Origin of the sequence: Saccharopolyspora aridisoli (assembly GCF_004348445.1) — a bacterium.
Classification (GTDB): Bacteria; Actinomycetota; Actinomycetes; order Mycobacteriales; family Pseudonocardiaceae; genus Saccharopolyspora; species Saccharopolyspora aridisoli.
Window position 1 is genome coordinate 173,014 of record NZ_SMKV01000004.1, and the last position, 57,671, is coordinate 230,684.

Sequence of the window (57,671 nt, forward strand, 5' to 3'; positions counted from 1 at the left end):
GCTCGCCCTGTCCGACGGGGTTTTCGCGATCGCGGCCACCCTGCTCGCCCTCGACATCCGCGTGCCCGAGGGGCTGGACACCAGCAGCCTGCACGACGCACTGCGCGCGCTCGGCCCGGACATGTCCGGTTATGCGATCGCGTTCCTGGTCATCGGCGTGCTGTGGCTGGGCCACCGCGCGCTGTTCACCGACATCCAGCGCATCGGACCCTCGGTCGCAGCGGTGAACGTGGCGATGCTGGGCTTCGTCGCACTGCTGCCGTTCCCCTCGTCGCTGCTGGCCAACTACGGCGACGAGCCGGTCGCGGTGATCAGCTACGCCACCAACGTCGCCACGATCGCAGCGCTGCAGCTGATCATCGTCACCATCGCCCGTCGCACCGGGCGCTTCCGCGCCGGGACGCAGGCCCTGTCGGCCTACGCACCACCCGCGGTGACGATCCTCGGCTTCGTCGCGTCCATGCCCGTAGCGCTGATATCTCCCACGTGGGCGCCGGCCTGCTGGCTCCTGCTGATCCCCGCCCACGCGACCATCGACCACATCGAGGAACGCAGAGCCCGGAGAGACCGGGGAACCTAGCCGACCCCCATTTCGAGGTCGCGGTGCTCGATCGGCGCATGAAGACGCGGCGCCCGGCTTGCGCACCATCGCGTCTCCAGCGCGCAAAGGAACACCATCGTGTACTCAGTCTGGGACATCGGATCCGCACGGAGCGCGAGCGCGTCGCAGTCTTGCAACCGTCGAGCACGAAATGACGAGGAGCACGTGATGATCCCGGAGGACCAGGCAGCACCGCGACAGCGCGGCAGGACTCGGGCGACGATCGAGGACCTGCTGCTGGACGCCGCAGCGTCCACGGCGCTCGAGGCCACCGCGGTGCGAGATCTCGACGAGGCGCGGGTCATCCTGAGCATGACCGATCAACTCCTCGGCGGTCCGGTGCTCGCCGAAGACCACAACGTCACCGTCTTGGCCGCGCGTCCCAAGGCGGCGAGCAGCGAGGACGGACCTAGCGGGAGGGTCATCCAGCTCGGCTGGAACCACACCTCCGCGGACCCGGGGAACACCGCATCGGGTGACCTGCCATGACCGATGGCCATCTGGGTGATGTCGGAAGGCCCCAGGCCCGATCGGGTTGCCATGCTTGATCCCGCCACGCACCGACTCGACGGGCACGTCGAGCTCGATGAGGTGGTCGACGTACCCACCACGCAGTGCGCTCGTCCACGCCGAGCCGGTCGGCGAGTTCGGCCACGGTCGCCGGTGGTGGCTCACCGGGCCGGCGGGTCGAGAGCAGGACTTCGGATCGGTTGACCCAGCGAAGCCCCTTCGAGCGGAACGGGCTGGCAGGGTCGTGCGCTGTTGGGGCGACATCGCCGGTCGCGCATCCGCGCCCGCTCCGACGCAGGGGGTGACCACACGTCACGAGCGGCCACCCCCTGGCGATGCCGATGTCAGTGCCGGAAGAAGCGGAGGTACTGCTGCGCGATCGTGTCCGCGCTCGCTGCCTCGTTGAGGAACATCAACGAGTCCATCCGGCAGTTGCACGGATTGCGCTCGACGTTGTTCTGCGGGAAGCTCCCGCCGATCTTGACGCCACGCGGGTTCGTCCCGCTCGTACCGGATCCGTCGACCTGCCACGGGTCACCCGGGACGGTGTAGAAGCCGGGAAGTGGCCGCCCGTTCCGGTAGAGCGCCATCTCGCCGGTGGTGTAGTCGAACGTCGCGGCGACGTGCACCCATTCACCGGGCGGGAGTACCTCGCGCCAATCCTGCTGTGCGGCGAACGTCTGGGAAGCGCCACCGTCGAGCCGGCGTCCCAGCGCGACCAGGCGCAGTTCGCCGTTCACCTGGATCAGTTCCAGCAGCGCCCGCACGTCGTGGCCGTTGGAGTCACCGCTGAGGATCCCGGCCAGGCCGACGGCGTTGAAGCGGTCGTCCGTGTCCGGCGTCGTGGAGTTGGGGCTCGGGTTCTCGCCGGTCATCTTGAACCAGCCCATCACCGTCGCCCCCTTGGTTCCGTTGAACGCGCTGAGCGACTCAACACCGTTGGCGTCACCTTCCCAGACCCCTGCCTTCCAGTCGTCGTTCCCGTTCGCGGCGGGTGCGACCTGCTGTACCTGGAGCGCGTTGTTGCTGTCCGGGAACGCACTGTCCACGACGCGCATGTCCTCGCCGCCGTTGACCTGCGTGAGCAGGGTGCGCGAAGAACCACTGTCGACTTCCCGGGAGTCGTCGGCCGCGAACGGGTGCTCGAAGTCGTAGTACGAGACGAGGTCCCGCGCGACCCCCTCGGTGACCTCGGAGCCCGAACCCGTGCGGGTGCCGACGACCTTCCAGATCTTGCCGTTGGCCTTGGCGAGCAGGTAGAGGTTGCGCTCGGAGTCGGTCCCGAAGCGCAGGTCCACGCGCCCGTCGCCGACGAAGTCGGTCATCCGCATCCGCTTGCCGTCGGTGTCGAACAACTGCACCTCGTGCAGGGGCGCACGTTCGGCACCGCGCTTCATCTCGCTGACCTCGGTGTAGAGCACGCGGCCGTCGACCAGGTCGCCGAAGACGTACTTGCCCCGCAGCTGCGGCAGATCCGTCCCTCGGTAGACCTGACCGCCGGAGATGGCGTGGCCGCTGTCGGAGTTGCACGGCCAGTTCGCCGGCGGGTCGTGGTCGTAGGCCGCGACGGGGTAGGCGTAACCGTACTGCTCGTCGTCCTCCGGCAAGGGGTACAGCCAGCACTGGTTCTCCGGCCGGAACTCGAAGCGGCCCTCGCGCTGGCTCCACCCGAAGTTGTCACCGGCGCGGACCTCGTACACCGCCTCGATCGCGTGCTGGCCGATGTGGCCGAGGTACATGGCGTGCTCGCCGCCCGGGTCCCAGCTGAACCGGTGCGGATCGCGCATCCCCAGCGCGTAGATCTCGCCGAGCGCACCGGGCTTGCCGACGAACGGGTTCGACGCGGGGATGCCGTACTGGCCGTTGGGCCCGTCGTTGCCCTCCGGATCGATCCGCAGGATCTTGCCCGCTGGCGTGCTCATGTCCTGCGGGACGTCGGTGTCCAGCCCGATGCCGCCGTCACCGACCGCCAGGTAGAGCAGTCCGTAATCGGGGTCACCGGGTTCGGCTGTCGGGTTGAAGTCGATCTGCTGGATGGCGTGGATCTGGGTGCTGAACCCGAATCGGAAGATCTCCCGACTGGTTCCGGCGAACTCGTTGGCGGACGGGTCCGCGGCGGTCCACTCGGTGACCACGCTCTGCACGAACGGGTCCGGCTGGTTCGGGTAGGTGGGTTCCTCGGTGGCGATCGCCTCCTCGTCCTCGGTGTGCACCGTGTAGAACTTGCCGTTCTCGGCGAACTCCGGGTGGAAGGTGACGAAGCCGAACCCGCTGCCCATGCCGCGACCGGAGTAGAAGTGCTCGAAGCGTTCCTCGAAGTTCAGGTACACGTGTTGCTGCCCGCCGGAGAGCAGGTGGAGCGGGCCGTTGAGGTCGGGCACGTACATCCGGCCCGAACCGTCCGGAGCCTCTCCCACGTAGTTGATCCGGTTGTGCCGCATCAGGCGCTGGTCGGTCGCCGGCGGGGTCGGCTGCGACGCGGGCAACTGCGCGTGCTCCTGCAGGACCAACCCGAGCCGGGACTGCTCCGGCTGCTCCGGTACAGGATCGGTGATCGGTGCATCGGTGCTCGTCGTCGAACCGGCGCCAGCCGGTGGTGCCATCAGGGTCGCCGCGATAGCCGTCGCGATGATCGCGGGGACCCATCTCCTGCGCACGCCCATTTCTCGGACTCCATCCCTCGCCGTCATGAATGGTTCAGCGCCACCGGAGGCGGCCTGTAGGCCCGGTCGACCACGCCTCGCACGGAGCCGAGGTGCTCACCGGGGGTGTGCGGCTGAGACCGCAGCACGGTCCCGGCCACGGTCACGTCGCGGACGCGCCCGTAGTTGTCGAACGATCCGAAGCCGAAGCGGCCGCCGGAGAAGCTCGTGTCCTTCGCGGTCATGAGCGGTTCTCCTGAGCCGTCCACGTGCACCGCGATCTCGCCCGACGACGCGCGGTACTCCAGGCGGACGTCGTGCCAGTCGGTGTCGTCGATCGCCGGCGGAGCACCGGCCGTGCCGTTCCACTGGTCGTCGATGCGTACGCGATCGGCGTTGTCGACGACGAAGATCCCGTTGTGCGGGTAGGTCGTGTTGTCCTGCGAGAGGTGCACGTAGTAGAAGCGGGTGTGGGACTGGTGGTTGAAGACCAGGACGACGTCGCGGTCGTCACGGGTGACCGGTTCGTCGATCCGGACTTCGGCGTTGTAGCTCAACGAGCCCAGTTCCGGTCCTTCGCCGACGACCGCGTACTCGAACGGTCGGCGGGGGCCTTCGGGAGCGTCGCCGCGCTCGGTCATGATCACTTGATCGTGCGCGAACTCCCACTTCTCCGGGCTCAGCGGATCCCAGTGCCGATCCGTGGCGGATGGTCGCACGATCACGAGACCGTGCTGGGGCGATGCGGAGGCCGGTGCCGCGAATGCGACCACGAGCAGACCGGTGGCCAGCGCGGCGATGGAACTTCGCCATCTCAATGGAGTGCTCCTTCCCACCATCGCGGGTACGGCTGCACGAGCTCGACGTAGCGGCGGGGCCATCTCGGCCAGGACGTCGGTGGATCGGGCTGCCCGGACGTCGGCGTTGCACCAGTTGCCGCGGCTCCTGCAGCCGACTTCGGTCCACGTGCCGTCGGCCGAGGGCAGGTCGATGCGCGCAGCCTGCTCATCCGGCGCCACCGGCGGTCAGCTCGACCCGACGCCCCTGCGCGGAGGAGGTGAGCCCGGCCTCGGCGAGCCGCAGGCCGCGCACCCCGGCGGCGAAGTCGTAGGGATGTGGCCTGCCGTGGTGCACGTCGAGCAGGAAGCGTTCCCACTGGACCCGGAACCCGTTGCCGAACAACGCGTTGTCCGGGACTTCGTCCCACTGGGCGCGGAAGTCCTCCGTGGTGGGTTCGTCGGGGTTCCACGACGGTCTCGGCGTGCGGACCCGCGGTTGCACCCGGCAGCCGAACAGGCCGGCGACCGCCGAACCGTGCGTGCCGTCCACCTGGAACTCCACGAGCTCCTTGCGTTCGACCCGCACCGCCCACGAGGAATTGATCTGTGCGATCACATCGCCTTCGAGCTCGAAGATCGCATACGCAGCGTCGTCGGCGGTGGCGTCGTAGCGACGGCCCTGCTCGTCCCAGCGCTCGGGGATGTGGGTGACGGCCTTGGCGGTGACCGCCCGGACCCGACCGAAGAGGTTCTCCAGCACGTAGTTCCAGTGGCAGAACATGTCCAGGACCACGCCGCCGCCGTCCTCGGCCCGGTAGTTCCAGCTCGGCCGCTGCGCGGGGAGCACGTCTCCCTCGAAGACCCAGTAGCCGAACTCGCCGCGCACGGACAGGATGCGACCGAAGAATCCGGTGTCCACCAAGCGCTTGAGCTTGCGCAGGCCCGGCAGGAAGATCTTGTCGTGCACGACGCCGTGCACGATCCCGCCCGCTTCGGCGGCCCTGACCACTTCCAGTCCCTCGGCGACCGAGGAGGCCACGGGCTTTTCCGCGTAGACGTGCTTGCCGGCGGCCACGGCCTTGAGGATCGCCTCCTTGCGCTCGCCGGTGGCCTGGGTGTCGAAGTAGATCTCGGCGTCGTCCTCGGCGAGGAGGGCGTCGAGGTCGGTGCTCCACTCGGCCACGCCGTGCTGCTCGGCGATGCGGGCCAGCTTGCCGGCGTTGCGGCCCACCAGGACGGGCTCGACCTGGATCCGGTCGCCGTTGTCGAGGGCGAAGCCGCCCTCCTCGCGGATCGCGAGCACCGAACGCAGCAGGTGCTGGTGGTAACCCATCCGGCCGGTGACGCCGTTCATCAGGATGCGGTACGTGTGATGGCTCATCAGAACTCCTTCGCGGAGATCCCCGGTTCGGGCGGACGAGGAAGCGAACCCCTGCTGAGCAGGTCGGGGAACGACGATTCGCCGCCGGGACGAATCGCCGCCCGCCCACCCGGCCCGCGCAGGCCTGCGGACGTGGCTGGTCCCGAGGTGTCGGAACGCGGCGTCAAGGCGAGTGGGTGGAGGTGGGCCCTGACGCGCGGCGCTGTCCGAGGTAGAGCTCGCCCAGCTGCGGGTCGGCGAGCAGGTCGGCGGCCGGACCGGACACGTGCACCCGGCCGAGGTCGAGTACGCAGCCCAGATCGGCGATCTCCAGCGCCCGCCGCGCGTTCTGCTCCACGAGCAGGACCGCAGTGCCCGCGTCGCGCATCCGCAGCACTTGTTCGAGGACGGTGTTGGTCGCTCTCGGGTCCAGGCCCATCGACGGTTCGTCGAGCAGCACCACGCGCGGGCTGACCATGAGCGAGCGGGCGAACTCGACCTGCTTCTGCTGTCCGCCGGAGAGCGCGCCGGCCAGCGAGTCCCACCGGTCGGCGACGACGGGGAAGAGGTCCTTGACGAAGCCGACGCGCTCGGCGACCTCAGACCGGTCCTTGATGGTGTAGGCGCCGAGCAGCACGTTCTCGGCCACCGACATCTCCTTGAAGACGCTGTGGCCCTGGAGCACGTGCGAGAGACCCGCTTCGAGCATCTGCTGCGGTCGACGGCCGGTGACGTCGTCGCCCCCGACCAGGATTAGTCCCGAGCGCGGGGCGAGCATGCCGCTGGCCACCTTCAGCACTGTGGACTTGCCCGCACCGTTCGGTCCTACCAGGCAGACCACGCTGGCCGGTGGCACCCGCACCGTGAGCCCGCGCAGCACCAGCGCCGCTCGGCCGTAGCTGGCCTCGACGTCGACGAGCTCGAGCAGGTGCTCGTCCGAGTTCTGCTGCTCAGATCCCAAGGTATGCCTCCAGGACTCGCGGGTCGTCGCGCACTTCGTCCGGAGTTCCCGCGGCGATCGGCCTGCCCCGGTCGAGGACGACGACGTGGTCGGACAGGCTCATGACGAGGTCCATGTTGTGCTCGACGATCAGGAAGGTCTTGCCCTCGGCGTTGAGGGCGCGCACCAGACCCGCGATGCGGTCGATCAGCGCCGGGTTCACCCCGCCCGCGGGTTCGTCGAGCATGATCGTCTCGGGATCGGCCATCAGCACGCCCGCCATCTCCAGCAGCTTCTGCTGGCCGTAGGAGAGGTCGCGGGCCTCGGTGCCCTCCAGGTGCTCGATGCCGACGCGGGCGAGCAGCTCACGCGCCCGCTCCACGTCGGTGCGCTGGCGGGCCGACCGCAGCCGGCCGAGCAGTGTCCGCGAGCGGACCGGCACGAGCATGTTCTCCAGCACCGTCATGCGGGGGAAGACCCGGCACAGCTGGAAGCTGCGACCGATTCCGGCGCGTGAGATCCGGTGCGGGGGCTTGCCGGTGATGTCCTCGCCGCGGTAGCTGGCCGTGCCGGAGTCGGGTTTGACCAACCCGGTGACGCAGTTGAAGAACGTGGTCTTGCCCGATCCGTTGGGACCGATCAACGCGTTGACCTTGCCGTGGTGGAACGCCACGCTGGCCGCGTCGACGGCGCGCACGCCACCGAAGGACTTGGTCAGCGCAGTCGTTTCCAGCCCCCGCACGCCCGGCGTTCCAGTCGTGCTCATCAGCGCACCTCCTGGTTCGGCCCGGCAGGTTGCTCCGCTCCGCGGCGCCGCTCGGCGAGCTCGCCCTGGGTGACCTCGCGGATCGACGCCGCCTGCGGGCGGACCCGGTTCACCAGGCTCGTGAGCGCCGGGATGATCCCGTCGGGCATGAACAGCACCACCACCGCGAGGAGCACGCCCATCGCGACCAGGTGCAGCTGGGTGTCGCCGTACTGGGCCTTGAAGTACTCCATGGCGTAGCCGACGACCACCGCCCCGAGCAGCGGTCCGAACAGGCTTCGAATGCCGCCGAGCAGGCTCATCAGCACCAGGTACGAACCGGCCAGGATGGAGAACTGGAAGATCGGGTCCAGGAAGCCGAACCACAGCGCGTAGAGGCCACCGGCCAGCGCGGTGAAGAACGCCGAGACGACGAACGCGACCAGCTTGTAGGCGAAGGTCGGCACGCCGAGGGACTGCGCCTTGTCCTCGTCCTCGCGGATCGCTTTGAGCCCTGAACCGAAGCGGGAGCGGTCGATCACCCACCAGCACAGCAGCGCCACGACCAAGAGGGCGGTGTGCAGGTGGAAGAACCGCTCGTGCTGCTCGGGGCGCATGACGTCCGGGCCGAACGGGCGCGGCACCCGCAACCCGTCGGATCCCCCGGTGAGGTCACCCCATGTCTGGAAGACCAGCAACGTGATCAGCACCAGCGCGACCGACACGATCACGAATGACGCGCCGCGCACCCGCAGACTCGCGATGCCGATCGGGACCGCGATCAGCGCGACGAGGGAGCCGCCGAGGACCAGCGCCACCCACGGGTCGAGACCGGCGCGCACGATCAGCAGGCCCGTGGCGTAGCCGCCGAGACCCGAGTACGCGGCGTGGCCCAGCGAGATGTAGCCGGTGAAGCCTCCGACGAAGTTCCACGACGTGGCGAGCACTGCGTAGCTCATGATCACCACGCCGACCGACAGGATGAACGGGTCCGGCGCCAGGCTGGGGAACGCGACCGCCAGGGCGCCCAGCGCGAGCAGCCCGATCACCTTGGCGGCGCGGAGCGGTACGTGCACGGGATCAGAATCGCTGCGCAAGGCGGCCTCCGAAGAATCCCTGGGGGTGCAGCATCAGGGTGGCGAACAGCGCGACGTAGAACAGGGTCTGCGCCCAGGTCGTGCCGAGCGGGATCTGCAGCAGGCTCTGGCCCAGACCGAGCACCATCGCCGCGATCGCCGCGCCGGGGATGCTGCCGAGCCCGCCCACGACGATGATCGCCATCAGCGGTCCGATCCAGTGCCAGTGCAACGACGGGTAGATGGTGGAGTCCAGCGCGAGCCCGGTGCCGCCGACCGCGGCGGTGGCCAGGCCGAGCGCGAACCCGTAGCCCGCGATCCGGTCGGTGTTGATGCCGACCAGCTGGGCGGCTTCGCGGTGTTGGATCGTGGCGCGCAGCGCCTGGCCGAACCTGGTGGCCTTCATCAGGACGTACAGCCCCGTCAGGGAAACCGCGGCGAGCCCGAAGGCGATCAGCTTGACCACCGGGACGCTGGCGCCGAAGACGGCGATGTCGGCCCCGGAGTAGGGCAGCTGGATGCGGCGGTGGGTCCCGCTGAAGACGAACCCGAGCGTCCCCTCGATCACCAGTGCGATCGAGAAGGTCAGCAGCACCGACATCATGGTCAGCGTCGCCGGGCGCAGGCGGGAGATCAGCAACCGCTGCATGAGCATCCCGATCCCGAAGAACAGCGGAACGGTGAACACCAGCGACAGCAGCGGGTCCAGTCCGGTCCGCTGGGTGAAGAACCAGGCCAGGTACGCCGCGAGGATGAGGAACGCGGAGTGCGCGAGCATCACCACGCGCATCACGCCGAAGTACAGCGTCAGCCCTGCCGCCAGGAGGGCGTAGAGGCCGCCGAGCAGCACGCCGAGCACGAGGCTCTGCAGGAGGAGGGATCCGCTCATGTCCGGATCACCACGCCGGCTTCGGGTGGATCAGGGCCGCTTCCTCGGTGTCGTCGGGCAGGACGATGCGGATCTGCCCATCGACGTACTGCTGGATCAGGTGCGCGCCCTGGGGCTTTCCGGTGGCGTCCCAGCTGAGCTTGCCGACGACGGTGTCGACGGCGTTGCCGTGCAGCCAGTCGATGAGCTTGCGCTGGCAGCGGGGATCCGGGTCGGCGCATCCGACCGCTCGCACGGCGGCGGCCACCACCTGCCCGGTGGTCCAGGCGTTGGCTTCGTCCTCCTTGGGCTCGGACCCGTGGATCGCGGTGTAGTGGGCAACGAACTCCGTGTTGGACGGGTAATCCGCCTCCGGCGTGTAGCCGGTGGGCGAGAGGATCCCCTCGGTCTGCTCGCCTATCGCCTTGGGGAACTCCGGATTGGTCGGCGCGGTCGAGAACGCGGCCATCGCGGGCTGGTAGCCGAGCTGGCGCAACGCCACGATGAGGTTCACCGCGTCCTGGTACTGCGTGCCCCCGACCACCAGGTCGGCACGGGAGTCGGCGATCTTGGCGGCGATGGAGCCGAAGTCGGTGGTGTTGGGCGGGTAGACCTCGTCGACCACCGTGCGGATGCCCGCCTGCTCCAGCTCCTCCTTGAGCCCGTACGCGGTGCCCTGCGCGAACGGGTCGTCCATCGCCGCGTAGGCCGCGGTCCGCGGTCGCCGGTCCGGGGGCATCGCCAGGATCGCCTCGGCCAAGTGGTCGTAGTGGTCCTCGGCGACCGCTGGCGCGGCGTAGAAAAGGTTGTCGAAGCCCTGCGCGAAGACCTCTTCGGCGGCGCCCGCCGGCTCGACGAACAGGAAGCCGTAGTCCTTGGCGACCTGCGCGGCCGGGATGACCAGGCGGGTGGAGAACGGGCCGAAGACCAGGTCCGCGCCGTTCTGGTTGATCAGCTTCTCGTAGTCGGCGGCGACCCGGTCGGAACTGGACTGGTCGTCGAGGATCATCAGCTCGACCCGGCGGCCGAGGAGGCCACCGCGGGCGTTGACGTAGTCGGCCCACGCCTCGTAACCGCGGCGCACGCCCTTGCCGGGCTCGGAGAAGTCGCCGGTGAGCGGAAGCGAGATGCCGATCCTGATGGTGTCATCGCCACCGCCCTGCCCGGCGCTCGAGCTGAGGCAACCGGTGAGCACCAGTGCGGCGCTGGTCACGAGGGCTCCGAGCCGGAGACCGTTTTGAGTTTTCATGGTCCACCCATCGTTGGGGGCATCCGTAAGCGCTTTCGAAAGCGCTTACGGCAGAATAGGGATCACACGCGGTGTCGGCAAGGGGCACCTAGGGTCGTGTGCGGGGTCTGCGGAGGACCTTCGCGATGGCGCGGGCCGCATCAACGGAGGAAAGGGGCCCAGATGGCACAGGAGCGCGCGAGGCTCCGGCTCGTCGACGTCGCAGAGGAGGCCGGGGTCTCGATCGCGGCGGCCTCCCGCGCGCTGTCGGGCTCGACGGGAGTCAGCGACGTCATCGCCCAGCGGGTGCGAGAGGTGGCCGCGCGGATGGGCTACGTCGCCGACGTGCACGCCCGCACCCTGGCCGGCGGTGCGAGCACGAGCATCGGCCTGCTCGTGCACGAGATCGGAGACCCCTACTTCACCGAGATCGCCAGCGGGGTGCTCCGGGTCGCAGCCGAGCAGGGGCTGACCGTGCAGATCTGCCACACCGGCCGCGACCCCGACAACGAGCTCGTCCAGGTCCGCGCACTCATCGCCAACCGAGTGCGCGCGATCCTCATCGCCGGTTCGGGCTTCGTGGACGCGCGGACGCAGTCGGCGGTCAAGAAGGAGCTGCAGACCTTCCAGGCAACCGGTGGCCGGGTAGCGGTGATCGGCCGCCACCACCTCGGCGCGGACGCGGTGCTGCCGGACAACACAGCAGGCGGCCGGTCCATCACCGAGCACGTGCTTTCCCTGGGCCACCGGCGGATCGCCTTCGCCGTCGGGCTACCGGCGCTGACCACGGTCGCCGACCGGCTCTCCGGAGCGGGTCAGGCGTTGGGCGAGGTCGGGCTCTGCCTCGACGACGTCCCCGTCGTCGAGGCCGCCTTCACGCGCGAGGGTGGCCGCCTGGCCATGCAGCGCATCCTGGCCGAACACCCCGATGTGACAGCGGTGATCGCGCTCAACGACGACATGGCGATCGGCGTGCTGTCGGCCCTTCGGGCCCGCGGGATCGCGGTGCCGGAGCAGATGTCGGTCGCGGGCTTCGACGATGTGGCCGTCGCCGAACACCTGTCGCCAGCGTTGACCACGGTGCGGCTGCCGATGACCGAGATGGGAGAACAGGCTCTCTCGCTGGCGTTGAAGCCGTCGTCCGCACGGCCGCGCCGCCGTCCCACGGGGCACACCCTGGTCGTACGCGAGTCCACGGCCCCGCTCCGTGCTCCTCGGTGAAGCCGACGACCACGACTTCGTCCCTTGATCGGCGTGGTCTAGGTCGTGGTGGTGGCCTGCTCGGCATGGGTCACTCCCGGCCGACCTCCGCATCGCTGGTCTCCGAGGAACGGTCGGCACCGGGCTGAGCGCTTCGCAACCGGCGCCCTGCTGGGCCGGGCGGTCCCTCGGGCGCCGCTGAGGACGCGCTCATGCGCTCGCACGCCCTTGAACGTTCGATGCTTGCTCGCGAATCCTTTGTCCCACGCATCTTCGGCCGTTCGTCGGCGGCTTCGTCGCCACAGGCACGAGACAGCGCAGCTGCTGGGCTGATCCCGCTCCACCGGCAGTGCATGCGGTGAGCCCTCCTCGGAAACGCTCAAAACGCGGTGGAAGGTTCGACGTTGCCTCACTTCGAGGACGACGACGCGTTCGCTCCTACCGGTACACCGGGTTGACGCCGCACGCCTGCTTCCTCAAGTGAACCTCGATTGTGGTTCTTCTGGTGGAAGGCGCTGCGCTGACTCCTCTTCTCGCCGGTGCAGGGACCGAGCGTCGCCGGTTAGCGACAGCCTCGGTTCACGACGTCACCGGGGTGCAGACCGCTTGGGGGAGAACGGCGTGGGTGTCCAGGAACAAGCACGCATGAGGCCACCCGGATAGTGTTCGGACTACATTCGGGTGTTCCTGCTCCTCGCGTCTATTCATCTTCCCGCAACTGAGTAATCTCATCTCTGCCCTGGGGGGCAGGGCGGAAAAAATCGACCGCCATTCGTGGTGGTCTCGTCCGATCACGGGAGTTTCACGTATGAAGCGGAAAATAATGGTGTGCGGAGCAGCGCTGGGTCTGGTGCTCGGGTGGACGGGGTTCGCGCACGCGAGTCCCGTCGCGTCCCACGTGCTTGAAAACGCGCCGTCCGCAACGGTCTCGGTCGTCTCCGCCGATGGTGAGGCGATCGCTGCGGCGGAGTGCTACTACCCCGTCTACTCCGGCGACAGCGGTGCGATGGTGTGCTTCAACCCCACAGGGGAACACCTCTACATCTGCGACAACGCCTCGGACGGCCACCATCCGGTCGCCCGCTACTACCGCAGCGACAGCTCGGGGCTGAAGACCAAGCACGCCGATGTCGGGTACGGCACCTGCCTGGATCACAACCTCTCCATTCCCGAATCAGGGTGGATCAACTACCAGGCGTGCAATTACGAAGGTAGCACCCAGCTCAGCTGCGGCTATTTCTCCGGTCGAATTTCGGCGCGCGGCTGAACATCTCACAATTCCCGAAAGAGTGCCCGGGGCGGCTTGCGCCGTCCCGGGCGCGCTCCTGTCGCGTTTTCCTGGCCTCGACTTCGCTGGATTTCCCCGGTTGAGAGCCACGGCCGTCAGCGCCGGGGGCTGCCAGAGGAGAACGCTGTCGCCGGCGGTGACCACCGCATCGGCGACCACAGCAATCACCGACCCGATCTCGTCGTTCGGCGAGCGAGACGAGCGTGCCCGGCGGCACTGTCGTTGGCCTCCTGCAGGACAACAGGTGTGGCGGCGCTGATACCGCTTGCGGTTTGCTCGACGAGCGGGCACCGCACCGCTTCTCGCCGAGGTCGCCGACGAGACCGATGAGCATGGCTGCTGCTGTGGCTCCTCGGTCGGGGCCAAGGGCTACGGCGTGTTCGATCGCCTCGCCTCGCCGCACTCACCCCGCACCGGCCCGCCAAGGTCGGAGTCCAGGACGGACCTCGGCTGGAACCGCTGTCGCGCACACCAACGCCTGGCTGGTCGGCCAGCGCGGACTCACCATCCGCTGCGAACGCTACGGCACCCGGCTCCGCGGCTTCCTCACCCTCGCCGCCGCACGTCGCGGAGCCAAGGAACTCACCAGATGAGCCACCCCTTAGCGCCGAGAAAGCCGCAGCGGTACGGCCATCGGCAGGAAGACGAGTCTGCCGAGGAGCCAGCGCGTGCCGACGACGCTCCACACTCGGTGTTCATTGCGGTGCTCGAGCTCGGGGAGCACGGTGACCTCGGTTTCGACAACGATGTCCAGATCTCCTCGGCCACCGGGCGCATGAGAATGGTCACGGCGCCGTGCGGCCAGACCGGTCACGCAGAACTCAGCGAGCACCTTCGCCTGTCCGCACTCGTTGAACGATTGCGGCAGCAACGGCGAGATCACACCACCGAAGCCTGGTGTGACCGCGCAGGAACGCCTACCAACACACGATCTCCCGGCTGGTCCTTCGTCACCACAGCGCCAGCGCCAACGAATGTTCGCGCACCGACGCGGAGTCCCTGCAACACGCAGGCGTTGCTCCCGACGGTGACATCTTGCAGCAGCGAGACGTTTCCCGCGATGTTCGCACCAGGCAGGACAGTCACGCATTCCTGCAGCACGCTGTCGTGACCGATCGTCGCGTTGTACTGCACTTGGCTGTGCGGGCCAAGCCGTGTACCGCAGGAAACGAACGCATTGGCCAGCACGATGCATCCGCTACCGAGTATGGCATCGTGAGCCACGGTAGCTCGGGGATGCACGATCGACGTTGCTGTCAATCCGCGGTGTTGCAAGCGTTCCGCAAGCCTACGGCGCACGGAAGGGTCTGCGACGGCGACCACGAACCGGCCGCGAGAGACGTCCTGAGGCCGTAGAACTCGCACGCCATGAACCTCGCCATCGCAGAGGTAGTCGTCGACCAGCACAAGATCGTCCGGCTTCATTCGCAACGCGAACAGCGCGTCGAGCGCTTCTCTGCCGAGCCCTCCGGCGCCGACGACATGGATGGGACCTGCGCTGCTGTTGGCAATGCGGGAGTGCATGGCCACAGCTTTCCCTAGTCTTGGGGAACCCGCTTGATGGCGATCACCAGCCACTGGGGACGAGCGGGAACAACGTCCGTGCGAGCACGTCCTGTTGTGAGCCCGCCACCAGCGGATCACGCCCTACACCCCGCGCCACAACGGGAAAGTCGAGCGCTGCAACCGAGTACTGGCCGAAGAGCCCGTCTATGCTCGCGTCTGCACCAGTGAGCACCACCACGCCGCCGCATCGACCGCACACTGCACGCCGGGGATCATCCACCAGCATCCCGCTCTCCGCCGGCGTCACCAACGTCATGACGCTGCTTGCGTTGCGGGCGTGGGCTGACCCGTCAGACCTCATCGGCTGGCAGGCATCAGTGGTGTCCACGATCAACCGGCCCATCAGCACGCCACTGGAGCGCGCCATCGACCCGAAGCGCAAGTCGAACCGCCAAACCAGCCGATCACACGCGTTGGGCCTGTGCCGGGGGCGCGCATCCACCACGGAGATCCGTCTGGCTGTCCTGCGAGCAGCGACGTTCTAGCGCGACGTTGCACGGCGCCTACCGGACGATCCAGCCACCACAAAGGCTGCGGGACTGAGCACAGGGAAGCCCTTCGAGCTCCGTTGACTGATCTGCGCATTCAGGTATACCGCCATAGCGCTTCCTCAGTGCCGAACTGCAGTTGGTGAAGCCACCCTCCGTAGGACTGCAGGACCGCACCGAGAGGCATCGGCGCGCGCAATGCCCCACGAGTCACAGATTCGCGTCAATTGCTCGAAACCGACGGAGGGGACCCGATCTGGTGTATTCGACCTTCCGTTTCTAGTATCTCAACGATACAAGGCATACGATCGAACTCATGGCAGATGCGCGGAATGGTACCCGGCCACATGTAGTCCACTTGTCCAATCTGCACCACTGGGATGACGTTCGAGTCTTCCAGCGGGAGTGTTGCACGCTATCGCAACATGGTTTTCGCGTTACGTTGATAGCCAAATCAAGCACGGCTCGCACCGAGTCCAATGTCGAGATCGTGCCAGCCCCGCCTCTGCGCGGCCGTGTCCACCGCATCTTGTTCGGGATACCGCGTGCACTTTCAGCGGCTTGGAAGCAACGCGCTGACTTCTACCACCTGCACGATCCGGAGCTTGTTCTGCTCGCCCCGATCCTACGCCTCCGCGGTGCCCGAGTCATATTTGACGCACACGAGGATTTGCCCGTGCAGGTGCTCCACAAGCACTATCTGACGACGGCCACACGAAGGCTGGCTTCCCTCTTGGCCAAGGCGCTCTGCTGGACGGCGAGTCGATCCTGTGACCACATCATTGCAGCTACGAGCACTATTGCTGAACAATTTCCGAGCAAGAAGACCACCATCGTTCACAACTATCCCAAACTCATGGACAAGGTGGACGATGCTACACCCTACCAAGAACGGTCGCATTCCATTGTCTACGTAGGGGGAATTTCGACCAGCCGTGGGATCAGAGAGATGCTTTCTGCACTCGAATTCCTGCCTGAACCGTGGCATTTGACCCTAGCGGGTCCCGTGAACCCGCCGACGTTGCTGGATGAATTGCAGGAATTTCCCGGTTGGACGCGAGTTGACTTCCATGGCCGCGTGACGCCCGATGAAGCACGGAAGTTGGTAGCACAAGCTCGGATCGGGTTCGTCACATTGCACCCGACTCCAGCGTATGTGGACGCTCTGCCCACGAAGCTCTTCGAATACATGGCGGCAGGCATTCCCGCCGTAGTTTCGGACTTCCCCTTGTGGCGCGACATCGTCGAATCCTTGGATTGCGGGATTCTGGTGGACCCCAACGATACATCCGCTATCGCGGAGGCTGCAAAAGCCCTCATCGAAGACCCCGCACGCGCCGAGCAGATGGGGCAGAACGGTCGGCGCGCGATCGCGGGCGAGATCAACTGGAGCCGGGAGAAGGAGAAACTCCTCAACGTGTACCAGTCGGCTCTCTCGAAGGATGACTCGATGCAGGCATGAGAGCGACTACCAACAACGCGATCAGAAAGCCGCGAGTGACGAGTGACGTGAGCAGAGCTGCGACCAAGGAAGCTCCGCAGGCCAGGCAAGGGCAATCCCCTCCAAGTCAACACGGTTTCGAGGAGTGAAGCCTTCCTCTAATTCAGGAAATTCCTGCATCAGTGCCTCTCACCCCAGATAGCACCTCGCGGTCGGCGAGATCCGCATATCGCTTGCAGTACATGTACAGGACACCGAAGCCGGCCACGGAACTCGCTGAGAGGGCCACAATGGCGACGACAACTGGCGCCCCGACAACGAAGCAGACAATCGGTCCGCCTGCACTGAGCAGCAGCCGCAAGATGTCCCACCTCAACTGGATGTCTTGGCGTTCCATGAGAAGCAACGTCTGCGAGATGGGCGACACTGCGAACTGGGCGAGGTAGCCTACGCTGAGAATTTGTGCGTAATGACCCGATTCCGCCCACTGCGGCCCGAAGAGAAAACCGAACAGCGAGTATCCGAACAACAGGATGATGATGGTCGGAGGGAGACCAACGAGCATTAGCCAACGCACTGTCGTCTTCACGAAGTGGTGGAGCTCCGCCGTCCGTGCCCTGCTGGCTGCTCCGGCCTCACCCAGATAAACCTGGGCGACGGACTGGCCGATCACCGCAGCAGGCGCAGCTAAGACGCGTACCGTCAGGGCGACGAAGCCGACGGCGACCTGCCCGTAGAGAGCGCTGATCAGTAGCAGGGGGGCCTGTGCCCCGGCTGTGTTCAAGAGCGCCGACCAAGACGCGATCAGGGGGAAGCGTCGGTATCGTGACAGCACGCTTCTGACTTCACGCCATCGTGGGCGACGCTGATGCAGCAGTCCTCTAGCCGACACCAACCCGCCGAGACCAGCCACTCGCCCAGCGAAAAGTCCCAGGAGAATACCCACTGGTCTCCACGCAAGGGCACCAAGGGAAAGGGAAACGAGGACCTGACCAACACCCTGCGCGAAAACACGTCGCCCCAACACGTCGTAACGTCGTGTGCGTACCATCCATGCTGCGAGAACCTGCCCCGCGCCGATCGCGAACATAGTGAGCGCCAGGAGCCACCAATACCTGGCTAGCACTGGAGCACCGAGTGCTACGGCTATGGGTTCTGACGCTGCGATGCCGATGATCAGGAAAATCATCGTGCTGACTGCCGCGATTCCGAGCGCAGTCCATGCGACTGAGGCAGCTCGCAGATCGGTTTTCGGCAGCGAAACGGCGGTCTCGAGACGTAGCGTGCAGACTGCTCCCATAATCGTCACCACGGCGGAGAAGACGGCGAGCGCACCGAAGTCAGACGGAGTGAACAACCTCGTGAGCAATGGAGAGCACGCTACAACCACTACTTGACCCGCTACGGTCCCACCGAAGACACGAGCGAGCCCTCCAGCGAAAGTTCCTTTCCTCGTCCTCAGCATGCTATCGGCTCGCCTTTGCCCTTGTACCTTCGTTTGGTGTCGCGTGCGCGACGACAACCTCGGGACTCCCTAGTGGACGGTGCTGAACCGCAGTTCCCGGTTCGCCGTTCCACCGGTGAGCCCCTGTACGGTCAGTTTTCCTGGTCACTGCGTAAGATCATGTACCACCAGGTTGAGCACCGCGGGTCGAAGCGCGGGAACCAACCCACTAACCCTCGAACGGGCGGAGGTTTTCACCCACCTCGGTTACCCCGCAGCGGCGCAGGAGCGAATGCCGCCACCGATGCTGAGAAGCGGTTTCGTGGTTCACGAGCGCATCTGCCTACGGATGCGCAGGCGTCGAAATGAGCTCAGCACGTGGCCTGTGCACCAATCGCGGTACGCACCAAGGACCTAGCCTTGTTCGGCGATCCGGCCGAATTTCGTCGTCGCACAGGACGTTCGGTTCGTCGTTGTTTCCGGCTTGTAGAGCTCGTCAGGTTGCTCGCATGGGCGTCCGCGCACGGCCCAGACGGGCTCCATCAGTGGGAGTCATGACGCTGCCCGCGATGGTGGTCGAGAGCGGGGTTCCGTGCCGCTCTCAACTACTGACTGGCATGCTCGTAAGGCTGCGCCGACTCTCTCGGCCGAGCACCAGCAGATCGACCCCGGGCCACAGCGACGGATCGAGCACCCCGCGTCCATCCAGCACGGTCCGCACACCAGGGAGGTCAGCGGCCGACCAGGTCCGGTACTCGTCGTGGTCTGCTTGAACCACAGCGCAGTCGACCGGGTCCCCCGGCTGGTAAGAGGCGAACCCCAGTCCCTCGAGCTCGTTCGGGGTGTAGAGCGGATCGTGCACCAGAGCTTCGGCACCGTGCGCGCGAAGAGCTGCCACCGCATCGAAGACCCCCGAGAACGCGGTTTCTCGAACCCCACCCCGATATGCCGCGCCGAGCACGGCCACCCGGAGTCCGGCCAGCCCGTTGCTGGCTTCCCCCAGCAGCTCGATGGCACGTGCGGGCATCGCGCTGTTGGCCTCCCTCGCCGCGCGCACGATGCTCGCGTGCGGGTCACCGTTCAAGTAGAACTGCGGGTAGACCGGGATGCAGTGGCCTCCGACGGCGATGCCCGGACGGTGCAGGTGGCTGAACGGCTGCGAATTGCAAGCCTCGATCACGCGGTCGAGGTCGACCCCGATCCGATGGGCGTGCAGCGCGAACTGGTTGACCAGGCCGATGTTGACGTCCCGGTAGGTGGTCTCCGCGAGCTTGGCGAACTCAGCAGCCTCTGCCGACCCGAGGTCCCACACGCCGTTCGGCTTAACCAGGTCCGGGCGTTCGTCGAAGGACAGCACCTCGGAGTAGCAGTCGATCGCACGCCGACCGCTGGCCTCATCGATTCCGCCGACGAGCTTGGGGTAGCGCGCCAGATCGCTGAAGACCCGGCCCGAGTAGACGCGCTCCGGGCTGAACACCAGGGAGAAGTCCGCACCGGGCTGCAGGCCACTGCCGGATCGCAGCAGTGGCGCGATCCGCTGCCTGGTGCAACCCACCGGCAACGTGGTCTCGTAGCTCACGAGGGTTCCGGGGCGAAGGCCGCGCGCCACCTCGCCGGTGGCGGAATCCAGCGCTCTGAAGTCCGGGTCGCCCAGGCCATCGACGTACAACGGCACGACCACCACGACGAACTCGCTCGCACTGACAGCGTCGGCGGTGTCAGTGCGGGGTCGCAGCGCACCAGAGGAGATCGCTTGACCGAGCCGATCAGCCAGCTGGTCCTCACCGGGGAAGGGAGGCCGGCCCGCAGCGACCGCTTCCACCACAGCAGGCTCGATGTCCACGCCCTGCACCTCATGGCCGCGTCCGGCGAACTGCACGGCCAGCGGCAACCCGATCTTGCCGAGGCCGACGACGGTGATCTTCATTACTCCCCCACCTTGACGGTCGAGCCGGACTGGGCCGACAGGCGCAACGCTTCCGCCACCGAGACCGTGGCCAGCCCGTCGCGCAAGGTCACGATTCGGCTGTCCTCACCGCGAACAGCGGCAGCGAAAGCGGCGAGCTCGGTGTGCAACGGTTCAGGTTTGGCGATCGCGAACCGCGTCATGTTCCCTTCCGCCACGCCTCGGAACGCCGCCAAGGCCCCCCACTCGGTGGGCTGCGAACCGTTCTGGTACAGAGTGATATCAGCGGTGAGGGTGTCGGCGACCAGACACCCGCGCTCCCCGGCAACCACCACGACCCGCTCCTTCATCGGCGACAGCCAGTTCACGAGGTGGGTGACGACGGTCCCGTCGACCAGCTCGGCGACCACGCTGACCAGGTCCTCGTTGGTTCGGCCGCTCTTGTGGGCGACCCTGGCCGACACCGAGCCGTAGCTGGCACCCACCACCCAAGACGTCAGGTCGATGTCGTGCGTGGCGAGGTCGAAGATCACCCCCACGTCGGAGACACGCGCCGGGAAAGGCCCTTGCCTCCGCGTGAACACCTGGTAGATCTCGCCGAGCGCTTCGTCCGCCAGTCGCTGCCGCAAGTCCTGCAACGCGGGGTTGAACCGCTCGATGTGCCCGACGCAGCCGAGCACGTCGTTGCGCTCGAACGTCTCCACCAACGCAGCAGCCGACCGCTCGTCGTGCGCCAGCGGCTTCTCGATCAACGTCGGAACTCCCGCCTCGGCGAGCCGCGTCCCGAGTGCCTCGTGCGTCGCGGTGGGAGTCGCCAGCACGCACAGGTCGAGCTTGCGTTCCAGCAGCGCGTCGACATCGGCGAGGAACTCCACACCGCCTGCCGCACGGTGCGCGCGTTCATCGGCGTCCACCACTGCGACCAGATCAACATCCGGGAGGGCGCCCAGCACCCGCATGTGGTTGCGGCCCATCATCCCGAGGCCGATCAAACCTGCACGCAACGCTGTCATCTCCGCACCGCCCTGCACACCGCCGAGACCACCGCGGAGAGGTCCGCATCGGACAACGAGGGATGCACCGGCAGCGACAGCACCTCGCGAGACGCGCGCTCCGCGACCGGCAGCACAGGCACCCGTTGGCAAACGCTTCGGTACAGCGCCAGTTGGTTCAGCGCGTGCGGGTAGTGCACCGCTGACCCCACGCCGGCCTCGGCGAGTTCGGCCGCGACCTCGTCGCGACCTCGAACGCGCACCGTGTACTGGTGCCACACCGGGTCCGCGCCATCTGCCACCTGTGGCAACACGACCACCGGGTCGATGCGGGCGGCCGCGAACTCCGTCGACAGCCGCGATGCGTTCGCCCTGCGAGTCGACGTCCAGCCCGGCAACCGCCGCAACTGCACGCGACCGATGGCAGCGCCGATGTCGGTCATCCTCGCGTTGTAGCCGATGACCTCGTGCTCGTAGCGGCCCGCCATCCCTTGGTTGCGCAACATCTTCACCCGACGGGCCGTTTCCGAGTCTGCGCACACGACCAGGCCGCCTTCACCAGTGGTCATGTTTTTCGTCGGGTAGAAGCTGAAAGCGGCGGTCGCACCGAACGTCCCGACCGGTCGCGACCGCCACGCTGCCAGGTGCGCCTGCGCGGCGTCCTCCAGCACGGCGAGTCCGTGGCGCTCGGCGATCGCCATCAGCTGCTCCATGTCCGCTGGATGGCCGTAGAGGTGCACCGGGATCACCGCAGCGGTGCGCGGGCTTATCGCAGCTTCCACGGCGCGCGGATCGATGCAGAAGTGCGTCGGGTCGATGTCGGCGAACACGGGCGTGGCACCAGCCAGAACCACCGCGTTCGCCGTGCCTGCGAAGGTGAAGCCGGGAATGATCACCTCGTCACCCCTGCCGATGCCCATGGCCATCAGGGCCAACAGCAGCGCGCTGGTTCCCGAGTTCACGGCCACGCACGGCCTGCCGCACACGTGCTCCGAGAACTCCGCCTCGAACGAGGCCACCTCGGCGCCTTGCGCCAACATCCCACTCGCGAGAACCCGATCGACCTCGGAGCGCTCCTCGGCTCCGATGATCGGGCGGGCGAGCTGAATACCAGTCCTCGTGCCGGTCACCGACCCTCCTCCCTGAGAATCCCGTCGATCTCGACAAAGCGCGCACCAGTGCGGGGACAGAGCCAGCGCCCGCTGCCAGCCGACTCCAGTCGGACACCGGCCGGTCCCACCCACCCGATGCGACGCGCGGGGTTGCCCACGACCAAGCCGAAATCTGGAACGTCGTCCACGACGACAGCGCCGGCGCCGACCAGGGCCCAGCGGCCCACGACCACGGGCGCAACGCACACCGAGCGGGCCCCCAGCGAAGCGCCCTCGCCCACCACGACCCCGACCGGGACCCAGTTGCCCGGGCCTAGCGGCGCACCGTCCACACCTACCGCGCGCGGGTAGGTGTCATTGGTGAGAACCGCGGAAGGGCCGACGAAAACGCCGTCGGCCAGGACCGCGGGGGAGTAGACCAAGGCGTAGTTCTGAATCTTGACGTTGTCGCCGATCCGCACACCCGCGTCCACGCAGGCTCCCCGGCCGAGCACGCATCGCCTGCCGATCTCGGCGTTCTCGCGCACCTGCGCCAGGTCCCACACGCGACTGCCCGCACCTAGGGCGGCAGTCTCCGCCACGTCGGCGGACGCCGACACCACCGGACCACCTACACCGTCACTCACCAGACCCGTCAACTCGCCACCCACCTTCGTCGATCGGTGCTCGGCGCGTGCAGCACCGCGATGCGGCTCAGCGCGGATCCGACTCCGACCACCATGCGAACTCCACAGAACCGCTGCGGCGCGGTCATCTCACTCCTCCTGCCTGTGAGCTCTCCACCGGTTGCGGGAGCTCCTTGCGCTGCGGAAAGCCGGGATTGATCCTGTTGGGGCCGACGACGCCTCGCGGCCGAACGAGCTGCACCACCGTCAGCGCTACGATCAACAGTTCTAGCCGGAGCGAACGGTGGTTGATGTACCAGAGATCCAGTTCGATCCGCTGGGCCCAGCTCAGCGAATTGCGGCCCTGCACCTGCGCCCACCCGGTGAGACCGGGCAGCACGTCAAGCCGTCCCCGCTGCCTGGCCGTGTAATGCTCCACCTGCACCGGCAACGTCGGTCTTGGGCCGATCAGGGACATGTCGCCGCGGAGCACGTTCCACAGCTGCGGCCACTCGTCCAGGCTGTACCGTCGCAAGAACTGACCGACCTTCGTCTGCCGCTGCGCGTCAGACTGCCCCTCAGCCGTGCACACGTGCATCGTGCGGAACTTCAGGATTCCGAACGTCTTGCCATACCTGCCGGAGCGGGTCTGCCGGAACATCACGGGCCTGCCCATCGTGCACAGGATCACCACGGCGATGACCAAGCACAACGGGACGATCACGAGGCCGGCGAGCAGGACGATCAGGATGTCGACGATTCGTCTCATGCCGCCACCACCCGTGTCATCGAGGCGCGCATGACGCGCGAGACCGCTTCTGCGATGTCATCGACATCGGCCACCGAGAGAGTCGGGTGCACCGGTAGCATCAGCGACGTCGCCCCGAGTTCGGCCGCGACGGGCAGCACGCCCGACGGACGACCGGTGGCGGTGAAGGCCTTCTCCCGGTGTATTTCGGCACAGCCACCGTGCCAGCACGGGATTCCCTCAGCGTTGATCGCCGCGATCACCCGGTCCCGGGACCACCCCTCCCCGAGGCGAGCAGGATCGACGTGCGCGTAGAACTTGTAGTAGGAATGCGCCGTTCCCTCCGGGAGGTTCGGCAGGCGTAGCGCCTCCAAGGTGCCGAGCGCGTCGCGCAGCTGTCCGGCATGGGCGCGTCGGCTGTTCACCCACCTGTCGACTTTGGGCAGCTGGCTGCGCCCGACGGCCGCCTGCACCTCGGTCATGCGGGCGTTGGTCCCGAAACTCTCGTGCAGCCAGCGAAACCCGGGAGCGTGCCGGCGGTGGTGCACCGCGTCGTAGCTCTTGCCGTGGTCCTTCAGCTCCCAGCACCTGCGGAACAGGTCTTCGTGGCTCGAGGTGATGGCACCTCCCTCACCGCCCGTGGTCATGATCTTGTCCTGGCAGAAGGACCACGTGGCCAGGTCACCGAAAGTGCCGACGGGACGTTCGTCGATTCGGGCTCCGTGCGCCTGCGCGCAATCCTCGATGAGACCGAGCCCTCGGGAACGGGTCAGTGCCAGCAGGTCGCGCACGTTCGCCGGACAACCGGCCAGGTGCACGACGACCACCGCCGTGGTGCGATCGGTCAAGGCCGCTTCCACCGTGGCCGGTGTCAAGCACTGCGTGTCCCGGTCCACGTCCACGACCACGGGCACCGCGCCGCAGGCAACCACCGCGCTGGCGGTCCCGAAGAACGTCGCCGCCGGAACGATCACCTCGTCGCCGGGACCAACTCCCCAGGCCCGCAACGCGATCTCCAGGGCAAGCGTGCCGTTGGCCACCGCCACCGCGTGCGGAACGCGCGCCCACTGCGCGAATTCTTCTTCGAACAGCCGACCCTGGTCCCCCGTCCAGTAGTTGACGCGGCCCGACTTCAGCACGCGGTCTACGGCTCGTCTGTCGTCGTCGTCGAACGCGGGCCAGCCCGGGAGCGGGTCATGGCGCACCGGTCGGCCACCGTCCAAGGCCAGCGTTCCCACTCGCGATTCCACCTTCATGGCCATCATCCCGTCGTCACGTCGGCTGGGTAACACGAGTCGCGAGATCCGACAGCAGCGTCATCAGCTCAGCCGGTGAGCGGAAGTCCGCCTCCTGCAGGCCTGCCAGCTCGAGTCCGGGCATCGACACGTGCGCGATGGACGGCTGCAAGGGTCGGTGATCATTCTCGCTGCGGTCGAAGAGGACCTCGTGCAGCTTCTCCCCACCCCGGAGTCCGGTGTAGACGATCTCGATGGGTCGGCCGCTTCGACGGATCAGCCGTCGGGCGAGGTCATCGATGCGCACCGGTGCACCCATGTCCAGCACGAGCGCTTCACCGGACCGGCCGATGGCCGCCGCGTAGATCACGAGCTGCACCGCCTCCGACACGGTCATGAAGAACCGCGTCACATCCGGATGCGTTACTGTGACCGGCCCGCCCGCGGAGATCTGATCGATGAAGGCGCCCAACACCGAACCTCTGCTGCCGAGCACGTTCCCGAAACGCACGGAAACATAAGTCCCGTCCGCCCGCTGCGCGACCTCGGCGGTGAGCCGCTCGGCGATGCGCTTCGAATAACCGAGGACACTGGCCGGGTTCGCAGCCTTGTCGGTGGAGACGTTGACGAATCTCTCCACACCGACGCTCTCCGCTGCGCGCAGCACGTTCTGCGTACCGACCACGTTGGTCTTCCACGCCTCACCCGGGTACCGCTGCAATATCGGTAGATGCTTCAGGGCTGCGGCGTGGAACACCACCTGGGGTTGGCGTTCGAGGAAGATCGCCTTCAGGTTTTCTTGATCACGGATATCGGCGAGGACTATTTCTGGAGAATCCAGCAACGCCCGCCCGTGCAGAGCGAGTTGGACGGTGTGCAGGGCCGACTCGTCCCTGTCCAACATCATCAGTTCTTCGGGACCAAGTCGGTGGATGTGCCGGCACAGCTCGGAACCGATCGAACCACCAGCGCCGGTGACCAGCACTCGTTTCCCGACCAGGCTGTGGAGGACTTCGCCCATGTCGATGTAAACCGGGCTCCGGCCGAGCAGATCATCAAGCTCGAGATCGGTCCCGGCCATCGCCAAGTCGCGCGCGGGTAGCACCTGATTCGCAGGACTTTCCCATCGGCCCGGGAAGCTCGGAAGAGTAGGCGTTTCACGAAGTGCGATTTCGGGTTCCGCGCTCGCTTCGGCACCATCACTCCGCTCCGATGCCCACGGGTGGTCAATGGTTCTTCTCATTTCGAAAGCTCCTCTGCAGCTGCATGGAGGACGACCACGCCATGCCCAGATCGCCACCATTCGCCGACATTGGCGGCTTGACCCGCACAAAGATTTAGCAGTCGCTGGTGCGTCGCGCTCGGCCAGAGCTGCGACGATCATCCCATCGGATGGTGATCTCGCGTGGTGCCCCGACCCCGCTTGCAGTTAACTTCTCGGGGAAAGTGATCTACAAGACGAGGAGAATTCGCGTGACTTTCAGCGGGTACCTGCAAGTCGTGAGAGAGCGCTGGCGTCTTGTCGTAGCCGGGTCGTTCCTAGGGCTGCTCGTCGCTTTGGCCGTCAGCTTCGGCATGCAGCCTCGATACACCTCGCACACGACACTCTTCATCTCCGCTCGGGCAACCGACACGGCTGATGCCTACCAGGGCAGTCTGCTGTCGGCGCAGAAGGTGCAGTCCTACGTGGCCCTGCTCAGCAGTGAACGGCTCAGCGGTGAGGTCGTTGAACGCCTCCGTTTGCCCGTGAAGGCCGAAGAACTCGCTGATCGGATCACCGCTGTTGCCAAGCCCGACACAGTCCTCATCACAGCCACGGTCTCCGACCCCTCGCCCCAGCAGGCGCAGCGCCTTGCAGGCGCACTCGGAGAACAGTTCACCAGGCTGGTCACCGAGCTGGAACAGCCGGCGGACGGAAGTGCCCCCACCGTGATCGCCAGGGTCGTCCAACCAGCAACGCTGTCCAGCGAGCCGGTCGCCCCCACCCCCATCCGATACTGCGCGTTCGGTGTGCTGCTCGGCATGTTCTGCGGCTTGGCGGGTGCTTTCGCACGCCAATCACTGGACAACTCGATCAAGTCGGCGGCGCAGCTCACGGCGCTGACCGAACTTCCCAACCTGGGCACCGTGGCGTACTCCCCGCAGGTCTCGAACAGGCCGCTCGTCGTGCACGACGACCCGCATGCCCCGCGCGCGGAATCGTTCCGGCAAATCCGAACGAACCTGCAGTACGTGGACATCGATCACCCCGCGTCGGTACTTCTGGTGACGAGTTCGGTGCCCGAGGAGGGCAAGAGCACGACGCTCTCCAACCTGGCGATCGCCGCCGCGCAAGCGGGCCACCGGGTTGCCGTGATCGAGGCCGACCTGCGTCGCCCGCGCGCCTCCGACTACCTCGGCCTCGAGAACGCGGTGGGGCTCACCAGCGTTCTCGTTGGCCGGGTCTCGCTCGAGGATGCCTTGCAGCCGTGGGGTGAGATGTTCAGCGTCCTGGCCAGCGGCCCGGTTCCCCCCAACCCCAGCGAGCTCGTCGCGTCCAACCAGATGAGAACCCTCCTGACCACGTTGCGAGAGCAGTTCGACCTGGTTCTCGTGGACGCTCCCCCACTGCTTCCGGTGACCGATGCCGCGGCATTGGCCGCGCACTGCGACGGCGCGCTGCTGGTCGTCCGGCACGGGAAGACGACCACCGACCTCGTCAGGTCCTCACTGGAAATGCTCGCCGGGGTCGGTGCCCGAGTGTTCGGAACGATCTTGAACATGGCTCCCGCACCCAGTACCAGCAGCTACCACTACTACGGTCACGGCCCGGTGGCTGAAAGATCGGCCGACGTGGATGCGATGGGAAGCACTCAGCCCGTGCACTACAGTTCACAGCTCGCAGCTCGCACAACGGCCTCCCATGACGCCGAGCAGCCCGTGATGGACCTGATCAGCGAGCACAGCGCGCACAGATGACCCGACCGAGATGCTTGGGCTCGCTGAGACCAGTGCGCCCAAGCATTCGCGCGCGCCCCACCGCGCATGCGAACGAGTTCGGAAGACCACACCGGCGCAGAACTGGACGTTCCCATGATTGCTGCAGCGAGCATTCCCCACCCGGCCCCGGACCGCTTTTCGATACTGTTCGTGTGCACTGGGAACATCTGCCGGTCCCCGTTCGCCGAGTACCTCGCGCGGTCCGTCATCGACCAACAGCTCGGGGCGAACTGCGGCAAGATCGTCATCAGCAGCGCCGGCACGCACGCGTTGCAGGGTTCCGCGATGGACCCGCACGTGGAAGCAGAACTCCGAGGAATGGGGCTGGACGGCGACGGGTTCACAGCCAAGCGGCTGACCACCTCACACCTGCAAGATGCCGACCTCGTCCTCACCGCCGAACTGCCACACCGCGCTGCCGTCGTCGAGCAGCACGCACCTGCGCTCAGGACCACGTTCAGCATGCTCGAGTTCGCGCACCTGCTCGCATCGACGGATCTGTCCGGCCACGCGCTCCCCGCAGACCCGGTCCAACGAGCGCGCGAAGTGGTCCGAATCGGGCGCAACCGCCGAGGTGTCGTCCGTCCTGCGCGCCACCGTGAGATTCCCGACCCTTTTCGGAAGGGCGCTGAGACTCACCGCCTCGTCACGGCGCTGATCACCTACGCCGTCCGAAACGCGGTTTCAGCCCTGTGGTCGGTTGATTCGTCGAGCTCCCCGTCCACAGCCGGTCGTTAGGTTCACCGCAGGTCGCTCGTGGACGCCAGCACGCGGTCCGAGCGTTGCGGGACCTCAACGTGCGTGTGCGCGCGATCGCCTGTGGTCCCATCCTGAGCAAGGGGGGCATGGAGCTCGGCAGGTGCTCGTCCGATCACCCCGTCCAGCACCGACTGCAACCGCGCGGCTTGCACGGTCCGCGATTTGTGGCGGTTCACGTATCGCACCGCGTTGCGACGCATTCTTGCGAGCTCCGAGTCATCCAGCTCAGCCAGCGCCCGAATGCCATCGGCGAGTCCGGTCGGGGCGACGCCGAAACCCGCGCCGGAGTTCTCGACGATCTCGCGCGGCTCACCCGCGGCGTTGGTGACCACGGGCAGCCCAGCGGCCAGGTAGTCGTAGAGCTTGTTGGGGCTCATACCGAGGCGGAACAACGGCAGGTCTGCCACCGCATGCACCCCGATGTCGGCTCCACTGAGGATTCCGCACAGTTCGTCCTTCGGGAGCATGTCGAGGAAGTGCACGTTCGACAGCCCGTGCACACGGGCGTAGTCCACGAGACGCGCCTTGTCCATGCCGTCACCGATGAGGAGGAAGGTGTGTTCGCGTAGCTCGGCGGCGGCGTCGAGCACGGCCTGCACCCCGTCCTTGACGCCGTGGGCCCCGGCGAACACCACCAAGCGACCGCGGACAGCAACGCGCTCGCGGAGCGGGGTGATCGCCGGGTTGACTCGGAAGTCGCTGGGTTCGGCACCGTTGCTGACGGTCGTCACCCGGCCTCGGTCGATACCCAGCCGCTCGAAGTGGGGAAGCCACCCGTCGGTGACGACCACGATGTGATCGGCCCTCCGGTAGAGCCACGCCTCCACTGCGCACAGCGCTCGATGCAGCGGAGACCCCTCCCGCAAGTGGCCGAGTTCGACCATCGACTGCGGCCAGAGGTCACGCACCTCGAGCACGAACCCGCACCGGCGCAGTCGCGCCAGCAACCAGCCGACCAACGGGGTGAGCAGGTGGGGTGAGGTGGCGTAGACGACGCTGGGACGCTGGCCTTTCATTCCGGCGGAGAACGCACCCAGGCTGTAGCTGATCCAGTTCAGTATCCGGCGGTGATCGTTCTTCTGGTAACCGCTGACGCGGATCGTCGTGAACCCCGGTTCGCGGCACGAGAAGCTCCGCCCGGTGTAGAGGTCGCGGTCGCCGGCGACGATGCGGAAACACCATCCGCTCAGTCGGTCGAAGAGCTCGATGTGTCGAGTTCCGCCGGATTCGCTGCGCGGTTTGGCGAACTGGTTGAGCACCAGCACGGAGGGCGATGTACGACGCACGGTCACCTCGATGGTCAACGGCGGACGTCAGGCACCACTGTCCCACTGGGACACTTGCCTGGAGTTGCGACGAGACCAAGATAAGATCACCCGACGCGACCGGCGCGGTGACAGGACACCGAAGAGCGGGAGTTCGTCCCACCTGGCCCCCCGGACGCATGACATGCTGGCGGTGGCCATAACAGTCTTCACCCCGCCCAACTGCTCAAACGCAGTACCAGGCTTCGACGCGATAACCCTCTGGTGTGGATCTCGAACCCAGTGGCGCGGATGCTCGTGAGGGGCGTGGTCGCTCGACGTGGAACGAACCGTTCGACACCCCACCGCGTTCGCTCGAGCGACGATTTCGGACAAGCCGTGTCGACTGCCCGCCACTGACGAGGAAACTGTGCCGAGGGCACGCGTGGCGGTGAACTCGAACCATCGATTACCGAAGTGTCATTCCCGCCGCGCGCATCCGGCCTCGATTCTGTAATTTCCCGATCACATCACGCCGATGGCATCGCGCGGAATGCGAAAGAGATTTCGAGCCTTGCGCGAAGTCGCGAGCAGCCGGCCCATCTTCGTCGGTGACCACGTTCGCCGTGCAGTCACCCGCCACTGCGGCGGTAGCTGGAACTTCCAGTCGCAGGTAGCGGTCGACCATCGGCGATCAACCAGGTCGTCGGCCCGCTTCCCGGCGGAGAAGTAGCCCAACACGAATCACTGCTGGAATGGGTAGGAGACGATGAACCTCTTCGGCGAACCTGACAGCGAGACGACCGACGAGCCAACCGATCGGGCTCGCCGGCGCCGACGCGCGCGACGGGCGGTCATGGCCTCGCTGACGGCCCTGCTCCTGCTCGCGTGCCTCGGGGTGGGCGCCCTGTACGGGGTCAGCGAACACCTCGCGAAGCGCGTGGAGCGCGTTCCGGGGGTCTTCACCGACCTCCCCGCATCCGGCCGCCCACCGGAGGCAGCCACCACTGACGCGAGCACCACGTTCCTCCTCATCGGAGCGGACAACGGGACCGAGGAGCACACCACCGGAAGCGCGGCGAGCACACCGGCTTCGGCCGGGAGTCAGCGCAGCGACGTGATCATGATCGCTCGTCTGTCCGCCGACCGGCGGAGCGCCGCGGTCGTCTCCGTTCCGCGGGACAGCTGGGTCGACATCCCCGGACATGGCAAGGGCAAGCTCAACAGCGCCTTCGCCTTCGGGGGCCCGAGCCTGCTGGTCCGCACGATCGAACAGCTCACCGGGGTGCGCGTGGACCACTTCGCGAATGTGGACTTCGCCGGGCTCCGCGGCATCGTCGACGCGCTGGGAGGCGTCGACGTCGCGATTGCCAACGACACCGCGACCGACACCCCGCAAGGCCCCGTCAGGTTCACGAAGGGCATCAACCACCTCGACGGACACAGCGCACTGGCCTATGTGCGCCAACGACACGGGTTGCCCCGCGGCGACCTCGACCGGGTCGAGCGGCAGCAGAACCTGGTGCGCGCACTCGTGAAGAAGGCCTCCTCCAACGACACCTACACCAATCCCCGGCGCGCGTACGATCTGCTGCACGCCGTGACCCGCATGGTGAGCGTGGACGCGACGCTCACCAACGACGAGCTCCGCACCCTCGCCTTCGCCCTCATGTCCCTGGACCCCAACGCGCTCACGTCGCTCACCGTTCCGGTCGCCGGCATCGGTGAAGAGGAGGGGCTGTCGGTCGTCAGACTCGACACCACGCGCGGTGCCGAATTCTGGAAGGCGTTCGAGTCAGGTTCGGTCGACCGCTACCTGCGAGCCCATCCCGCCGAGACGCAGCCGACGACACCGCAGTGAGTCACGAGCATTCAAGCTGCTCCGCACACCCACCCCTCGCAGGCACCACCCGCGGTTCCCAGCAGAGCAGCGCGACGGCTGTTCTCCGTCGGCACACGCATGGGGTCGCACACGTCGTTCTGCAATGCGATCCCTCCCGCACCGGCCAGCGATGTTCCCGAGCCGAGTGTTCACCCGCGGGCCGCGGTCCACTCGAGCGATCGTCTCCTGCGCGCGGTGACCAGTCGGAGATCTCGATGACGCGCGTGCAGTCTTCGCCCAGGAGTTCGAGGCGGTAACACCAACGGTGCCCGTAGGGGCGACTCCATGCGATCACCCGATCGGACTCGTATTCTACGACGGCGCTCATCGTGCAGGTCACACCGATGCGCATGCAGGAGCGAGGACTCATCGACAAGCGATCGGGCTCCTACAGGCGACCGCGGACGCAGCCGGAACTGTCGAAGGCGCTGTGCGGGTGGGGGATCGACCAGGAGATCGAATACCACGTGCGGCTTGACCGACACGTCGGCGCGGGCGGATCGGTGCGTCGACCTCTCGGTCCATCCGGTCCCAAGACGTGCAGAACGATCGAACCCGGGGTGATGGCGATGTCAATTCCACGAACGGGTGATGTCCGCCGCAGTATCGACTTCGCATCGGGCGGGTGGCGCGGATGAGTGCCGCAGTCGATGTGGTCCTTCCATGTCTCGACGAAGCCGCGGCGTTGCCGGGTGTGTTGGCGGGATTGCCCCGTGAGGCCGGGTATCGAGCGGTGGTCGTGGACAACGGCTCCTCGGACGGCTCCGCCGCGGTCGCCGCGCGGTCGGGGGCGACCGTGGTGCACGAGCCGCAACGCGGCTACGGAGCTGCCGTGCACGCCGGTTTGCTGCAGGCGACCAGCGAGATCGTGTGCGTTGCCGACTGCGATGGCTCCATCGATCTCGCCGAGTTGCCCGCCTTGGTCGAGCCCGTGCGGCGAGGAAGCGCTGATCTCGCGGTGGGCAGGCGGATGCCCGTGCAGCGCGAGGCGTTCCCTTGGCACGCACGGGCAGGCAACGCGGTGCTGGCCGCGGTCCTGCGCCGCCGAGGCGTGCAGGTGCGGGACCTGGGCCCGGTGCGGGTGGGGTGGCGTGTCGACCTCCTCGGATTGCAGGTGACCGACCGCGGATTCGGTTACCCGTTGGAGGTTCTGGCGCGGGCAGGACGTGCGGGGTGGCGGGTGCGGGAATTCCCGGTCACCTACCACATGAGATCGGCAGGAACGCAGTCGAAGGTCACCGGTTCTGCACTGGGGACCGCACGGGCGGTGCGCGACATGCTGGGGGTGCTGCGATGAGGTCCCGAACTGTCGTGCTGGTCGTGGCGAAAGCTCCGGTGCCTGGGCTGGCCAAGACGCGGCTGACGCCGCCCGCCAGCGCCGATCAGGCCGCCGAGATCGCCGCGGCCAGCCTCCTGGACACCTTGGACGCGATCAGGACGATGGGCGCTAAGCCGGTCGTGGCCTGGACGGGCGAGATCGCGGCGGCCCGGCAGGCCGGGGAAATCGCAGCAGCCCTTGCCGGAACGACCGTGCTCGCACAGCGTGGCGCGGCTTTCGGCGACCGCCTGGCAGCGGCGCATGCGGATGCCGGGCGCGCGTTCCCGGGGAGCCCGGTGCTTCAGATCGGAATGGACACCCCGCAGGTGACTCCCGATCTCCTCGCTGCGAGCGCCGAGCCGTTGCACCGCGTCGCGGGGCCGGATGCCGTGGTCGGTCCGGCCAGCGACGGGGGGTGGTGGGCACTGGGCTTGCGCGAACCTCGCTTCGCCGAGGCGCTGCGGAACGTGCCGATGTCACGGCCGGACACGGGTGACCGGACATTGCGCGCCTTGCGCGCGTCCGGGCTTGGCGTCGATCCGCTCGCCGAGCTGTCCGATGTAGACACCATGGTGGACGCACAGCTGGTCGCGAAGTCGGTACCCGGTTCCCGCTTCGCCACAGCGGTTGAGCAGGTCGCCATAGAAATCGGCGACCGGCCGTGAGCGCGAACGCGTTCGACCCCGCGTTGATCGCCGACGACTGCTGCTTGCACCTGGACAGCGGTGAGTGCGAGCAACTGCCGGTGCAGCGCTGGAACGGCGAACCGGACGCCGCCGATGTGCTCATGCTCGACCGGTGCCTCGGGCCAACCCTGGATGTCGGTTGTGGTCCTGGACGCATGACTCGGGCGCTCAACGCGCGGGGCACCGCATCGATCGGCATCGACACCTCCCGGGTGGCGGCGCGGATGACCGCAGAGCGCGGAGGTTTGGTGATGCGCCGCAGCGTGTTCGAGCGAATTCCGGGCGAAGGTGCGTGGCGTCATGTGCTGCTGGCCGACGGCAATGTCGGCATCGGTGGTGACCCGGTGGGTCTGTTCCGCCGGATTCACCAGCTGCTGGCACATGGTGGCAGCGCAGTCGTCGAACTCCACCCACCGGGCATCGGCGTGCGGTGCAGACGCTGCAGCATCCGCGGTGGCACCTGGTTCCGCTGGGCACACGTGGGAATGGATGCGGTCGACGGGATCGCCGACACCGCCGGCTTTCGAACCGGGTGGACCGCCCACCGCGACGATCGGTGGTTCGCCGAACTGATCCGGATCTAGGCGCGACCGCACCGGGCCTTCTTCGGACCTGTGACGGAACACAGGGCCAGTGCGAGAGGAGATCATGACGCACCGGACGACCACGCCGTGGGGCATGCGCTTCGGTGGAGTTGCCCTGGTGATGACCGTGCTTCCGGGGTGCGGCGAACCCAGCACTCCACCACCGCCCGAACCACCCGCCACTCCGCCGCAACCCGCACCCGGCGGGAAGCTTCCCCCACCGGCCGGAACCGAACAAGAACCGGCCCCGGGGCTGCCTGACGTCGCGTCGTTCGGCCGGAGCCTCTTCGCGTCCACCGAGGGCGGTGGCAGTGTCGGGGTCCTGCAAGACGGGAAGACGTCTCGCGAGATCCCGGGGTTCGTGGAGCTCCGGGGCCTGACGATCAGGGGTGACAGGAACGATCCCGGTCTGCTCTGCCGGACGCTGTCGAACGCCAACCAGGTCGTGCATCGGCGAACAGGCCCGGACGTTTCCTCACGCGATCGGAGGACGCTGACCTCGCCGTGGATTCCGGCGCCGCTCACGCCGTGGGGCGAACGGATGCACAGGTTCAGCAGGTACCCGCATCGGTCTCCGGTCGATCGCGATCCCCGAGGGGCGATCCGTTGAACGACGGGCGAGGAGATCGGATGAACCAGCACTCACCGACCGGCGGCACGACTGCTGCGCAGCGGTTCCGATGGGTGGGATCCCCGTGGACGCGCCTCGGAACGCTGCTGCTCATCGTCGGTTCGGTCGGGATCGGACTCCTCCGCAACGGCGTGCCGACGCTGGCGACCACGCAGTCCTGGGTGGCCGATTTCGGCGCGTGGGCGCCGTTGCTGTTCGTGCTGGTGTACGCGATGGCCACGGTGTCGATGTTGCCGATGGCGGTGCTGTCCGCCTTCGCCGGAACGCTGTTCGGGATACCCATCGGGATCGTGGTCGTGTGGTGCGGTGCGATGCTCGGATCCACTGCGGCGTTCCTGCTCGGCGGTGGCCGCACGGCCGCTGCGGCCGTGGACCCGGCTGCTGGTGCGTGGCGCGGTTTCCTCCAGCGGCACGGCACCTGGGCCGTCGCGGTGACGCGCCTGGTGCCGGTCGTCCCGCTCGGATTGGTCAACTACGCCTTCGCCATCACTTCGGTGCGCTTGCACCAGTACGTCGTCGGCACTGGCATCGGGATCATCCCGGTGACCGTCGTGCTGGTCACGTTGGGAGACCAAGCCACGTCGCTGCAGTCGCCGGTGTCGATCCTGGTCGTCACCGCGCTGGGCGTGCTCCTCGTCGGCGGCGCCGTGCTCGTCCGAGGGCGTCGCGCCAGGTCCACGAAGGCCGTCGACCGCACGGTGTCCGACGACAGCGGCTGCGGGAAGGACGAGTCCCGGTGACGTCGACCGACGGTGAATCCACCTCGCTCGACGAACAGCGGGAACGCCCGCAGCGGACGAGCTGGTGCTGGGTGGGCCTGCTGGTCGGGGGTCTGGGGATCATCGCGGCCCTGCTGGTTCCGTTCATGCCGGTACTCGCGAAGAGCACGACCGTGAGCTGGCCACCGGAAGGACGTCCGGCCGAGTCCACGATGGCCTTGTTCGTGCCGTATGCCCCCGAGCAGGTTCACGTGGAACTCCCCTGCTCCGCCCTGCGCTCGGGCCAGCAGCGGGGAGAGCCGACAACCTTGATCAGCAGCCACCTTCCCGGGCGTCCGACCGACGGTTTCGCGCTGACCACCGACGACGATCGAGTCCTCGTCCTCGTCGGTGGCCGGGAGGTGTTCTCCACACCAGTCCCGGTCGGCGACTGCTCGGTGGTGCTCGACGCCGATGCGGGCGGGACGACGGTGCGAGTGGGCGATCAGGTGCGCACGGACCCGCACGCGCACGTCGAGGAGATCTTCGCACTGGCGACCGACCTCGCACCGCGGGATGCGAGCGCCCTGACGGTGCGCGCGACGACCAGCGACTGGTTCAGCAACACGCCGAGTGCGCCCAAGGTCGTGCTCATCGTCATCCAACTCGCGTTGGCCACCGGAGCACTCGCGTTGCTCGCCTCGGCTGATCGGCGACGCCGAACGAGAACGTCGGACCCCCTGACCCGACGGGTCATCTCGCGCTTCCGGTCCGGATGGCCGCCTCGCGCGGTCGACGTCGGCGTGGTCGGCGTGCTGAGTTTCTGGCTCGTGCTGGGGCCCGTGACACCGGACGACGGCTTCGCCAGCATGATCGCCCGCCAAGGCTGGCTGACCGGCGTCCCCAGCAACTACTACCGGTGGGAGAACACTTCCGAGACGCCGTTCGCCTTGGCCCACCACGTGCTCGAACCGTTCGGCGCGGTCAGCGGCGACCCGATGGTCTTGCGGATGCCCAGCGCGCTGGCCGGTCTGCTGACCTGGCTGGTGCTCAGCCGGGGAGCGGCGCCGGTGCTACTGCCCCGGATGAGCCGCGCACTCGGTATCCGCGCTCTGCTGGCGCTGAGCTTCCTGGCCTGGTGGCTGCCGTTCGGGATGGGAACCCGACCGGAAGCACTCACCGCCCTGGGCAGCACCGTCGCCCTGGCCTGCGCTGTCCGCGGGGCAACCCGGACCGACGGGCACGCCCTGCTCGGGCTGGGCGTGCTGGCAGCGGGATTGGCGACCGCGGCCAGCCCGATCGGACTCACCAGCTTCGTCCCGTTCCTCGTCCTCGCACCGCGGATCCTGCGTCGGCTGCAGGAACGCAACCCCGCCCGACCGGTGTGGTCGTCGATCCCACCGTCTGCCTTGCTGGGATCGGTGACAGCGGTCGGCATCATCGCGATGTTCGCCGACCAGTCCTGGTTCGGTGCGGCCAGAGCCACCGAACTGCACCGGTTCTACGGTCCGGACGTGCCCTGGTTCCAGGAAGTGCTGCGGTACGACAACCTCCTCGGCTTCGGCCCCCAAGGCTCGATCGCCCGCCGTGTCCCCGTCCTGCTCACGCTGGCGCTGCTGGTCTGCACCGCGCTGCTGCTCGCTCGCGGGGCGCGGCGACTGCCAGGAATGCGGTTGATCCACGTCGCGCCCGCCTGCACGGCCATCAGCTGCGCGCTGTTGTGGCTGACCCCGTCGAAGTGGACGCACTACTTCGGCGCGTTCGCCGGCATCGGCGCCGCTGCGCTGGTGTCCTCGATCATCTTGCTCGCGGTCGCATGCCGGCGGTGGCAGCAGGAACCCGGTGCGGTCGTGATCGGCTTGATCGGCACCGGCCTGGCCGTCCTCGCCGGGGCGACCTCGTTCGCCGGTACCAACAACTGGTTCCTGCACTCGCATTTCGGGGTGCTGTGGGGACACCAGCCGCTGCGCCCGTTGAACAGCCCGCTCTCCTGGTTGTTGCTCGCCGGCGCCTTGCTCGTGGTCGGCCTGCTGCGAGGACGCAGCCGTCCCGGTGCACCAGCGCGAATGATCCTTCGCGCACCAGCCGTTCTGGCCACCGCAGCCGTCGTCTCGTCGGTGGGGATGCTGCTGGTGTCGTTCGCCGTGGCACCACTGCGCCAGCAGGACGGCTATTCGCTCGGCGGCCACAACCTCTCGCGGATCCGCAACGGCGCGAACTGCGGGATCATGGACGAACTCGTCGCTACACCAGAAGTTCCCAGCGGAACGCTGAACCCCGGCGAAGGGACCGATCAGCTCCGCGGGTTCACCCCTGGTGCCGGGTCCGCCTCGGACCCGCCCGGCACCGCCACGGCGCGATGGTGGTGGGGCAGCCTCACCGGTGGAGCGATCAGCACCGGATCGATGACCAGCCGGTGGTTCTCCCTGCCCGCACCACTCCCCGACCGAGAGATCGCGGTGTCGGTGGCCGGACGCACCGGTGATGGGAACAGCTTGACCCTCGAGTTCGCTCGCTCCCACCCCGACGGGACACCTCGGCCGCTCGGCCAACGACTCATCGACGACTCCTACAAGGACTCCGACAAGCGCGCTACCTACCCCACCGACCACGTCATCACACAGGAACCGCAGGACAACCCGGATTGGCGGACCCTGCACCTCGACTCGCGAGCCGTTCCGCCCGGTGCCGACCGCGTCCGCGTGCGAGCCACCGACGCCACCACCGACCCCACGGGCTGGATGGCCGTCACCGGGCCCCGGATCAGAGCGGTCGTGCCGCTGCGGCAATTCCTCCAGCGAAGTGGAAGTCCGGCACCGACCTACGTCGACTGGTCGATGACGTGGTCGCTGCCCTGCGTGCGCGACCTGGCGGCAGTCGGTGATGGGCTGGTGCAACCACCGAGACTGTTGTTCAACCCGCCCGACAGCCTCAAGTTGGCCGGCAGGGCCGCCTACGAGCAGGCGGTCGGCGGGAGCTTCGCCGGAGTGGACGAGCTCGGCACCCGCATCAGGGTCCCCACCCGGCTCCTCGGCACCGAGGACAAACCCCGCTACGAGCAGTGGGGGCACGTCGAGACCGTGGACTACCCGCTGCGAACCGACGGCTACGACACCGATACGACGTGGACCTCCCGATGGGGCTGGCACGGCCCGCCGCGCATCTCACCGCCGCTGGCACCGACGTCCGAACCCCCGTAGCCACCTCACTCACCTGGTGACCCGGGACAATGGTGAAGGAAGGACGAGATGCACGTACTCATCACCGGTGGAGCCGGATTCATCGGCTCGCACATCGCCGACCTCCTGCACGACCGCGGACACCACGTGCGGCTGCTGGACGCGCTGCTCCCCGCCGCGCACGGCAGTCGAACCGTGCCCGATCACCTCCAGAGCTACGAGGTCGTCCGCGGCGACATCCGCGATCAGGCGGTGCTGCGCCACGCGTTGACCGGGATCGACGTGGTCTGCCACCAAGCCGCCATGGTCGGGTTGGAGACCGGCTTGGGCGACATGCCGGACTACGTGACGCACAACGACCTCGGCACCGCCCACCTGCTCGCCGGGATGTCCAACGCCGGCATCGGCCGACTGGTCCTCGCGAGTTCGATGGTCGTGTACGGAGAAGGACGCTACTCCTGCCCCGCCCACGGGACGGTGCAACCCGGCCCCCGCACACCACCCGACCTCGACCGCGGACTCTTCGAACCACGGTGCCCGCGATGCGGCAGCGCGCTCCACCCCGAACTCATCCCGGAGGACGCGGCACTGGACCCCCGCAACACCTACGCCGTCACCAAGCTCACCCAAGAGCACCTGGCCGCCGTGTGGGCACGCCACACCAGCGGATCGGCCGTAGCACTGCGGTACCACAACGTCTACGGCCCACGAATGCCCCGCAACACCCCCTACGCGGGAGTCGCTTCGCTCTTCCGCTCAGCACTCGCACTGGGCGAAGCACCGAAGGTGTTCGAAGACGGCGCTCAACGACGCGACTTCATCCACGTCCACGACATCGCCCGCGCCAACTTGGCGGCAATCCAACGAGAACATCCCGGATTCACCACCTACAACATCTGCTCCGGACAACCGCGCACCATCGCCGACATGGCCACCGCCCTCGCGAAGGCCGCCAACGGAGCAACCCCGATCATCACCGGCCAGTACCGCCTCGGCGACGTCCGCCACATCACCGCCGACCCGGCGCGGGCCGAGCGAGACCTGGACTTCCGCCCGCAGATCGCCTTCGACGACGGCATGGAGGAGTTCGGCACCGCCGAACTCCGAGCGTGAAGCTGCCCATCCCAGCCCCGGACAGCGCTGCGTGCCGGGTCGGTGTTCCTGGCTCGCCGCCACCCAGCCTCGGCGCACCGCCGGAGGTCCTGGCACGACCACCCACCACGCACGGTCCCGCAGCCACGACGGAACGAAGCAGCATCGCGCATCAGAGGGTGCGCTCAGGTCGATTCGTCCACACTGGACGGATTGTGACTGCGCGACCGTCGCAGCGCGATCACGCTGCGAAGCACGTAGACGACCGCACTCACCGCGACGAACGTCCCGCTGAGAGCCAACCAGCGACCGAGGTAGACCTGTTGGTCTTGACCGGTCGCGGCGAGGTGCGTCGCCGTTCCCTGCTGGACGATACCGGGGAAGAACACCAGGAACAGGAGACCTGCGGCCAATACCGGCGACCGAATGTGGTTGACGATCGGCACTCGCGCCTTGGGAGCCGACCGCAGCGATGCGGCCAGTGCCCGGTCCGCCAGCGAGCACACCGGCAGGAGAACCAGATCGTGCACCACGACCGCCGCAGCGAACCACACGGCCATCCGCACCACTTGTGGTTCACCCCAGATCAGAACAACGCTGTAGGTGGTCAGCGCGAAACAGCCGACGACCGCGAGCAGATGTGCGGGCCCCGCTCCGTAGAGCTTGGTGAACCACCCCACCCCGGCCATCTCAACGACTCCGGAACTCGATCATCTCGACCCATTTCGTGTTGTGCACCCCCGGCAGTGCCGGAACGATGACCCGTGCCGGGTACCCGTGGTCCAGCGACAGTTCCGCGCCGTTGACGCGAAGCGCCAGTAATGAATCGGGATCGCTCACCTGGTTCGCCTGCAGCGTCGCCTGGTTGAAAGCGCCGGAACCTTCCATCGACTTCACCTGCGCGGACTTCGGCATCGGCACGCCCGCGAGGATCGCGAGATCACGCAGCCGGACACCGCTCCACACCTGCGTGGTCGACCACCCCTCCACGCATGCGATGGGTAGCTTCGCCGAGTGCTGTGCCATTCCCCGCAGCCCGGCGAGGTCGAGTTCGATGACCTGCGGCCCACCCAGGAGCACCAGTCGCCACGTCGGGCCGGTGGACTCCGCGGTGATGCCCGCTGCCTCCGAGGTGCGATTGATGGGAAAACCGTTCGGCCCTTCACCGCTGTCCCGACCTCTCGGCAGCAACAGCGCACTCGGGCGAGTGAAACCTCCTACGCTCTGTCCCAGCGTGAGCGCACCGAGCAGGAGCGAACCACCGCCAACCAGGGTGAGCGCACCTCTCCGCGACAACGTGGGTTCTGACGGCTCGCGCGCGACCAGGTCGTCATCGACTGGCTCCGGGCGGGTCTCGGCCCGAGACGTGCCCAGCATCTGCCGAAGCGATCGGGACCGCAACACCCTGATCATCTTGGGGACCTTCACCACGAGGTGCACGACGAACGCTCCGATGAACACCCACGCCCCGAAGTAGTGCGCCGTGTAGAAGCTGAATCCGAAGACGTAGTCGTACTGGATGTTCAGAACCCCGGTGACGATCTCGAACAACACGCCACCGACCAGCAACAGCAACGTCAGCCGTTCCAGGAGCTGGGCCGCTGATCGGCTCGGCGGCCAACTCAGCAGCTTCGGGGCCACCGACCACAGCTTGGCCAGCACCACCGGAATGAGGACCAGGCCCAGCCCGACGTGCACACCCTGGTTCAACCGATACAGCCAGGCAGGCCGAACCGGCCAGTCGAACGGAGGAAGCCGCAACCACCCCACCTCGGGAGGCATCGCTTGCCCGAACTGCGGACCGTAAGCGGCGTACGACAGTAGACCAGTGATGATCACCGGTGGCAGGCCCAGCAACAGGACCGCACCCAACACTGACGTCAACCACGGGCCACGCAGCGGGCTCCGCCACAGTCGGCTCCGCCCGAAACCAGGCGGGCGGTGACGAGCCACCATGCGCCACACCCGGACCGGGAACCCGAACTCATCGGGAGGTGTTCCTTGGTCGTCCCGGGACCAACCTCTGCTTGCGTCGCTCTCGTCGGACACCGCACCACCCGGAAAGGTCATGAGGATGCAGCCATCCCCACGCAACTGGATACTGACAGTTTGCCCGAGCACCGGACTCGACGCATGCCGGATCGTCGTCCACTGAGGGGGTCACTCCTCTTCGGCATGCTCCTTCAGAACGCTCGTGGACGCCGGACTCCCCTGCGAGGTCGACTACGGCGGCAAGAAGGGTGTCAGGGCGGGGAGGGCCGACATCGACCGCCGACCCCCAGGCCTGTGGATCGAGCGCGTGCCGAGGGGGTCGTGCGCAGTCGCGACGACCAACCGCACGAAGTCCCGGGCCGTCGCCGGATTGTTGGTCCACATCGGATACTGCAGTCGATCGTCGGTGCGGGAGTCGAGATGTCGGCGGAAGCAGCGGCCATCCGAGTCAATCGCTGCGGGATTCGTCAACCGCGTTGCCGGGGTGGGTGTTCGGACCCAGCGCGTTGCCCGGCTGCCGCTGGGGCCTCAGGCGGAGCGCGCTCGGCCGCCCGCGTCGCACGAAGACCAGCTCGCTGGATGCAACGAAGCGCGCGCCCGGCGGTCTCACCGCCTGGACACGCGCCCGTTCTCACCGCTGGGCAGGCTCGGGGACGTCGGCCGCTGCGTCGACGTGGAAGGTGAACCGCGCCTTGCCGATCCAGACCTCGTCGGAGTCAGACAGCTCGATGTGCTCCACGGGACGCCTGTTGACGTATGTTCCGTTGAGCGAACCGCCGTCGTAGAGGAAGCACCGGCCGTCCTCGATCTCCAGCTCCGCGTGGTACCGGGACACCGTCACGTCGTCGATCACGATGTCGCAGTCGCGGTGCCGCCCGATCACGGTCAGCGACGCGGAGATCACGAACTCCGCCCCCTCGTCGGCCCCTCGGTCGACCACCAACCGCATGCTCGTCCCCGCCTCGCGCGGCGTTGGGATCAACTCGCCCAAGCGCCCGGTGACGGGAAGCTCCTGCCTCGGCACATCGTGCGACGTGCGCTGGTCGAACAGTCCGGCGACCTCGGCGATCTGACCCATCAGCTTTCCCCTCCCACAACCAGTGGAATCGGCTTTCGAGAAGTCCCCCTCCTTGGGGGCCGCCACGAGCATGCAGGCCAGTGAGGGACCGGCGACCAGGCATTTCGTCCCGAATCCGGCGTGTTGCGCCTCACTGCACCTGGGCGATGGCCAGGCCGGTGAGCACCGGAGGTGCCGGTGTTGTGGTTTGGCACGTCTGGTGCGAGGGGGATGGCACCAGACGGTGGCGCCAGCACCAGTTCGCCCACTCGCGCAGGCAGGTGTTCACCGGGTCCATGAACGAGGAGGAGAACGGGTTCCGGCCGCCTCGCGTGAGGATTCTCGTGAAGTCGCACGTGCTCTTCGTGGCAGGCCTGGTACTCGCTCATGTGCCGTTCCACGCGGCCCACCGACGCGCGCCGCTCGTCCAGGTCTTCCCCCGTGCGGCGCGCCGCCGCGAGCGTGGTCACCTCGCCTCGATGATCAGCCGGGTTTCCATCCGCTGCCGGAACGTCGTCGCGTTCATCCCCGAGCATCAGCGAGCAGTGCCGGACGATCGCCGAACCGTCCGGTTTGGACACCGTCAATCCGCGGCCGGGGCGGATGCCGACCCCGGATCACAGTCCGGCTGAATCCGTGGCGCTCGACGAGCTGAGCTTCGGTGGGCAACCGGTCCCCCGGGCGCAATCCCTGCGCCAGCGAGTCGTTCTGCGGGCGCGGCGGTCTTTTCGGCGGCGCTCCTCGGATCTCAGCGCTCTGGAATCGGGGGGTTGCGACGAAGCCATGCGAGAACTAGCGTCCGATCATCGTACGAAGTCAACGGACGACACCTGTTAACTGGTAGCGGGCCGCAGGTCGGCCACGCCGCGTTCTTCGCCTCCGAGATGCAACCCGTCCGCTGAACGTCAACGGCACCGATCGCCGGATCTCGCTTCAGTGCCACGAAGCAGAACCGGATGCCTCAGAACCGGGTGATCACCTGCCGGACCACACAGGCACCTGGCAACCGATCCGATCTCCTCCGACCGGCTCATCAGCCTCGCCACAGCCTTCGATCCCGGTTCCGACGGCCTCCGCTCCTTGCCCTACCTGCTCGGTGGAAGGTCCCCGCACGTCGCCCCCGGACGGGGCGACGTGCAGTTGGGTCGGCCTGACGCCGTCCACCACCCCGGGAGGGAACATGACAGACCTGTTCACGCTCAACGGCCGGAACGCGATCGTCACCGGCGGCGCGCAGGGCATCGGCGAGGCCATCGTGCTCGGTCTCCGAGACGCCGGTGCCAGAGTGTTCATCTGCGACGTCAACCCGGACACCGGTAGGGCGTCGGCGGAACGGCACGGCGTCGAGTTCGTGGCCGCGGACGTCACCGATCCCGACAGCGTCGAGGCCGCGTTCGAGCACGTGGTGACGGTTGGCGGTTCCGTCGACGTCGCGGTCAACAACGCCGGCATCGTGCACAACCACCCCAGCGAAGACCTCGACCCCGCGGACTGGCGCCGCGTGATGTCGGTGAACCTCGACGGCGTGTTCTACAGCTGCCGGGCCGCGGGCAAGCGGATGCTCGCGCAGGGTTCCGGGAGCATCATCAACACCGGCAGCATGAGCGGCCACATCTCCAACCGCCCGCAGCCCCAGTCCGCTTACAACGCCGCGAAAGCGGGCGTCATCCACCTCACCAAATCGTTGGCCGGAGAATGGGCCGCTCGCGGGGTGCGGGTCAACTCCATCTCCCCCGGCTACGTCGGCACCGAGCTGACCGCCCGCGGTCTGAGCAACGACGAGTGGCGCCGGGCCTGGATCGAGGGCACCCCGATGAACCGCGTCGCCGAACCGAGCGAGATCGCCCCGGCCGTGGTCTTCCTCGCCTCCGACGCGAGCAGCTACTGCACCGGAACCGACCTCGTCGTGGACGGCGGCTACACCGTCTGGTGACCGGCCCGCTCCGAACTCGACCCCGGAGCGGTCGCGGATGAGTTCGCTCCTCCTCGACGCCGGTATCGAGGAGGGGATCAGGTCCCTCAGGAGTCCTCGGTCAGGAACGCCAGCAGGTCGGCGTTGATCGTCTCCGCGTGCGTGGTGGGCATGCCGTGCGGGAGGCCTCGGTAGGTCTTCAGCGTCGCGTTCTTCAACAGCTTCGCCGACAGGGGCCCGGAGTTCTCGTACGGCACGATCTGATCGTCTTCGGTGTGCATCACCAGCACCGGCACGGTGACCTTCGTCAGGTCATCGGTGAAATCGGTCTGGGAGAAGGCGACGATGCCGTCGTGGTGCGCCTTCGCCCCGCCCATCATGCCCTGACGCCACCAGTTCTGGATGAGGGCCTCCGCGGGCTCCGCACCCGGCCGGTTGAAGCCGTAGAAGGGTCCCGACGGGAGCTCGCGGTAGAACTGCGAGCGGTTGGCCGCCAGCTGCGCCTGCAAGTCGTCGAACGCCTGCCGGGGAAGACCGCCGGGGTTGGCTTCGGTCGCGACCATCAACGGCGGAACCGCGTTGATGATGGCCGCCTTGGACACCCGCGCCTCGCCGTGCCTGGCCAGGTACCGGATCACTTCACCGCCGCCGGTCGAATGGCCCACGTGAACGGCGTCCGTCAGCTCGAGGTGGGCTGTCAACGCGGCGAGGTCGTCGGCGTAGTGGTCCATGTCGTGCCCATCGCCGGTCTGGCTGGAGCGCCCGTGCCCGCGCCGGTCGTGGGCGATCACCCGGTACCCGCGCTCCAAGAAGAACAACATCTGGGCGTCCCAGTCATCGGCCGAGAGCGGCCAGCCGTGGCTGAACACGATCGGCGTGCCCGAACCCCAGTCCTTGTAGAAGATCTCCATGCCGTCGGTGGTGGTGATGGCGCCCATGCAGTTCCTTCCTCACGTGCGGAACGACGCGGCGCTCCTGCGCCACGCGTCCAGCTGGACTCAACACCGCCCGATGCTCCGCACGACCCGGTCAGCCCTCCAGGGCCTTAAGTCACTCGCCCCACGGGCCGGCTCAACCGGTGGAACGCCCCCTCCTCGTCCAGGGCTCGTCTTCCTCGAACCGGAACCGTCGAACACCACTTCGCCACTACGCTGCCGGGAACTGCGCCGCGAGCCCTTCCGGGAGGCCTGCCCCGGCGGTGGGCAACCCCGGGGTCGGCCATCGTCCGCGCCCGTCGCGTCAGCAAGCACCTCGCACGAGCGCGCGTCGCCGCCTGATCGAACCGACCTTCGTCGCGCGAAGGCTGCTGCGGATCGGGACCGTCGCCCACCGGTGAGGACGGTCCCGATCTTGGCAGTCATTTCGACGCCACCACCGGATCCTCCTCGAGATCCTTGCGCTGGGCGGGCGCGAGCACGAGCGATTGGTCGGCCCCACCTTCGCGGAAGTCGGCTCGCAACCACCTGAGCAGCGACACCGCGACGATCATCAGCACGAAGATCAGCGGGAACGCGGTGATGATGGACAAGGTCTGCAGGGCTTCGAGCCCGCCGGTGCACATCAGCACGATCGAAACGCCCGCCAGCACGATCGCCCAGAAGACGCGGTGCCACCTCGACGGTTCCACGTCCTGCGGCAGGTCCTTGGACGCCACCGCGGCCATGGTGTAGGCCGAGGAGTCCAGCGTCGTGGCCAGGAAGACCACCATCAGCAGGAGGAATGCCACCACCGCGAACGAACCGAGCGGCAGGTGCGCCAAGGTGGCGATGATGCCCGCCGTGTCGCCTTGGTTCTGCACGATGTCGGCCACCGGCACGACCTTGTTGAGCTCGAAGTACAACGAGGTGTTGCCCAGCAGCATGAACGCCAGCCAGCACCCGGCGCTGCCGGCGAGGCACATCGCCCCGATCAGCCCGCGGACCGTGCGGCCCTTGGAGATCTTGGCGGTGAACAGGCCGACGAATGGCGCGTAGGCGATCCACCAGCCCCAGTAGAAGATGGTCCAGGTCTCCTCGAACCCGGATCCGCCCACCGGGTCGGTGTAGAAGCTCATCTCCACGAAGTTCTGCAGCAGGATGCCGAAGCTCTGGGTGAAGGTGTCGATCAGGAACACCGTCGGGCCCAGCACCAGGATGAACAGCCCGAGCCCGAGCGCCAGCCACACGTTGATGTCGGCGAGGCGCTTGAGCCCCTTCTGCATTCCCAGGAACACGCTCACGCCGAACAGCGCCGTCCAGACCACGACGATCCCGATGTCCAGCGGCGTGCCCTTCTCCAACGGGGTCATCGCGGCGATGCCCTCGGACACGAGCGGGACTTCCAGCCCCAGCGAGGTGCCAGCGGCACCGATCAGACCGAAGATGAACAGCACGTCGATCATCCGGCCTGGCCAGCCGTCGGCCCGGTCCCCGATCACTCCGCGACACGCGTCGCTGAGCCGCAGGGTCCGCTGCTTGCGCACGTGGTAGACGTAGGCCAGCGCCAAGGAGGGCAAGCAGAACAAGCCCCACGCGGTGAATCCCCAGTGGAACAACGGGTAGGTGGCGGCCAAGTCCGCAGCCTCGGTGCTGCGGGGCTGGATGCCCATCGGTGGCTCGACGTAGTAGTACGACCACTCGATGACGCCCCAGTAGATGAGCCCACCGCCGATGCCCGAGGTGAAGATCATGGCCAACCAGCTGCGGGTGGAGAACTCTGGCCTGTCGTCGCGACCGCCGAACTTCACCCGGCCATAGCGGCTGAACGCCAGCCATGCGAGGAAGCCCGCGACCGCGGCGGCGAACCAGAGATAGAGCCACCCGAACTTGCCGGACAGCACACCGAGCGCGCTGTCGAGAGCCTGTTGACCACGTTCCGGGGCGATCATGACCGGGACGCAGATGGCGGCCACCAGCAGCACCGAGAGCCAGAAGATCCGTCGGTCGATTCGAACTTGTCCGCCTGTCGCAGGGATGACGGAAGCACCTCCACAATCTCGTGGCCGACGCCTGCCGGCCGGGCCATCCCGTACCGCGCCTCGTCGTGCCGTGTCTCGCGGCCGCCCGCCGGGGGCGAGCCGCGGCCGGTGCGTGTGGTCCACGCCGGGCAGCGGGCGCTCGCCGAGCGGAAGAGCGTTGCGATTCGACTGATGAGTCAGTTGCGCAACGGCGTAAACATTGAGCCCTTTTGTTCGCCCCGTCAAGTGCCGACCGCCTCAACCACAGCTCATCCCGCGGTTTTGGGCCCGTGCAACGCTGCCACCAGCTGCTCGCGGCGTTGCGATGAGCTCGCGCGTTGCGATTGTCGCAATGACTGTTAGTGTTCGGGGTCGTGGAGGACATGGAGTCGTCGTTGCGCGACCGGGTGAAGGACGTGCTGCGCGCTCACCCGGGCAGCCAGCGCGCGTTCGCCGAGCAGATCGGGCTGGACGCCACCAAGCTCTCGAAGTCGCTGGCAGGCACCAGGCGCTTCACCCCCGCAGAGCTGACCCGCATCGCCGAGGTCGGCAACGTCACGGTGAACTGGCTGATCAACGGCAGCGACGAAGCCGACACGGTTGCCGCCGCCCCGCAGCGCTCGGCTGTCCTGGCCCGCACCACCGACGCGCAGGAGGCCGGCCGTCACCAGCAGATCCTCGACGCCGCCTGGCACCTGATCGCCGAGCACGGTTACCACGCGGTGCGCATCTCCGACGTCGCCAAGGCGTGCGGGGTCAGCGCGGCGACCATCCACTACCACTTCCCCGGCAGGGACGACCTCCTCACCGAAGCGCTGCGGCACTCGGTGCGGCAGGCGTTCGACCGCCAGGTCGCCGAACTGCACAGCATCGACGACGCGCACGAACGGCTGCTGCGGCTCGTCGAGCTGCAGCTGCCCAAGCCCGGCCTGCTGCGGCTGGAGTGGTCGATCTGGTTGCAGGTGTGGAACGAGAGCGCGCGCAACCCGGAGATGGGCGTGCTGCACTCAGATTCCTACACCCGCTGGCACGACACGATCGCCCGCACCATCCGGGAAGGCCAGCAGCAGGGCGTGTTCGTCAGCGACACCGATCCCGAAGACCTCACCGTGCCGCTGACCGCGCTGATCGACGGCTTGGGCATCCAGGTGCTCACCGCGAGGCCCGGCCGTTCCGTGGAGCGGATGCGGCAGGTGCTGCACGACCACGTCGAGCGCGAGATCGTCCGCCACTAGCACGCGTTCCGGACGCCTGGGACCGAGCGGTGCTCAGCGCTCAGGCCGCGGTCTCATCCCGGCAGCGTGACGTGCCCCGGCGTGAGGTCCGTGAGTCGCCTGACGCCGAGCAACTGCATGGTGCGGGTGATCTCGGAGCTCAGGATCTCCACCGCGCGATCGACCCCGCGTTCGCCGCCGGCCATCAAGCCGTACAGGAAGGCCCGTCCGACCAGGCATCCGTTCGCGCCGTTGGCGACGGCCGCGATGATGTCGGCACCGCTGAGGATGCCGGTGTCCAACAGGACTTCGGCGCGGCCCTGGAGCTCGTCGACCACCCTCGGGAGCAGCTTCAAGGGGGTGGGAGCGCGGTCCAGCTGGCGACCGCCGTGGTTGGACAGGACCACCGCGTCCGCCCCGGCGGCGACGACGTCGCGGGCGTCGGTCGTGCTCTGCACGCCCTTGACCACGAGCTCGTGCGGCCAGAGGTCCCGCAGCCACTCCAGGTCGGCGAACGTCACCGTGGGGTCGAACATCGTGTTGATCAGCTCGGCGACCGTGCCGTCCCAGGAGGACAGCGAGGCGAACGACAACGGTTCGGTCGTGAGCAGGTTGAAGCTCCACGCGGGGTGCAGCGCACCGTCGACGAAGGTGCGCGCGGACAGAGCGGGCGGAATCGTCAACCCGTTCCGCGCGTCCCGGTGCCGGGCGCCCGCGACCGGGGTGTCGACCGTGAGGATCAGCGTGTCGTACCCGCTCTCCAGCGCGCGGCGAACGAGGTCCTTGCTGGCTTCGCGGTCCTTCCAGAGGTAGAGCTGGAACCACTTCCGCGCGTTCGGCGCGGAACGGGCCACGGCTTCGATCGACGTCGTGCCCATGGTCGACAGCGAGAACGGGATGCCGACCCGCTCGGCGACGCGGGCCACCGCCCGCTCGCCCTCGTGCTGCATCATCCGCGTGAACCCGGTCGGAGCGAACGCGAACGGCAGCGCCGAGCGCGCGCCGAGGATCTCGGCGGACGGGTCCACCGCGGAGACGTCGCGGAGCACAGCCGGGTGGAACTCGACCTGCCGGAACGCCTGGCGCGCCCGCCGCAAGCTGATCTCCTCCTCGGCGGCCCCGTCGGTGTAGTCGAACGGCGCCTTCGGCGTGCGGCGGCGCGCCAGCTGCCGGAGGTCAGCGATCGTGTGCGCCCGGGAGAGCCTGCGCCGGGTGCCGTCGAGCTCGATGGGCCGTGGCCGCAGGAGGGGTTTCAGCTCTGACCAGCGGGGGATTCGACGCTCGCTCACGGGTTCCCTCTCTTCGTCGATGGGTCGGTGGCCGGTCCGCTACTGCGGCAGCATCCAGGCGAGAACGGTGGCCTGCAGAAAGACGAGGACGCAGAGCGCCAGCAGCAGTCCCAGGCTCCACTTCAGCGTCACCCGCAGCAGCGTCGCCTCCTGGTTGACCAGGCCGACCGCGCTCGCCGCGATGCTCAGGTTCTGCGGGCTGACCATCTTGCCCACCACGCCGCCGGAGGTGTTGGCGGCCACCAGCAGGGCCGGGTCAACGCCCACCTTCTGCGCGGCCACCTGCTGCAACCCCGCGAACAGGGCGTTCGCGCTGGTGTCCGATCCCGTCACCGCGACGCCGATCCACCCCAGCACCGGGGACAGGAAGACGAACGCCGTACCCGCGGCGGCGATGGCGGTGCCGATCGTGGTGGTCTGCCCGGACTGGTTCATGACGTAGGCCAGGGCGAGCACGCAGACGACCGCGAGCGCCGACCACCGCAACGACTTCGCGGTGCTGACCAGGTCGGAGCAAGCGGCGCGCAACGGGATGCGGTAGGCGACCACGACGCCGAAACCGCAGAGCAGGAGCAGGCTTCCAGGAGAGGCCAGCCAGCTGAGGCTGAAAACGGTCGTGCTGGAGGCATCCCCGGACGCCGTCAGCAGCTCGCCGTGCAGTCCGGGCCACGGGATCTCCACGGTCGTGCCGTCCAGGGCGTCGCCCAACGGCTCCCACAGCTTGACCACCGAGAACACGGCCACGACGAGGACGTAGGGCAACAGGGCCATCGTGGTCCGGGCGAGGCTGAGCCGCTGCCGCTCCGCCACGATCGTCCGCGTGGCGGCAGCTCCACCGCTGGGGCCGTCGGTCGGGATCGCGGCTCCGAGGCGCTCGTGCGCCGCTTCACCGCCGCGAGGCTCCCAGAAGCGGAGGAGGACCACCAGCGCCACCGCGCCCACGAGGGAGGACACGATGTCGGTCAGCTGCACCGACATGTAGTTCGCGCAGACGAACTGGGCGACCGCGAAACCGGCGCCGGTCGCCGCCGCTGCCTGCCAGGTCTCGCGCAGGCCGCGCCGGCCGTCGACGATGAGGACGAGCAGGAACGGGACGGCCAGCGCGAGCACCGGGGTCTGCCGCCCGACCACGGCGCCGATGTGCTCGTAGGGGATCCCGGTCAGCTCACCGGCGGTGATGATCGGGGTTGCCAGGGCGCCGAAGGCGACCGGCGCGGTGTTGGCGAGCAGGACCGTGACCGCGGCGCGCAGCGGTGGGAAGCCGATCGCGACCAGCATCATGCCGGTGATCGCCACGGGGGCGCCGAACCCCGCGAGCGCTTCGAGCAGACCGCCGAAGCAGAACGCGATGACCACGGCCTGGATCCGCGGATCCGGCGAGATCATGCCGAAGCACGTTCGCAGGTCCTCGAAGCGCCCGCTGGTCACCGTGAGCTGGTAGAGCCAGATCGCGGTGAAGACGATCCACATGATCGGCAGCAAGCCGAACGCGGCGCCTTGCCCAGCCGAGGACAACGCCATGCCGACCGGCATCCCGTAAACGGCAACCGCCACCGCCAGGGCTGCCGCGAGCCCGGACAGGGCCGCCCAGTGGGCCTTCACCCGGAATGCGCCGAGCAGCACGAACACGGTGACGAGGGGCAGTGCGGCCGACACCGCCGAGAGCACCAGGCTTCCGCCGATCGGCGCTAGATCCGGTTGGTACACAGGCGCGACACCTCTCTGAGTCAAGACCGCCAATGTCGACCTCTATGTGGTCGGACCACAAGGTGGCTGTACCCTAAGAGCCTCAGAAGGGGATGTAAAGGTTCGGGGGGCGCTGATGGCCGGGAGCGGGAGCGACGACGATCCGAGCGTGGGCGGATCGTGGCGCCCGGTGGCGCGCGCACGGACCTACGAGCTCGTGATCGAACGCGTCGAAGAGCAGATCGTGACCGGCCAGCTGAAGGTGGGCGATCGGCTACCCGCCGAACGCGACCTGGCTCAGATGCTCGGCGTGAGCCGCGGTGCGGTCCGCGAAGCGTTCCGCGCGCTGGAAGCGCAGGGCGCTCTGCGCATGTCGGTCGGCACCGGCCCCGATGCGGGAACGACCGTTGCCGCCACGCCCAGCAGCGCCCTGAACCGGCTGCTGCGCCTGCACGTGGCGCTGGCCAACTTCCCCATCCAGCACGTCGTGGACGCCCGGGTCATGTTGGAACGCGAGAGCGCTCGGCACGCCGCGGAGCGAGCCACTCCGGCCGACCTGGAACAGATGCGCGAGCTGCTCGCGGCCATGGACGACCCGGACTGCGACCGCGAGCGCTTCAACGAGCTCGACACCGATTTCCACGTCGCGATCGCCGAAGCGGGCGGCAACCGCCTCGTCGCCGACATGACGATCGCGATCCGCGAATCCATGCGCCGACCGCTGCTGAACGCCTTCCGGGACCTGGGCGACTCGTGGGCCCCGATCGCCGCGGGCCTCAAGAGAGATCACCGCTCGATCTACGAGGCGCTGGAAGCCGGCGACAGCGCCGCAGCGCAGGAGCACGTCGAGGAGCACATCCGGGGCTTCTACCGAGACGGCTGGGGGGACCACTTCTCCGCCGACCGGAGCTGACCCCGGCTCCAGCGGGCTGCACGGTCAGTGCTGGTCGAGTCGGCGGTAGTGGGACGGGGTCGTGCCGGTGACGGCGCGGAACTGGCGGTTGAAGTTCGACAGGTTGGTGAAGCCCACCCGGTAGCAGATCTCCGCGACGGGCAGCCGGGTGGTGCGCAGCAGGCGGGAAGCCTCCGTGACGCGCATCCGGCTCACTGTGCGGCTGAAGCCCACGCCCGTGGCCTTGGAGAACAGCCGGGAGAAGGCGTCGCGGCTCAAGGCCACCTCGTCGGCGACGTCCCGGAGCAGCAACCGGTCCGCGAGGTGGTCGGTGATGTAGCTCAGCGCCCGGTTGAACAGCTCGGTCTCCTCGACGTCCAGGCGGTAGGAACCGCCGTGGCTGTCGAGGTAGTGGCGGTCGGACTCGGGGGATTCGGCGAGCACGCTCAGCAGCTCGGTGACCGCGGCCAGGCGCCGCAGGCCGAAGGTGCCCTGCACGGCTTCCAAGGCCGCAGTGCCGTCCTCCAACGTGCGGCCACCGAACTCGATGCCGCGAGCCGCATCGTCCAGCAGCGGACGCAGCGACTCCAGTTCCGGCAGCTCCTCGGCGGCGGCGAAGAACCGGTCCTGGTCGAGCTGCAAGACGGCGTCGCGGTTGCGCACCGGTTCGGCGTCGTCGAGGTGGGAAATCCAGTTGTGCGGGAGGGAGGAACCGACGAGGCACAGGTTTCCGGGTTCGAACGGACCCACGTAGTCACCGATCATCATCGTGCCGGAGGACTCGCGGACGAGGTGGACCTCCACCTCGGGGTGGTGGTGCCAGCGGGCCAGCGGGTGCGGCCAGTCGTGCTGGTGCCACCGCACGGAGCTCGACGGGTCCGGGACCACCAGTTCCCGCACCGGCGAGGCGGTTTCGCCCGAGTTGCTCCGCGCGGCGGCACCCACGGTCAGGCTCCCGCCACCCTGATCTGGATCTTGGTGTCGCCGGGTCGTGCCTCGGCGCCGCGCTCGAAGGCGGCAACGGCCTCCTCCAAGGGGTACGTGGCGCTGATCAGACCGCCCAGGTCCACCGACGGGGAAGCCGCCAGTTCGATGGCCCGCGAGTAGGCGTTGGCGTAGCGGAACACCGTCTCGATGCGCAGTTCCCGGGCTTGCGCGGCTGCGACGTCCAGCGGCACCGGGTCCACGGGGATGCCCACCAGCACGACCGTCCCGCCCGGTGCGGGGGTCTCCCACAGCGAGTCGAAGGCACGCGGGTTGCCGCTGGCCTCGAACACCACGTCCGCGCCCCAGCCGTCGGTGGCCTCGCGCACCACGTCGGCCAGCTCCTGCCGGGTGGCGTCGACGGGGTGGATGGTCGGGTACGCCTCGATCTTGGCGAACTTCTCCGGCGCGACGTCGGAGATGTAGACGCGGGACGCACCGCTGGCCGCGGCGGCGATGGCGGTGAGCACCCCGATGGTCCCCGCTCCGGCGACGGCGACCACGTCACCAGGTGAGATCCCCGCCTTGGTCACCGCGTGGACGGCCACCGCGAAGGGCTCGATGAGCGCACCCTCCTCCAGGGGCAGCTGGTCGGGCAGCCTGTAGGTGAAGTCGGCCGGATGAACGACTTCCGGTTGCAAGCAGCCGTGCACCGGCGGGGTGGCCCAGAACCGCACGTCGGGGTCGACGTTGTACATGCCCAGGCGGGAGGCGCGGGAACGCGGGTTCGGGATGCCCGGTTCCACGCACACCCGGTCGCCGACGGCCAGGTGGGTCACGCCCTCACCGACCTCCAGGACGGTGCCGGAGGCTTCGTGGCCCAGCACCATGGGAGCCTCGACGACGTAGGGCCCGATCCGCCCGTGGGTGTAGTAGTGGACGTCGCTGCCGCAGATGCCGACGGTGTGCACGCCGATGCGCACTTCGCCTGGGCCGACCTTGCCCAGGCCCGGGACCGGGCGGATCCGGATCTGTTGCGGGCGTTCGAGGACGACGGCGTCCATCGTCTTCTCCTGCGGGGTCGGAACGGTCGTGGGGTTCATCGTCGCAGGTCCTTTCAGGCGGTCTGGGCCAGGCGCTCGCGGCGCGGGAGCATCCGGCCGGTCTCCGAGGTGATGCCCGGCTGGGGTGGGTGGATGAACAAGGTGGTGATGGTGCCCAGCACCATCAGAACCGCGAAGGCCCAGCACACGCCGATCGGGCCGATCACCGGCAGCAGGGCGGTGGCGATGCCCGGACCCGCGAAGGTGGTCAGCCCGGAGGCGAGGTTGTGGGCGGAGATCGCCGCCCCCCGGTGCTCCGGTGCGAGCGCCGGGAAGATCGCGCCCATGGGCACGAATGCGGTGACCGACAGCGCGAAGAGCACGGCGGGAACGATCATCAGCACGAAGCTCGGCCCGAACCAGACCGGGAAGTAGGCGAAGGCCAGGGACGCGATCGCCATGCCGCCGAAGCCGTACCAGCGCATCTGGCGCATCCAGCCGTAGCGGTCACCGAGCCGGCCCCACATGATGTTGGATCCGATCGTGATGGCGTTCGTGATCGCCCACAAGGTCATCCACTCGGACAGGGAGAACCACGCCTGACCACCGACGCCGTCGGTGGTCAGGTAGAGCGGCATCATCATCGGGAACGCGTAGAGCGTCAGGTTGCACAGCACCCGGATGACCACGGACAGCGCGATCTGCCGGTTCTCGACCAGGATCGTCACCCCGCGCAGCAGCTCCCGAGCCCTGCCCTCGCCGACGAGCCCCCGCGAGCGGTCAGCCTCCGGCGGGGCACCCGGGACGAGGAAGGCGCACATGGCCGTTCCGGCCGCGACGAAGATCAGGGAGGCCCAGAGCGTGGCGTACTCGCCGATCACGGGGACCAGCAGGCTGGGCAGGTAGGCGCCCATGACGCCGATGCCCAGCGAGAACGAGGCCCAGAACCAGCCCATCGCCGAGGCCAGGCGGCCGGGGTGAACGGATTGGGCGATGAGCACCACGAACGAGTACATGAAGAGCGGGTAAGCCACCCCGCGCAAGCTGTAGATCAGGATCGTGCCGACCACGCTCTGCAGCCCCACCGTCAGGAACAGGACGTGCAGGACCATCCACAGGACGCCGCCGAGCACCATCAGGCGCCGGGCGCCGACGATCTCGGCCAGCACGCCGGTGGTCCACGCCGAGAAGGCGACCACCAGCCCGTACACGGTGAAGACGAGACCCGCCTGAGTGGGCGAGAAGCCGCTCTCGACGAGGAAGCGGGACAAGAACGTGAGCTCGAAACCATCACCGGTCATGAAAACGGCGAGGGCGAGGTAGCCGAACAGCAGGCGCCGCGGCATGCCGAACATGCGGGAGTCACTCCTTTGTGGACACCGATTGGGCAGCACCTGACGAGGGAGATCACACGCCAGAGGTGCCTGATGCCCACAAACTATGTCGGCACGGCGGAGCGAACTAGACAGTTCGAACGGCCCGCGCTGATACTTTCGTGCGCGGTTGCGCGAGGAGACCCCGAACCGCTACCGCGAGCCGCGACCACCGCACTCGGCCCGCGTCGCCCCTGGCCGAGGCCGACCGACCGGCGCGTCGACCCCTCCTTCGATCGGTCCTTCGATCGGTCGTTCGATCGGTCGTTCGATCGGCTTCGGCCCTCCGTTCCGGAGGGCCCGGACCTTGCACTCGCGATGTCAAACGGCCGTATCGGTCTCAGCTGGGAATCTGCTTCGCCGCGGCGGCCGACGAGGCGTGACACCAGCTCTCGTTCCTCGTCCCGGTTTCTCGCCGCGCTCATCAGCGCGTTGTAATCCCGCTCCAGGTCGCGCAGGAAGTTCACCCACGGCTGGGGGAACTCGGCGAGGTTGACGTAGCGCTGGTTGTCCCGCAGCTTGCCTGCGCCGATCTTGTCGCGCTTGTGGCCGTGCGCGCTGGACTCCGGGTTGCTGGTGGCTTCCGTCGAGCGCCAGTTGTGCACGTACCCGACCGGGCTGTTCTCGTTCTCGGGCGCGAGCGTCTCCAGCCCGACTTCCAGCGCGCCCGCCCTGCCCAGCCGCGGTGGGGTGTAGATCAGCAGCAGGTGGCCGTGCGCGCCATCGGGCATGATCACATCACCGTTGCAGTCGAGGCTGCCCATGCCGCCCATGCCCACGTCCACGCCCGCCAGTCGCACCTTCTCGTCCTTCGAGCCGAACGGCCTCTTGTTGCGGAGCGCGGCGAGCGCCCCGCCGCGCTCCTTGAAAGCGCCCTCACCACCGACGCGGTCGTCGCTGATGGACATGTGGTGGGTGGCGTACTTTCGCTCGAAGACCTTGTCGGTGAGCTCGCCCTGCGCGTCGGTCATCTCCAGCCATTGCGCCAGTTCGAAGCGCCCGGCACCTCGCCGGGACAGCTCGGGGATGCGGATGTTCACCCGGCCGCCGTGCGCCAGCGCCCGCGCCACATCCCCGTCGCGGTAGTCGATGTGCTCCTCGCCCGGCCCTGGCCGGATCTTGAGGCCGTTCTGCAGGGCGAGGAACACCCGGGTGAGCAGCTGCTGCGCGTGGGCCTGCTTGTTCTGCTCGGCGGTGGCGCCGTCCCCGGACGGCTCCCTCGGGTGCAGCGTGTCCACGAAGGTGTTGCGGATCTGCTCGTCTCGTTCGGCGTCCAGCTGCTCGCGTTCCTCCGCCGACGACTTGTTCGCGGTCAACGTGCGGCCGAGGGTGTAGGCCGGGCTGTCCTGCTGCCTGTCGCGAACGGCGCCGCGGTACTCCAACGTGGCGATGAGCAGCCGCCGCCCGGGCGAAAGCCTCAGCCAGTCCTCGTAATTGCCCTTCTCCGCGTACGCCAGGGCGGCCTCGTAGGTCCCGATGCCGGCGGATTCCAGCCAGTTCCCGCCCTGCTGCTGGATCTGCTGCACCT

The 57,671-nt window shown here is 67.8% G+C and carries 49 protein-coding genes and 1 pseudogene (2 of these 50 only partly in view); 19 read left to right on the forward strand and 31 right to left on the reverse strand.

Going from position 1 to position 57,671, the window contains the following annotated elements:
• Together E1161_RS04740 and E1161_RS04745 are read left to right on the forward strand one after the other, a co-directional pair.
• Positions 1 to 580 carry the 3' portion of a TMEM175 family protein gene (locus E1161_RS04740; RefSeq protein ID WP_132619954.1) on the forward strand. The gene continues 41 nt to the left of window position 1, outside the view, so the window shows 580 of its 621 coding nt (coding positions 42-621); its start codon lies off the left edge, out of view; the stop codon is at positions 578 to 580.
• A gap of 189 nt (positions 581 to 769) precedes the next feature.
• Positions 770 to 1,090 (forward strand): hypothetical protein, encoded by a 321-nt coding sequence (locus tag E1161_RS04745; RefSeq protein ID WP_132619956.1) that lies wholly within the window; start codon positions 770 to 772, stop codon positions 1,088 to 1,090.
• A 365-nt stretch (positions 1,091 to 1,455) separates the two neighbouring features.
• On the opposite strand, the gene E1161_RS04750 is transcribed toward E1161_RS04745, so the two are convergent.
• From E1161_RS04750 to E1161_RS04785, 8 genes are all read right to left on the reverse strand, one after another.
• Positions 1,456 to 3,774: a PQQ-dependent sugar dehydrogenase gene (locus E1161_RS04750; RefSeq protein ID WP_132619958.1), complete on the reverse strand. Its 2,319-nt coding sequence runs from the start codon at positions 3,772 to 3,774 to the stop codon at positions 1,456 to 1,458.
• A gap of 23 nt (positions 3,775 to 3,797) precedes the next feature.
• Complete coding sequence (locus tag E1161_RS04755; protein WP_235874783.1) at positions 3,798 to 4,571, reverse strand: hypothetical protein; 774 nt, start codon at positions 4,569 to 4,571, stop codon at positions 3,798 to 3,800.
• A gap of 187 nt (positions 4,572 to 4,758) precedes the next feature.
• Positions 4,759 to 5,913: a Gfo/Idh/MocA family protein gene (locus tag E1161_RS04760; RefSeq protein ID WP_207920100.1), complete on the reverse strand. Its 1,155-nt coding sequence runs from the start codon at positions 5,911 to 5,913 to the stop codon at positions 4,759 to 4,761.
• 163 nt (positions 5,914 to 6,076) lie between these two features.
• Positions 6,077 to 6,853: an ABC transporter ATP-binding protein gene (locus E1161_RS04765; protein WP_132619960.1), complete on the reverse strand. Its 777-nt coding sequence runs from the start codon at positions 6,851 to 6,853 to the stop codon at positions 6,077 to 6,079.
• A complete protein-coding gene (locus E1161_RS04770) occupies positions 6,843 to 7,598 on the reverse strand; it encodes an ABC transporter ATP-binding protein (protein WP_132619962.1) in 756 nt (251 codons plus the stop codon). The genes E1161_RS04765 and E1161_RS04770 overlap by 11 nt, the downstream gene beginning before the upstream one ends.
• Entirely contained in the window at positions 7,598 to 8,653 is a 1,056-nt protein-coding gene (locus E1161_RS04775; RefSeq protein ID WP_132619964.1) for a branched-chain amino acid ABC transporter permease, read from the reverse strand. The genes E1161_RS04770 and E1161_RS04775 overlap by 1 nt, the downstream gene beginning before the upstream one ends.
• A gap of 4 nt (positions 8,654 to 8,657) precedes the next feature.
• Positions 8,658 to 9,542, reverse strand: a complete 885-nt coding sequence (locus E1161_RS04780) for a branched-chain amino acid ABC transporter permease (RefSeq protein WP_132619966.1) — start codon at positions 9,540 to 9,542, stop codon at positions 8,658 to 8,660.
• A 7-nt stretch (positions 9,543 to 9,549) separates the two neighbouring features.
• A complete protein-coding gene (locus E1161_RS04785) occupies positions 9,550 to 10,734 on the reverse strand; it encodes an amino acid ABC transporter substrate-binding protein (RefSeq protein ID WP_132619968.1) in 1,185 nt (394 codons plus the stop codon).
• Between the two features lie 198 nt (positions 10,735 to 10,932).
• On the opposite strand from E1161_RS04785, the gene E1161_RS04790 reads away from it, so the two are divergent.
• Together E1161_RS04790 and E1161_RS04795 are read left to right on the forward strand one after the other, a co-directional pair.
• Positions 10,933 to 11,970: a LacI family DNA-binding transcriptional regulator gene (locus E1161_RS04790; RefSeq protein ID WP_132619970.1), complete on the forward strand. Its 1,038-nt coding sequence runs from the start codon at positions 10,933 to 10,935 to the stop codon at positions 11,968 to 11,970.
• A gap of 787 nt (positions 11,971 to 12,757) precedes the next feature.
• Positions 12,758 to 13,216, forward strand: coding sequence for a hypothetical protein (locus E1161_RS04795; RefSeq protein WP_235874784.1), 459 nt, complete (start codon positions 12,758 to 12,760; stop codon positions 13,214 to 13,216).
• A gap of 622 nt (positions 13,217 to 13,838) precedes the next feature.
• On the opposite strand, the gene E1161_RS04800 is transcribed toward E1161_RS04795, so the two are convergent.
• Together E1161_RS04800 and E1161_RS04805 are read right to left on the reverse strand one after the other, a co-directional pair.
• Complete coding sequence (locus E1161_RS04800; protein ID WP_132619972.1) at positions 13,839 to 14,120, reverse strand: hypothetical protein; 282 nt, start codon at positions 14,118 to 14,120, stop codon at positions 13,839 to 13,841.
• Positions 14,117 to 14,761 carry a NeuD/PglB/VioB family sugar acetyltransferase gene (locus E1161_RS04805; protein WP_132620071.1) on the reverse strand — a complete coding sequence of 215 codons (645 nt, stop codon included), beginning with the start codon at positions 14,759 to 14,761 and terminating at the stop codon, positions 14,117 to 14,119. Before E1161_RS04805 ends, E1161_RS04800 begins: the two co-directional genes overlap by 4 nt.
• A gap of 103 nt (positions 14,762 to 14,864) precedes the next feature.
• Here E1161_RS04805 and E1161_RS27910 point away from each other — a divergent pair.
• Together E1161_RS27910 and E1161_RS04820 are read left to right on the forward strand one after the other, a co-directional pair.
• Positions 14,865 to 15,061 (forward strand): annotated as a pseudogene (locus tag E1161_RS27910) (IS481 family transposase); the annotation flags it as partial.
• Between the two features lie 546 nt (positions 15,062 to 15,607).
• Complete coding sequence (locus E1161_RS04820; protein ID WP_132619976.1) at positions 15,608 to 16,753, forward strand: glycosyltransferase family 4 protein; 1,146 nt, start codon at positions 15,608 to 15,610, stop codon at positions 16,751 to 16,753.
• 142 nt (positions 16,754 to 16,895) lie between these two features.
• Here the strand turns inward: E1161_RS04820 and E1161_RS04825 are convergent, their stop codons facing one another.
• From E1161_RS04825 to E1161_RS04860, 8 genes are all read right to left on the reverse strand, one after another.
• Positions 16,896 to 18,101 carry a lipopolysaccharide biosynthesis protein gene (locus E1161_RS04825; RefSeq protein ID WP_165939688.1) on the reverse strand — a complete coding sequence of 402 codons (1,206 nt, stop codon included), beginning with the start codon at positions 18,099 to 18,101 and terminating at the stop codon, positions 16,896 to 16,898.
• Positions 18,102 to 18,777: 676 nt separating this feature from the next.
• On the reverse strand, positions 18,778 to 20,103 hold the full coding sequence (locus E1161_RS04830) for a nucleotide sugar dehydrogenase (protein WP_132619980.1): 1,326 nt from the start codon (positions 20,101 to 20,103) through the stop codon (positions 18,778 to 18,780).
• On the reverse strand, positions 20,103 to 21,095 hold the full coding sequence (locus tag E1161_RS04835) for a Gfo/Idh/MocA family protein (RefSeq protein WP_132619982.1): 993 nt from the start codon (positions 21,093 to 21,095) through the stop codon (positions 20,103 to 20,105). Before E1161_RS04835 ends, E1161_RS04830 begins: the two co-directional genes overlap by 1 nt.
• Complete coding sequence (locus E1161_RS04840) at positions 21,092 to 22,204, reverse strand: DegT/DnrJ/EryC1/StrS family aminotransferase (protein WP_132619984.1); 1,113 nt, start codon at positions 22,202 to 22,204, stop codon at positions 21,092 to 21,094. Before E1161_RS04840 ends, E1161_RS04835 begins: the two co-directional genes overlap by 4 nt.
• Complete coding sequence (locus E1161_RS04845) at positions 22,201 to 22,812, reverse strand: acyltransferase (protein WP_235874785.1); 612 nt, start codon at positions 22,810 to 22,812, stop codon at positions 22,201 to 22,203. Before E1161_RS04845 ends, E1161_RS04840 begins: the two co-directional genes overlap by 4 nt.
• Before the next feature lie 124 nt (positions 22,813 to 22,936).
• Positions 22,937 to 23,560, reverse strand: a complete 624-nt coding sequence (locus E1161_RS04850; protein WP_132619986.1) for a sugar transferase — start codon at positions 23,558 to 23,560, stop codon at positions 22,937 to 22,939.
• On the reverse strand, positions 23,557 to 24,795 hold the full coding sequence (locus tag E1161_RS04855) for a DegT/DnrJ/EryC1/StrS family aminotransferase (RefSeq protein ID WP_132619988.1): 1,239 nt from the start codon (positions 24,793 to 24,795) through the stop codon (positions 23,557 to 23,559). The genes E1161_RS04850 and E1161_RS04855 overlap by 4 nt, the downstream gene beginning before the upstream one ends.
• Positions 24,796 to 24,811: 16 nt before the next feature.
• Positions 24,812 to 26,017: a polysaccharide biosynthesis protein gene (locus E1161_RS04860; RefSeq protein WP_235874786.1), complete on the reverse strand. Its 1,206-nt coding sequence runs from the start codon at positions 26,015 to 26,017 to the stop codon at positions 24,812 to 24,814.
• A 149-nt stretch (positions 26,018 to 26,166) separates the two neighbouring features.
• Between E1161_RS04860 and E1161_RS04865 the strand changes: the two genes are divergently transcribed.
• Positions 26,167 to 27,732 carry a polysaccharide biosynthesis tyrosine autokinase gene (locus E1161_RS04865; protein WP_132619992.1) on the forward strand — a complete coding sequence of 522 codons (1,566 nt, stop codon included), beginning with the start codon at positions 26,167 to 26,169 and terminating at the stop codon, positions 27,730 to 27,732.
• Positions 27,733 to 27,846: 114 nt separating this feature from the next.
• Complete coding sequence (locus E1161_RS28630; RefSeq protein WP_408011946.1) at positions 27,847 to 28,491, forward strand: arsenate reductase/protein-tyrosine-phosphatase family protein; 645 nt, start codon at positions 27,847 to 27,849, stop codon at positions 28,489 to 28,491.
• Positions 28,492 to 28,493: 2 nt separating this feature from the next.
• On the opposite strand, the gene E1161_RS04875 is transcribed toward E1161_RS28630, so the two are convergent.
• Positions 28,494 to 29,816 carry a glycosyltransferase family 4 protein gene (locus E1161_RS04875; RefSeq protein ID WP_132619996.1) on the reverse strand — a complete coding sequence of 441 codons (1,323 nt, stop codon included), beginning with the start codon at positions 29,814 to 29,816 and terminating at the stop codon, positions 28,494 to 28,496.
• Between the two features lie 465 nt (positions 29,817 to 30,281).
• Positions 30,282 to 30,497: a hypothetical protein gene (locus tag E1161_RS04880; protein WP_132619998.1), complete on the reverse strand. Its 216-nt coding sequence runs from the start codon at positions 30,495 to 30,497 to the stop codon at positions 30,282 to 30,284.
• 28 nt (positions 30,498 to 30,525) lie between these two features.
• Here E1161_RS04880 and E1161_RS04885 point away from each other — a divergent pair, with 28 nt between their 5' ends.
• The 7 genes from E1161_RS04885 (at position 30,526) to E1161_RS04915 (ending at position 39,847) form a co-directional block, all read left to right on the forward strand.
• Positions 30,526 to 31,617: an LCP family protein gene (locus tag E1161_RS04885; RefSeq protein ID WP_132620000.1), complete on the forward strand. Its 1,092-nt coding sequence runs from the start codon at positions 30,526 to 30,528 to the stop codon at positions 31,615 to 31,617.
• 655 nt (positions 31,618 to 32,272) lie between these two features.
• Positions 32,273 to 32,935 carry a glycosyltransferase family 2 protein gene (locus E1161_RS04890; RefSeq protein WP_132620002.1) on the forward strand — a complete coding sequence of 221 codons (663 nt, stop codon included), beginning with the start codon at positions 32,273 to 32,275 and terminating at the stop codon, positions 32,933 to 32,935.
• Positions 32,932 to 33,621 (forward strand): TIGR04282 family arsenosugar biosynthesis glycosyltransferase, encoded by a 690-nt coding sequence (locus tag E1161_RS04895; protein WP_132620004.1) that lies wholly within the window; start codon positions 32,932 to 32,934, stop codon positions 33,619 to 33,621. Before E1161_RS04890 ends, E1161_RS04895 begins: the two co-directional genes overlap by 4 nt.
• Positions 33,618 to 34,226 (forward strand): methyltransferase domain-containing protein, encoded by a 609-nt coding sequence (locus E1161_RS04900; RefSeq protein WP_235874788.1) that lies wholly within the window; start codon positions 33,618 to 33,620, stop codon positions 34,224 to 34,226. The genes E1161_RS04895 and E1161_RS04900 overlap by 4 nt, the downstream gene beginning before the upstream one ends.
• Positions 34,227 to 34,856: 630 nt before the next feature.
• Positions 34,857 to 35,597 (forward strand): TVP38/TMEM64 family protein, encoded by a 741-nt coding sequence (locus tag E1161_RS04905; RefSeq protein ID WP_132620006.1) that lies wholly within the window; start codon positions 34,857 to 34,859, stop codon positions 35,595 to 35,597.
• On the forward strand, positions 35,594 to 38,755 hold the full coding sequence (locus E1161_RS04910; protein WP_235874789.1) for an arabinosyltransferase domain-containing protein: 3,162 nt from the start codon (positions 35,594 to 35,596) through the stop codon (positions 38,753 to 38,755). The genes E1161_RS04905 and E1161_RS04910 overlap by 4 nt, the downstream gene beginning before the upstream one ends.
• 48 nt (positions 38,756 to 38,803) lie before the next feature.
• Entirely contained in the window at positions 38,804 to 39,847 is a 1,044-nt protein-coding gene (locus E1161_RS04915; protein ID WP_132620008.1) for an NAD-dependent epimerase/dehydratase family protein, read from the forward strand.
• Positions 39,848 to 40,011: 164 nt separating this feature from the next.
• On the opposite strand, the gene E1161_RS04920 is transcribed toward E1161_RS04915, so the two are convergent.
• From E1161_RS04920 to E1161_RS04930, 3 genes are all read right to left on the reverse strand, one after another.
• Positions 40,012 to 40,515 carry a hypothetical protein gene (locus E1161_RS04920; protein ID WP_132620010.1) on the reverse strand — a complete coding sequence of 168 codons (504 nt, stop codon included), beginning with the start codon at positions 40,513 to 40,515 and terminating at the stop codon, positions 40,012 to 40,014.
• Between the two features lies 1 nt (position 40,516).
• Positions 40,517 to 41,536: a molybdopterin-dependent oxidoreductase gene (locus tag E1161_RS04925; protein WP_235874790.1), complete on the reverse strand. Its 1,020-nt coding sequence runs from the start codon at positions 41,534 to 41,536 to the stop codon at positions 40,517 to 40,519.
• Positions 41,537 to 42,449: 913 nt separating this feature from the next.
• Positions 42,450 to 42,896, reverse strand: a complete 447-nt coding sequence (locus tag E1161_RS04930) for an FHA domain-containing protein (RefSeq protein WP_132620014.1) — start codon at positions 42,894 to 42,896, stop codon at positions 42,450 to 42,452.
• A gap of 275 nt (positions 42,897 to 43,171) precedes the next feature.
• Here E1161_RS04930 and E1161_RS27920 point away from each other — a divergent pair, with 275 nt between their 5' ends.
• Together E1161_RS27920 and E1161_RS04945 are read left to right on the forward strand one after the other, a co-directional pair.
• Complete coding sequence (locus tag E1161_RS27920; RefSeq protein ID WP_132620016.1) at positions 43,172 to 43,507, forward strand: hypothetical protein; 336 nt, start codon at positions 43,172 to 43,174, stop codon at positions 43,505 to 43,507.
• A gap of 548 nt (positions 43,508 to 44,055) precedes the next feature.
• The gene (locus tag E1161_RS04945) at positions 44,056 to 44,808 is read left to right on the forward strand and encodes an SDR family oxidoreductase (protein ID WP_132620018.1); all 753 of its coding nucleotides are present in this window, start codon (positions 44,056 to 44,058) and stop codon (positions 44,806 to 44,808) included.
• Between the two features lie 86 nt (positions 44,809 to 44,894).
• Here the strand turns inward: E1161_RS04945 and E1161_RS04950 are convergent, their stop codons facing one another.
• Together E1161_RS04950 and E1161_RS04955 are read right to left on the reverse strand one after the other, a co-directional pair.
• Positions 44,895 to 45,725, reverse strand: a complete 831-nt coding sequence (locus E1161_RS04950) for an alpha/beta fold hydrolase (RefSeq protein WP_132620020.1) — start codon at positions 45,723 to 45,725, stop codon at positions 44,895 to 44,897.
• A gap of 419 nt (positions 45,726 to 46,144) precedes the next feature.
• Positions 46,145 to 47,866, reverse strand: coding sequence for a BCCT family transporter (locus E1161_RS04955; RefSeq protein WP_268951367.1), 1,722 nt, complete (start codon positions 47,864 to 47,866; stop codon positions 46,145 to 46,147).
• Positions 47,867 to 48,105: 239 nt separating this feature from the next.
• Here E1161_RS04955 and E1161_RS04960 point away from each other — a divergent pair, with 239 nt between their 5' ends.
• Positions 48,106 to 48,957, forward strand: a complete 852-nt coding sequence (locus E1161_RS04960; RefSeq protein ID WP_132620083.1) for a TetR/AcrR family transcriptional regulator — start codon at positions 48,106 to 48,108, stop codon at positions 48,955 to 48,957.
• Positions 48,958 to 49,010: 53 nt separating this feature from the next.
• On the opposite strand, the gene E1161_RS04965 is transcribed toward E1161_RS04960, so the two are convergent.
• Both E1161_RS04965 and E1161_RS04970 read right to left on the reverse strand, forming a co-directional pair.
• Positions 49,011 to 50,225, reverse strand: a complete 1,215-nt coding sequence (locus E1161_RS04965) for an alpha-hydroxy acid oxidase (protein ID WP_132620022.1) — start codon at positions 50,223 to 50,225, stop codon at positions 49,011 to 49,013.
• A 39-nt stretch (positions 50,226 to 50,264) separates the two neighbouring features.
• Positions 50,265 to 51,932 (reverse strand): L-lactate permease, encoded by a 1,668-nt coding sequence (locus E1161_RS04970; RefSeq protein WP_132620024.1) that lies wholly within the window; start codon positions 51,930 to 51,932, stop codon positions 50,265 to 50,267.
• A 169-nt stretch (positions 51,933 to 52,101) separates the two neighbouring features.
• Between E1161_RS04970 and E1161_RS04975 the strand changes: the two genes are divergently transcribed.
• Positions 52,102 to 52,824 carry a FadR/GntR family transcriptional regulator gene (locus E1161_RS04975; protein WP_235874791.1) on the forward strand — a complete coding sequence of 241 codons (723 nt, stop codon included), beginning with the start codon at positions 52,102 to 52,104 and terminating at the stop codon, positions 52,822 to 52,824.
• Positions 52,825 to 52,848: 24 nt separating this feature from the next.
• Here E1161_RS04975 and E1161_RS04980 read toward each other — a convergent pair whose 3' ends face one another.
• The 4 genes from E1161_RS04980 to E1161_RS04995 form a co-directional block, all read right to left on the reverse strand.
• Complete coding sequence (locus tag E1161_RS04980; RefSeq protein WP_132620028.1) at positions 52,849 to 53,748, reverse strand: helix-turn-helix domain-containing protein; 900 nt, start codon at positions 53,746 to 53,748, stop codon at positions 52,849 to 52,851.
• A gap of 2 nt (positions 53,749 to 53,750) precedes the next feature.
• Entirely contained in the window at positions 53,751 to 54,830 is a 1,080-nt protein-coding gene (locus tag E1161_RS04985) for an NAD(P)-dependent alcohol dehydrogenase (RefSeq protein WP_207920105.1), read from the reverse strand.
• 14 nt (positions 54,831 to 54,844) lie between these two features.
• Positions 54,845 to 56,125: an MFS transporter gene (locus E1161_RS04990; RefSeq protein ID WP_132620030.1), complete on the reverse strand. Its 1,281-nt coding sequence runs from the start codon at positions 56,123 to 56,125 to the stop codon at positions 54,845 to 54,847.
• 83 nt (positions 56,126 to 56,208) lie between these two features.
• A protein-coding gene (locus E1161_RS04995; protein ID WP_132620032.1) for a hypothetical protein crosses the window boundary here: on the reverse strand, positions 56,209 to 57,671 show its 3' portion. 310 nt of this gene lie beyond the right edge of the window; only the last 1,463 of its 1,773 coding nucleotides appear in the window; its start codon lies off the right edge, out of view; it ends in the stop codon at positions 56,209 to 56,211.

Excerpts from the sequence above, each read along its gene's own strand:
- E1161_RS04960 (WP_132620083.1), top strand. The coding sequence starts at position 48,106 with ATGGAGTCGTCGTTGCGCGACCGGGTGAAGGACGTGCTGCGCGCTCAC.
- E1161_RS04930 (WP_132620014.1), bottom strand. The coding sequence starts at position 42,896 with ATGGGTCAGATCGCCGAGGTCGCCGGACTGTTCGACCAGCGCACGTCG.
- E1161_RS04860 (WP_235874786.1), bottom strand. The coding sequence starts at position 26,017 with ATGAGAAGAACCATTGACCACCCGTGGGCATCGGAGCGGAGTGATGGT.
- E1161_RS04915 (WP_132620008.1), top strand. The coding sequence starts at position 38,804 with ATGCACGTACTCATCACCGGTGGAGCCGGATTCATCGGCTCGCACATC.
- E1161_RS04985 (WP_207920105.1), bottom strand. The coding sequence starts at position 54,830 with ATGAACCCCACGACCGTTCCGACCCCGCAGGAGAAGACGATGGACGCC.
- E1161_RS04950 (WP_132620020.1), bottom strand. The coding sequence starts at position 45,725 with ATGGGCGCCATCACCACCACCGACGGCATGGAGATCTTCTACAAGGAC.
- E1161_RS04835 (WP_132619982.1), bottom strand. The coding sequence starts at position 21,095 with ATGACAGCGTTGCGTGCAGGTTTGATCGGCCTCGGGATGATGGGCCGC.
- E1161_RS04820 (WP_132619976.1), top strand. The coding sequence starts at position 15,608 with ATGGCAGATGCGCGGAATGGTACCCGGCCACATGTAGTCCACTTGTCC.
- E1161_RS04790 (WP_132619970.1), top strand. The coding sequence starts at position 10,933 with ATGGCACAGGAGCGCGCGAGGCTCCGGCTCGTCGACGTCGCAGAGGAG.
- E1161_RS04750 (WP_132619958.1), bottom strand. The coding sequence starts at position 3,774 with ATGGGCGTGCGCAGGAGATGGGTCCCCGCGATCATCGCGACGGCTATC.
- E1161_RS04865 (WP_132619992.1), top strand. The coding sequence starts at position 26,167 with ATGGTGATCTCGCGTGGTGCCCCGACCCCGCTTGCAGTTAACTTCTCG.
- E1161_RS04990 (WP_132620030.1), bottom strand. The coding sequence starts at position 56,125 with ATGTTCGGCATGCCGCGGCGCCTGCTGTTCGGCTACCTCGCCCTCGCC.
- E1161_RS04855 (WP_132619988.1), bottom strand. The coding sequence starts at position 24,795 with ATGAAGGTGGAATCGCGAGTGGGAACGCTGGCCTTGGACGGTGGCCGA.
- E1161_RS04770 (WP_132619962.1), bottom strand. The coding sequence starts at position 7,598 with ATGAGCACGACTGGAACGCCGGGCGTGCGGGGGCTGGAAACGACTGCG.
- E1161_RS04890 (WP_132620002.1), top strand. The coding sequence starts at position 32,273 with ATGAGTGCCGCAGTCGATGTGGTCCTTCCATGTCTCGACGAAGCCGCG.
- E1161_RS04895 (WP_132620004.1), top strand. The coding sequence starts at position 32,932 with ATGAGGTCCCGAACTGTCGTGCTGGTCGTGGCGAAAGCTCCGGTGCCT.
- E1161_RS04945 (WP_132620018.1), top strand. The coding sequence starts at position 44,056 with ATGACAGACCTGTTCACGCTCAACGGCCGGAACGCGATCGTCACCGGC.
- E1161_RS04760 (WP_207920100.1), bottom strand. The coding sequence starts at position 5,913 with ATGAGCCATCACACGTACCGCATCCTGATGAACGGCGTCACCGGCCGG.
- E1161_RS04905 (WP_132620006.1), top strand. The coding sequence starts at position 34,857 with ATGAACCAGCACTCACCGACCGGCGGCACGACTGCTGCGCAGCGGTTC.
- E1161_RS04805 (WP_132620071.1), bottom strand. The coding sequence starts at position 14,761 with ATGCACTCCCGCATTGCCAACAGCAGCGCAGGTCCCATCCATGTCGTC.
- E1161_RS04850 (WP_132619986.1), bottom strand. The coding sequence starts at position 23,560 with ATGAGACGAATCGTCGACATCCTGATCGTCCTGCTCGCCGGCCTCGTG.
- E1161_RS04920 (WP_132620010.1), bottom strand. The coding sequence starts at position 40,515 with ATGGCCGGGGTGGGGTGGTTCACCAAGCTCTACGGAGCGGGGCCCGCA.
- E1161_RS04885 (WP_132620000.1), top strand. The coding sequence starts at position 30,526 with ATGAACCTCTTCGGCGAACCTGACAGCGAGACGACCGACGAGCCAACC.
- E1161_RS04780 (WP_132619966.1), bottom strand. The coding sequence starts at position 9,542 with ATGAGCGGATCCCTCCTCCTGCAGAGCCTCGTGCTCGGCGTGCTGCTC.
- E1161_RS04830 (WP_132619980.1), bottom strand. The coding sequence starts at position 20,103 with ATGAAGATCACCGTCGTCGGCCTCGGCAAGATCGGGTTGCCGCTGGCC.
- E1161_RS28630 (WP_408011946.1), top strand. The coding sequence starts at position 27,847 with ATGATTGCTGCAGCGAGCATTCCCCACCCGGCCCCGGACCGCTTTTCG.
- E1161_RS27920 (WP_132620016.1), top strand. The coding sequence starts at position 43,172 with ATGAACGAGGAGGAGAACGGGTTCCGGCCGCCTCGCGTGAGGATTCTC.
- E1161_RS04745 (WP_132619956.1), top strand. The coding sequence starts at position 770 with ATGATCCCGGAGGACCAGGCAGCACCGCGACAGCGCGGCAGGACTCGG.
- E1161_RS04795 (WP_235874784.1), top strand. The coding sequence starts at position 12,758 with ATGAAGCGGAAAATAATGGTGTGCGGAGCAGCGCTGGGTCTGGTGCTC.